We start from the raw sequence: 57,671 nt of genomic DNA on the forward strand, positions 1-57,671 counted from the left end.
CGGCAACTTTCGACTGGCTGGTCAAAAGGCAGAATGCTATCGCATCTGACCCTTTGACTTTTTATTCAATGTTGCTCTTCGTACTTGAATCCGCCCCATATTTATTTAAAATAATAGGGAGTATATTAAAATCAATCTTATTACCCCTATCAGCGGAGTGAAATAAATGCGGATTTTATTGGTAGAAGATGATCAGATGATAGGCGAGGCCATCAGAACCTCTTTGCGTCAGCTTGAGTACGTCGTTGATTGGGTGCGAGACGGTGGCTTGGCGGATTCTGTTTTACAAACTGAGCATTTTGACCTGGTGTTGCTGGATTTAGGCTTGCCAGGCAAAGACGGAATTGAGGTGGTGCGTAGCTTACGCCTGCGCAAGGTGAGTATACCGGTCATCATTATCACTGCCCGCGATGGATTAGAGGACAGAATTAAGGGATTGGATGCTGGTGCTGATGATTATGTGATCAAACCATTTGCGATTGAAGAACTGGCAGCGCGTCTGCGTTCTGCCCTGCGGCGCAGCTCTGGGCAAACTGAGCCTGCGATCCAGATCGGCGATGTGCTAATTAATCCTGCGACACACGAGGTCAAACGTCATGATGTGACGGTACCTTTGTCAGCCCGTGAATACGCAATGATCGAGGCTTTGTTGCTGCGACCGGGTGCAATTTTGTCTCGTGCGCAGTTAGAGGAGCGCATGTACGGCTGGGGTGAGGAGGTTGAAAGTAATACGGTCGAAGTGTATATCCATTCGGTACGGCGCAAACTCGGCACCAGCTTTATTCAGAATGTACGCGGGGTTGGTTACTTTATTCCTAAGCCGACATCAACTACAACATCAACTCCTACGACGTAACAACAACGCACAGTTTCTCGATGAAAATTACTTCAATACGCGCAAAATTATCGGTCTTTTTGATCGCTGCAGCCATACTCACAGCAATGCTAATAGGTTTGATCACTTATCGGCACACACTAAAAGAAAATGAAGATTTGCTGGATTACCAGTTGCGTCAGATTGCTTTATCGTTACGCGACCAGGGCGTTGTTGCCGACCCGTCGTATTACCAGCAAGGGGACGCTTTAGACGTCGTAATACAGATCTGGAATAGCAATGGCAGCATGCTGTATTTATCGGTACCGGGCGCACCTTTATTTGATCGCGCAACATTGGGCTTTACCGACGTGAATGTGCCGCCCAATATAAGTTTGAACACCTATCCAAAACGCTGGCGGGTATTTAGCGTTGCTACCAGAGACAGGATTATTCAAGTCGCACAACCCCTAGAACTGCGCACCGACCTCGCCGCAACAGCAGCGCTACGCAGCCTTACGCCGCTACTGGCATTTGTGCCGCTGATGGCGCTATTAATCTGGTGGACCGTAGGCAATTCTTTATTACCCTTGCAGCGAGTCGCCAAGGAGGTAGAACAACGCGATGCCCGTAGTCTGGAACAAGTAGCGGAGACCGATTTACCGAGCGAAGTGGTACCGCTGATCACGGCCCTCAACTCACTACTGGCGAGGTTGCAGCAAGCATTCTCCAGCCAGCGCGCATTTGTGGCTGATGCAGCGCATGAGCTGCGCTCGCCACTGACGGCACTTAAACTGCAATTGCAATTATTGGGCAATGCGCCGGATGATGCCTCAAAAAAGCAAGCCTTGGACCAACTCAACCAAGGGGTAGATCGATCTAGCCATTTAATAGAACAACTATTGATTGCAGCACAAACCGACCCGGCGGACACGCAAATCCAATTGCAAGCCAACGCGCCATCGACCAATATCCCAGAGCTGACGCGACAAACAATTGCCGATCTTTTCCCGATTGCGCAATCGCGGGAATTACAGCTTGAGTTAGCGGCACCAGAACAATTGCTGATCCCTGTTGACGCCGCACGTTTAAGCATCCTGATCCGCAACCTGATCGACAACGCCATCCGCTACACGCCGAACGGCGGGCAAGTACACACCAGCGTGATTGATCACGGACCGCAAGTTGAATTATTGGTAGAAGATTCCGGCCCCGGGATCGCACCATCCGATCGTGAGCGGGTTTTCAGCCGGTTTTATCGATTAAACAATCACCCAAGCCAACAAACGGGTAGCGGCTTGGGATTGTCGATTGTGAAGAATATTGCAGACCAATACGGCGCCCGGATTACGCTAACTAGTTCTGCTTTAGGTGGTCTGAAAGTCAGCGTCATTTTTCAAGTTAGTTCAAATTAGTTCAAGCTAAAGTGATGGTTATTTCGTCTTAAGTCTAATTTAAGTTTGTTCTTTTATTCTGCAGATGTCCCCACATTTTTAGGGCAATTTCCTTGCACTGATTTGTACAGACCTGCTGAATAGGAGCAAACATGAAAGCTAAAGAAATTACCATCGCACTGGTCGCCGCTGGCGTCTTATCTGTTGGCACCGCTAACGCATTCAACTGGAATGCATCTGACTGGTTTCATAAAAAAACGGGTGCGGCACAAGCGGATACGCCAACAACAATCGCCGGTTCGGCAATGTCTTCATCCCAGGCAAACACAGCGCAAAATACGCCGTCAGGCACAAGCGCCACCGCGCCTATCGGCCCCATCACTGCGCCCAATTATCGCGCTATTGTTGAGCGTTACGGTTCCGCCGTTGTGGGTATTAATACCGAAGCGATGCATAAAACCAGTATGGAGGATTCGGACGGCGCATCGAGTGATCCGTTCTCTCAGTTCTTCCGGGGTTTGCCCGGTATGCAGGGTATGCCAGGTTTTAACGGTCAAGGTCGTATGCAACCGCATGACGTCCCTGTGCGTGGACAAGGTTCAGGATTTATTTTAAGCAAAGACGGTTTAATTCTGACCAACGCGCATGTCGTCAACGACGCCGATGAAGTCACGGTCAAATTAAGTGATCGTAGGGAATACAAAGCCAAAGTATTAGGCAGCGATAAAGCGACCGATATCGCAGTATTAAAAATCGATGCTAATAATTTGCCAGTAGTCAGCCTTGGCGATACCAAACAACTTGGCGTTGGTGACTATGTTCTGGCCATCGGCTCCCCTTTCGGCTTTGAACAAAGCGCGACTGCTGGCATCGTCAGCGCAAAAAGTCGCTCATTGCCAGGCGACGGTTATGTGCCATTTATCCAGACCGACGTCGCAGTCAATCCCGGCAATTCGGGCGGTCCCTTGTTTGATGCTAGTGGCAATGTGGTTGGCATCAATTCACAAATTTATAGCCAGACCGGCGGCTACCAAGGCGTTTCATTTGCGATCCCGATTGAGGTTGCTTTAAACGTCAGCAACCAGATCGTCAAGAGCGGCAAAGTAGTCCATGCCAGACTAGGGGTAACGATACAAGAGCTGAATCAAACTCTGGCCGAGTCTTTTAAATTGAAACAACCAGATGGTGCCCTGGTCGCCAATATTGCACCCGATAGTGCAGCGGCCAGAGCCGGACTAGAGCCTGGTGATGTGATCCTTAAATATAACGATCAGATCATTAAGCGATCCGGTGATTTACCGGCACTGGTTGGCATTGGCAAACCCGGCGATAAAGCGACGCTGCAAGTGTGGCGCGCTGGTAAGGCGATCGAACTATTAGCCACGCTGGATACCGCAAAAGATGTCGCCATGAACGAAGATGCATCCCCAAGAAACCAAAATAAAGGCAGACTAGGTGTTGCGGTTCGCCCATTAACATCCGATGAAATTCGGCAAGCAGGATTGCCATCTGGTTTAGTGGTAGAGCAAGTAGGCGGTGCCGCCGCCCGGGCTGGGATCGAGGCTGGTGATGTGATTATTGCTGTCAACGGCGCCAACGTAAAATCAGTAACGCAACTTCAGTCACTGGTAGCTAAAGAAAATAAGCAGTTGGCATTGCTGATACAACGAGGCGACGCGAAGATATTTGTGCCTGTGAACTTGGGTTAAAAAGAAGTTGAAAAAGAGTGAGCGTAACTCAAGAAATACATCAACTGTTTGCTCAATAAAAAAATGCCCTTGTGATATTGCAAGGGCATTTTTTATTTTGCCAGACTTATTGTCGAGATTTATTTATCACGACTAATTTATCAAGACTTACGCAGAATTCTCCGCCTGATAATCGTATCAAAGTCCTGTCACTAAGTATGGATCAGAGAAATATAAGCGAGCTGATTCTTCTTTATTCAGTTAAATTTACTCCAAATGACATCGTTACAATTTACGGACTATCAATATACTCCCTGCTTTTTATCTAAAATACCCTTTCTTGTCCAATGATTCTATGGACAACTTAAATATACTGTTGGCAGTATATTTAAATCAAATATCAAAATAGATAATTACGCCTTGTACCAAGACCTAATTAACTAACTTCATTAATTAACTTCATTAACTATCCAGACTCCACACATATTGCATCTTGGCCCAAGTCTTTTGCGGCTGGCCGTTGATGCTTGCTGGTTTAAATTTGCATAAGCTCAGACCCGCCACGGCTGCCTGATCTAGTTCTCTGTGTCCGCTGGATTTCTCAATTTTTGAATCCGCGACCTTACCATCCAAGCCAACCAGCAATGCCAGCGTGACGGTGCCGGTGTATTCGTTACGTAAAGCGGTGCGCGGATATTCTGGCTTTTCACAAGATTTAGCGTCCACTACCGCGGCGACCGTGACTGCTGCTGGCATGCTGTCAGAGCTATTGGCGCTGCCCTGCTCTGTATTGCCGCGATTGATTGCACCGGCTGGAGGATAGTCAGCCACTCTTTCTGCAACGATGAGTGCATCGGACTGGACATGGATGTCTGGCGGTGTAATCAATGGGATCACCGGATTCCGCATTTGTGTTGTCTGAGGGTGGATTACTGGCGGTATTAAAGGTTCTACAGGCTTGGGCGGTTCTATTACGGGCGCCACATACACCACATCCGGCGTTGGGAAAAATACTAGGCTTGCTGGCTTTAAGCCATATACCAGGCCAGCGACGATCGCCACATGCAGAGTAACGACGATTAACCCGGACATGGACGTCTGTTTTTTGTTTGCATCAAGTGTGAAGTTCATATTGCGCCTCTTCTATTGTTTAGATTTGCTATGAAAGAGTAATAAATTTACTCTAACACGGCAAATATATATACCAAACAAAGAAATATCAACCACTTTAGGAAGAAATTATTTCTCTACAATAGAAATATTGATTCTATAAACAAGTAATATTTAGAACATACCTTAGCAAAAATAGTTAAAAACTCCCTTTTTGGCTTATTAATACGCTGATTACAATGCAATTTTGCTCATACCGATGATTTTAGACTCGTGCTAACATACCAAGCGGTAGAATAATTAACTCTCTCATCTAGCAATTTTTATTGAATAAACTATGATTGAACCTGCTATGAAACAAGAAGCTACAAGCATCCGTGTTGTCTTAGCCGACGATCATCCTATCGTCATGACTGGATTTGCGATGTCGCTGCAAGGTCAGGGTATTGAGGTCGTTGCTCAGGCAAAAACACCCGCAGAGGCGATACAGCAATTTGGCGATTTGCAACCCGACGTGCTGATATTGGATATTCGTTTTGGCGAGCACTTATCTGGCTTTGATGTAGCAAAAACGATTTTGCAAAACACCGCTTCAGCGCAGATTATTTTTTTAAGCCAGTTTGATCAGGATAGCTTTATTAAAGAAGCCTACCGTTTGGGTGGCAAGGCCTTTGTCACCAAAGACTGCGACCCTGCCGATTTAGCACAAGCCGTGCGTAAAGCGTATGCTGGCGAATTATATTTTTTGCCGTCGATTGCGGAGCGGTTGGCAAATCTATCGGTCAGAGGTGATGTCTCGCCACAATCGATGCTGGACAGCCGCTCGCTGGATATTTTTACCCTGCTGGCAGAGGGATTAACTAATGCAGAGATCGCGGAAAAGTTAGATATCTCTACCAAAACCGTCAGCAACACTAGCCAGATTATTAAAGAAAAATTAGGTGTGCAACGCCAGGCAGAGATGACCAAGCTGGCGCTTAAGCATGGCTTAATTCAGACATGAACTCATATTCAATTCCAAGCCAGCGTTTAGTTCAAATGTCAGTTCACTTTGGACATAAGCAATGCTAAGCTTTTTTTTAAGCTTTCTTGCCGGATTCCAGAATCGATTTCATCGTTGGAAGAACTGGAGCATACGCCAGCAATTATTGTTGATTACCTTGTTGCCAGTGACCTATCTATTTTGCATGCTGGTCTGGCATTCTTACTGGCTGCACTCGCACGAGGTAACGGCAGAGATAGAAGAGCGTGGAAAGATTGTTGCCAAAGTGCTGGCTGAGAGTAGTGAATACGCACTGGCAACAGGCAAGCTGTCGGAGTTGCGTTTATCGCTGGACGGTTTGGTGGAGTCAGAGCGCGGCATCGTCAGTATCGATATTTTAGATGCCAACAAAAAAATCCTGCTCCACAGTCAACTCAATAGTCAACTTAATAGCCAACTCAGTAGCACGCTCAACAGTCAGCCTGTCGATAACAATCAAGCCGAGCTTCGCACTTTTGATGTGCCTATTGAAAAGCGCTTGCTCTGGGTAAATGTGATCTCCGGCATTGATAACGCGCTGTTAAAGAATAATCAGAATAGCCCCAGCAATAGCGACCACTCGGGTGCCAGCGCACAACTTGCAGGCTATGTCCATGTCGTCATGTCACCCAGTGATTTACAAGGTAAACAACAACGCCGGTTCGGTCTCGAACTGGCCGTAGCCGCCTTGGGCTTACTGGTCAGCGCCCTGCTGGCAGTGCATTTATCGCGCACCTTATCAACATCATTTAAAAGTTTTATTGAAGCCTGCCGTGACATTCGCAGGGGGCGCTATCCAGTCGATCTGGAAGTCAAAAATGGCGGCGAAATCGGCGAGCTGCAAGCATCCATTAAAGAAATGGCGACTAGCTTGCAGCAGTCAACTTATGAGCTAGAAAGCAAAGTCACCCAACGTACACACGAGTTAGAAAATTCGCGTAACGAGGCCTTAAAAGCCAACGCGGAGAAACGCAAGCTAATCCAAAAAGTCCACACCATTGTTGAAGAAGAACGTAAAAGTATCGCGCTGGAAGTGCATGATGAATTAAATGCTGCCCTCATCGCAGCACGACTGCAATCACAAAGAATCGCCGATCTAGTGACGCAAATACCGGCGACTGTCCAAACCGATGAGATCAGACAACATGCCCTCTCCATCAACCAGATAGCACGTACTTTATATAATAATGGCCGCTCCTTAGTGCGTAGACTGCGACCAGAAGTGTTAGATATGCTGGGACTTGAGGGTGCAGTAACTGAGATGGTAAACAGCTACGACAGCACGCATACGACATGCACGTTTAGCTGTACAACCAAGGGTGATTTTTCTCATTTGGATAACGCGACAGCGATGTCGGCGTATCGGATTATTCAGGAAGCTTTATCCAACATCATCAAACATGCAGAAGCCAGTGAGGCGCATGTTTTACTGCAACTAAATGCGCAAGAAAATAAGGTGTATCTGCAAATTTCTGACGATGGAAAAGGTTTTTCTGAAGGTGATGTCACTGCAGGCATAGGCCTAGTCGGTATGCGCGAACGTGTATTTGCGCTGGAGGGGGAGATTCAAATTAAATCCACAGCATCAACAAGATTAATAGCAACATCAGAAAAAAATACTGGGACAATTATTTCTATTTGGTTTGCGGCTGTATCGAAAAAAACTATTCCTTAATGCCGACAAACCCGCATAATTTTGCATAAGCCTTAAAGTAGTTATAGCCGACATCTCATTGGATATTTAAACATGAACATCACTATCCTCTTCCCTACCCAAACAGAAGCAAGCCAGTTTCAACGTGATGATGTATCCACGATGATTTCTGGCGTAGGCCTGACTGCGACCGCGCTTGCGACGATGAAGGCAATTCAGCAATATCAGCCGGAGTTGATCATCCTCGCGGGGATCGCTGGGGTTTATCCGCATGCGCCATTCAAAAAATATGATGTGGTATTGGTAGAAACAGAGGTCGAAGGTGATTTGGGGTTCTTCACTAAGACCGGTTTTGTACACATGGCACATTTGCCCATTGAGATGGAGTTTGAGCGACGCCATACTTTGGCTTGTCCACATCTGTCCTTAAATTCCCCTTTCCGGCTGGCAAAAAGTATGTCGCTGAATGCGGCATTAGCACCCTTTGTTGATGTACAAAATATTGATATAGAAAATATGGAAGGTGCAGCTTTTTTCCATGTCTGCCTGCAAGAGCAACAAAAGTTTTTAGAGCTGCGGGCAATCTCTAACATTGCACAGATTGGCGATGATGATTGGGATATGCAAGGCTCAGTCAAAGTGCTCACTGAAGGATTGCATCAACTGATTGATATTTTGCAAGGACAAGGCTAAGCATTTAGCAATTAAATGCGTCAATTTTTTTATTTTAAAGGAACCGTGATGTACACACTTTTCTACTCCCCGGGCACTGCCAGTATGGTAATCCATCAAGCACTGTTAGAAATAGGAGCACCTTTTGAATTGCGCCTGGTAGATTTCGCCTCCTGTGGTCAGCGCGCTGCTGGCTATTTGAAATTAAATCCGCAGGGTGTGGTGCCGACGTTGATGATTGACGGTAAAGCGATGGTGGAGTCTAGCGCAATTCTTATGATGCTGGCGGACCGCCATCCTGAGTCACATCTGGCACCGGCAGTCGGTACGCCTGAGCGAGACGCACTGTATCAATGGATCGTATTTTTGAGTAATTCGCTGGCGGCAACTTATCGTTTCTGGTTCTATCCTGCCGACCTTGGGACTACAGACACGACAGAACATACGCCTGAAGTACGTGTGGCTTTACAAAGAAAAATTGAAAGTGTCTGGGACAGACTTGATCAGCATCTGAGTATGAATGGTCCTTATTTATTGGGCGCAGATATCAGTGCTGCCGACTTACTATTGATTATGCTAATGCGCTGGTCACGTAATATGCCACGTACCGCACTCGACTGGCCTGCACTGAATAAATTTGCTGACTTAATGCGTACACGTCCAAGCTGGAAAGCGCTGTACCAAAAAGAGGGGCTGACGGATTGGACAGGATGGTAATACGGGTTATTTTGATGCAATAAAAAAGGAGCCGAGGCTCCTTTTTTATTCCCTGAATATCGAGAATTACTTCTTCACAGCATCAGCGGCTGGTGCTGTAGCGGCTGGCGCACTTGCCGGCGCTACGGTCACTGGCGCATTCACTATTTCGATTTTCGCTTTTGTACGGATATCGTCGATCAATTTTTTCAAGCTTTCTTGCTGGACTTGTTGCTTCAATCCGTCTTTAACTTCATCTAATGATGGGACGACTTTTGCACGAGAGTCTTCTAACAAAATTACGTGGTAGCCGAATTGTGATTTAACTGGCTCTAACGTGAATTTGCCTTTTTCTAATTTAGCTACCGCTGCGCCAAATTCTGGCACCATACGTGCCGGGTCAAACCAGCCTAAATCACCACCACTCGCTTTAGAACCCGCATCCAGTGTTTTTTGTTTAGCCAGTGCTTCGAATTGGCTTGGATCTTTTTGCAGCTTAGCGATAATGTCTTTCGCTTCGGCCTCTGTCGCTACCAAAATATGGCGCGCTTTATACTCGTTACCACCGAGTTTGACTTTGATTTTTTCGTATTCTGCTTTGAGCATGTCATCGCTGATGACATTGGTTTTCAAATAATCTTGAACATAGGCATTAGCCAAAATCGATTCTTTGGTCAACTGAGTCTGATCGATCACTTCTGGTGTTTTATCCAGACCTTTTTTTACGGCTTCTTGCGAGACGAGATATTGCAGCGCCAAATGATCAATGATCTCTTTGCGTGATTCTGGCGTGTCGGGCTGGCCTTGGGCTGCACGTTGCTTGACCATTAAATCGACAATGCTTTGGCTAATCGGCGTGCCATTGACGGTCGCAGCCGCTTTGGATGGAGCAGCAGCCTTGGATGCATCTTGTGAATTACAAGCAGTCAGGATCAGTAAAGAAGCAGCACTAGCTAACAAAATACGGGTATCAACACGGGACTTGATGAACATCTTTAGATTTCCTCTATAAGGTAAGTAATTGTATTCGGCTCAATATTCAGCTTGAGTTCAGCTCAGGTGATAAATGCAGAAAGCCGCATATATTAGCAGCATTGCATGGCATTGCTCAAAATTGGCAAAGAGATTGTATTCAGGATGGTAGTCAATCCTTACGCCAGAGGGAAAAACAGCAGCACCTGCAAACCCGGTGCCGCATCTTGCAATAACATGTTGCCGCCGTGTCTTTGCATGGTGCGTTCTACTATTGCTAAGCCCAAGCCGGTTCCTGGCAAGCCCCGGTCTTGCGCACCGCGAGAAAAAGGCTTGCGTAACAAATCTCTCTGATCGGCAGCAATGCCTGCGCCGTGGTCGCGCACTGCCAATACGGCAAATATCTGCTCCTTGGTTTCTTGCAAATATAAACGCACCAGGACAGGCGCTTGGCCATATTTAGTGGCGTTATCCAATAAGTTAGCTAGCAATCTCTCGATTGCGATACTACTGGCTGGCGCTATCCATAACGCAGCGCTGGATTCGATACTGGATTCGACGCTTAAGCTGACGTGATCGTAGTCACCGGCGCTCAGCAGACGCTGTGTTAATGCGCATAAATCGACCCGTTCTTCCATCGGTTCGGCCTCGGCACGAGCAAGGTCTAAAAAAGAACCAACCAACTTATCGGCAATCTGAACATTGCGCACAATGCTGTCGCGTTTATTGTTGACTTCTGAAGTCTCGGGTAGCAGCTCTGCAGCCATACGAATGCGGGCAAGCGGCGAGCGTAAATCATGCGAGATCGCAGCTAACATCAAATCTCTTGCGGCATCTTGCTCTGCTCTTTGTGCTGCAAACTCTGCAAATTGGGCGGCTAACTGACGCACTTCTGCTGGCCCTGTGTTTGCTGCTTTTGCTGCTTTTTCTATATCTGCTGACCGTGTGCAGGAAATCGTATGGAGTTGCTTGCCGCTAGCCGCAAAGGCCTTAACGCTACGCTGCAAATCTAATAAAGGCCTGGCAATACGTCGGCTTAACCAGGCCGAGGCCGCGATAAATACCAAGACCACAATGAGGAAGCCGATCAAACCACGGCGGCGGATGTCTGGCCCTTCTAGCTCGCTTTGCACACCGACCCAAACTGGCTGTGCGCTGGTTTGTAATTCTAGCCATGTGGTGGTCTTACCTGTCTCACCGCTGACTGCCAGACTCATCACAGGAATACCTTGCGCATTTAACTCAGAAATCAGAGCACGGTAACGCGGCACCAGCGGCATTAGGCTGGCAGAAAATGGCGGTGGGCCGGGGATTAAACTAATGTCTGCCGTGACGGTTTTAGTATTTGGCAGCCCTGCTGGTTGACCGTCGCGTAAATTTTGTTGTACCGGCTTGAGCGCCTGTGCCCATAACGGGGCTGTTGAATGGGCAAAAATATTAGCTTGCTCATTAAATAGCAGGACAACAAATATGCCCGTCAACAAAATGCCCACAGTGACTTGGAGTAAAAAGATCCGTGCAAATAATGAGTCAAACAAAGAATCAAACCTTGAGTAAAACCATTTACTGAATAATTTATAAAATCTGCCGGCAAAGCTCTTGCCTGGACTGATTGTCTCCGCCAGATTTACAGGCTGAATTGTCGACTGATTAATGGGTGGCTCCACAGCCTCATTCATAGAGTTTTGGTTTGCGGACGACCTGTTGATTTTGTCTCTCATCTGGCGCTGCCCGTAAAGACATAACCTTCGCCTCTGACGGTCTCTACCCACTCACGTCCATTGGGTGCGCTACGTAACTTTTTGCGCAGTCTAGCGACTTGTACATCAACCGCTCTGTCCAGCGGCATGTAGCTGCCGGGCTGCACCGCTGCAGACAAAGCATCGCGGGACACGGTAACGCCAGGTTGGCTGGCCAAGGCGACTAATAGTTTAAATTCATTCGACGTCAGCTGTAAAATTTGCGGCTCGCGCTCAGTCGGATCAGTGTAAATTGCCCGCCTTGCCATTAAATCTAAAGTCAGGCCATCAAACTGCAATTGGGTACGCTTGGTGAAGACCCTGACCCGGCGCGCGAGTGCACGTACGCGCGCGACCAGTTCCCGCGGCTCAAATGGTTTAGCCAGATAATCATCGGCACCCAGTTCTAATCCCAAGACACGATCAATCGGATCGCCTCTGGCAGTCAGCATCAGAATTGGTAATTCATTCCCCGACTCGCGCAGACGACGGCATACGTCTAAGCCATTCGCATCGGGCAACATCAGATCTAACAGCAAGACATCCGGTTGATAAGTCGCCAGCGCCGCCATCCCGAGTACAGCCGTCACTGCGCAATGCGTTTGCATCCCTTCGCGCAATAGCAGCTCGCTAGTCATTTGCGATAACTCAATATCATCATCAATCATTAAAACTTTGGTCGGCTCTGCACGTGCAAACATTTCCATAGATGCTTCCCAATTGAATGAAATCAGAATCTGCATTGGTGGCAATGCGATGACGCAGTAAAGCGCATACGGCATGCGGTAGTCAAGTGGGGAGGTTGATGCTAAGTCGATTTTTTACTTTTAGGATTGCATTCGAATAAACACTGTTCGATAAAATAGTTCAAAAGGCTCACGATTGCTTTTTAAATAATTTTGTATGGCCAATATTAATATACTCCCCATTATTTTTATAAGAAATGGCTTATTAATCAAATAATCCATGGACAACTTAAAAATACCTACCCGGAGTATAAATATAGCACCATACAAGCTTCCTACAAAAATTGATAAGGGAGACAGATAACATTTTCCCGATCAACGCCTGAGCAGCACCTAAGCACGACCCTGCCACTATCTGGCATAGCGACTTATCCTCCTATAAGTTTGATTTGTGTCACTGTTGACATATTTTGACATTGGATGTCAAACACTGAAACCCGCCTTGCTCCTAGAATAAAGTCTGCTTATTTCACTTCTTTTATTTGTTTTTTTATTTATTAACAGGCCTTCACTAACTCGGCTCAGTTAACAAACTTAACCACCGGAGTCAATCATGAAAACAGCTCGGATTTCTAGCGTTGCGGTTTTATTCACTGGCACTTGCCTACTGATTACTGGCCTGACTATCGGCACAAGCGCATCAGCAGCAGAATTTACCGGACGCCATGGCAGTACCGCCAGTGCTAGCGGCGTAGTGCTGCCAAACCGTCAAGGCGGTGTATCAGCCGCCGGGCAAGTCACCGCTAATGGCGCACGAGGCGGCACAGCCAGCGGACAGGCAAATATCCAGACTAACGGGCAGCAAAGCGCTATCTATAGCGCGAGTGGCTCCGGAACGACGGCAAACGGCACAAGTTATAGTGGCACCAGTAGCGGTAGCTCCAGCTATAACAGCAGCACCGGTTACGCTGGCAATAACACCACTACGGTGAACGGAAAAACCGTGAATACCAGTACACAAAACGGAGCAACGACAGTGTCTTCCGCTAAGGGGACAAAGACTTTTGGTAGCCGTCACTAAATCAGATATTTTTAATATCTAAATCGAATAACCATCGCAGCGGTTTCAAGACCCATACACAATAAATCATCAACCAACGGAGCCTCATCATGCAAACTCAACGCGTCTCTATATCCACCTTGTTGAAGATGTTGACAGCCAGTCTTTTTATACTCGGTGCAGCACATAGTCAGGCAGAAGATGCTGGCTCAGTACAAAAAGCCTGCCGCGCAGATTTCTCTAAATTCTGCCCATCAATCAAACCCGGCGGTGGCCGTTTAGCCGGATGTCTGAAGGAACATCAAAGTGAATTATCTGCGGGCTGCCAAGAAAAAATGAAAGTAGTGTCATCCTGTGGCGAACAAATCAAAGAGCTTTGCGGTAAAGAATCTGATCCTAAAAAAATCAAACAATGCGCTAAAGAACATCGCAGCGAATTTAATGAAGAATGCAAATCCTCCATCACAGACAAATAATTTTTACTTATTTTTTAAGTCATCAATGCCAAGGCGGCGAGCCACATGATGCGTAACGAATTGACGACACAACTGATCAGCGCAAAGACCTTACCCTGGATTTTTGGCTTGCTATTAATTATTCTTCTAGCGGCCACTATCGAGGGGATAGTGCTAACGTTTTACAGTAAAAAATCCTATGATTGGCGCGCCTATGCGGCGACTGCGGTGGATATGATCATCCGCCGATTGATTGATGCATCGGGTATTTCTATCGCAGCACCAATACTGTTTTTTGCCTATACACATCGGATCAATACGATAGAACTTTCTACGCCTTTTGCATTTGTTTTGCTATTCATCGGGCAAGAGTTTTTTTACTATTGGTACCACCGTACGTCGCATGCAGTGCGGTGGTTTTGGGCGACGCACTCGGTACATCATTCACCGAATGAATTGAATCTAGCTGCGGCTATGCGCTTGGGCTGGACCGGTAAGCTGACAGGCACTAGTTTATTTTTTACGCCATTAGTCTGGTTGGGATTTGCACCAGCAACGGTAATAGCAGTAGTGGCGATTAATCTGCTTTATCAGTTTTGGATACATGCACCGTGGATACCAACATTGGGGCCGTTGGAGTGGGTACTGAACACACCAGCACACCACAGCGTGCATCATGCATCCAATCCTGAATATCTGGATTGCAACTACGGTGGCGTCCTGATTATTTTTGATCGCCTGTTTGGCACCTTCAGACAAGAGCAAGCTGGCATACAAATACGCTACGGCTTAACTGAAAGATTGTATAGCTACAATCCAATAAAAATTGCACTACATGAGTGGAGTAAATTAGTCAGAGATCTGTGGTCGGCAAAGACTTGGCTTATGCGAATAAAAATATTGTTTGGACCACCTGGTACGGTCGATAAGGAATACGGCAGCACCACTAACACGATCCACTCTATCAAGCCTGGAACATCGACATCATAAGTCCAACATAGCAAAAAAAACGCTTCTTAAAACCGGATCATTGCTATTAGCAAAGCCAATTTTTTAGAAGCGAAATAAAGTGCAGTCAATCTGCTGCACAAACCATACGGCTAAGAATTAATGTAAAAGCAAATCGTTAATCTCGATCAGATCAGCTTCTTTTAAAGTACCGGCAGCGGATTTAAGACGCAGGCCGTTCATGATCGTGTCATAACGCGCTTTCGCCAAATTTTGACGTGTGGTGTACAACTGCTGCTGCGCATTCAAAACGTCGATATTGATACGTACACCAACCTGATATCCCAGCTTGTTAGAGTCTAACGCGGATTGCGAAGAAATCTCAGCCGCCTCATACGCCTTTACCTGTGCCAGACCACTAGTGACGCCCAAGAATGCCTGACGGGCATTTTGTGCCGCTGTGCGGCGAGTGAAGTCCAAATCGCTTCTGGCTTTATCTTCTAATGCGATGGATTCACGCACCCGGCTGTCGACTGCAAAACCAGAGAACAGCGGAATATTCCATTGCACACCGATCGAGTTCGATTTAACAACACCGTTACCGTTAAGTGAACTATTACCGCCATTAGAATTACGACCGGAACTGGCAACCAGATCTAGCGTAGGATAATGACCGGCGCGGTTTCTGGAGATATCACGGCGTGCGATCTCTAACGAAACTTGTGATGCGACTACGCCGTAATTTTGCTTCTCGGCGGAACTCACCCAGTCACCAATCTGCGCCGGTTGTGGCGAGCTGATTTGAATACCACGTTTGAGGATCGCCAGATCACCGGCTTCTTTACCAATAATTTGTTGCAAGGCTGCGCGTTTGATTTGCAGGTCACTGATGCCTGCAAACTCTTGCGCTACCGTCAAATCGTAACGTGCCTGCGCCTCATGCGTGTCAGTAATGGTGGAGGTACCGACTTCAAAATTGCGCTTAGCTGAAGCCAACTGTTCAGAGATCGCCGCCTTTTGAGCTTGCAAAGTTTCCAGAGCATCTTGCGATGTCAGCACATCAAAATAAGCTTGACCAACTCTGACAATTAAATCTTGCTGCGCTTGTGCAAATTGCGCATCGCTGGCTACGACCAATAATTTACCTTGCTCATATTGCTGCCAGTTTGCCCAACGAAATAAGGGCTGGGATAAAGCTAAGCTATAGGTATTGGTGTAACCCGTGCCTTTACTCGTAAACGGCGCGTCGGGCTGAATTTCTGCCGTGGTGCGAACATCACTACCGCTCAAAGCCACGTTGGGCAACAAGCCTGCGCGTCCCTGCACTACTTTTTCTAAACCAGCCACTTGCGAAGCGCGCGCACTGCTGTATTGCGCATCGTTCGCCAATGCATCTTTGTAGATTTGCAGCAAATCAGCGGCACTGGCATCGAGAGTCAGAAAAACACCGGCGATCAGTGTGGCAATGATGGGATTACGCATGTAACACTCCGAAAGAGTAAATAAGTAGATAGGTAGGTAGTAAAGTAAATGATCAAAATCAGTAGTACAGACGTCAGTTAAAAACTTTGTTCCACAAGCTGCAATAAATTAAGTCGAAATTTATCAAAACGAAATTAATCGAAACAATCGAAGCGAATTAATCAAAACGGATTAATTAAAATCAATACACCGGCATTGCGTTATCCACCTGCTGTGCCCAGGCATGTACACCGCCGGTCAGGTTGATCACATTCGTAAAATCATGCTGCTCTAAAAAATGTGCGACTTGCATACTACGGGCACCATGATGGCAAATACAAACAATACTAAGGTCTGAATCAAGCTCCTGATGTCTAACCGGAATACTCTGCATCGGCATCAATACCGCACCGGGAATATGACAAGTTTCGTACTCCCATGGTTCCCGTACGTCGAGCAATAAAGGCGGTGTTTTTGTTTGATCCGCTAACCAGATGGCCAATTCAGGCGCTGTCATATGTTGCATGAGCCAATTCCTATTTTTTAAAATTTAAACTTGGATGCAGGCACAGATTGCGGCAATGCCGGTACGACTGTTTCAAACAAAGTCGTGGTCTTAAATTCTGTTGCTGATTCACGCAAAATAAGTTGTGCCGACATCGCAGGAGCTTGACCTGCGATCACAAACAGACGACCGCCGACGTTCAATTGCTGTTGCAAATGCGTAGGCACAATCTCTAGCGAACCACTGACAACGATCACATCGTAAGTATTGTTATTAGCGATTAAGCCGTTGCCAACAATCACGGTGACATTAGGAACATCGTTCTCGCGCAAATTGTGTTTAGCCGTTTCTGCCAGCGCCGGATTGGTTTCAGTCGTGGTGACATGGTGTGCCTGATGCGCTAACAAAGCGGGCAAATATCCAGTGCCCGTACCGATCACTAAAACTGACTCCTGCTTTTTAACGAACAGTTCTTGCAAAATACGTGCTTCGAGTTTTGGACTCAATGCAAAAGTGCCATCCGCAAGCGGTAACTCGGTATCAAAAAATGCCAGACTTTTTTGGCTTTCCGGGAAAAAGTTTTCACGCTTACAAATGATCAATAAATTTAAAACATCCTGATCCAGTACATTCCATGGACGGATTTGCTGTTCTATCATGTTAAAACGGGCTTGTTCGATATTCATATTGTTCACTCTGTCGCATTAATGATGGGGAACCCGCATTTTATCAAAGCGCGCTGCCACATAGAAGAATCCTTCACTAACTACACTGACTACACCTTCTGTACCGCTACTGCTTCAATTCTGAGTAAAGATAATTTGTTCAAGATAGCCATTTCTTTTTAAACCATTCGCCCAAATCGTCTAGATAGGTGTACATCACCGGCACAACCACCAACGTCAATAAGGACGAGGTGATAATGCCGCCGATCACCGCCTGCCCCATAGGTGCTCTTTGCTCTGAACCCTCGGTCAAGGCAAATGCCAGAGGCACCATACCAAATACCATTGCCAGGGTGGTCATCAAAATAGGACGCAACCTGACATGAGCGGCCTCTAACAAGGCATCGATCCGGTTCATCCCGTCCCTCCGTGCCTGATTGGCAAAATCCACCAGCAAAATCGCATTCTTGGTCACCAGACCCATCAACATGATGAAGCCGATAATGGAAAACATATTCAAGGTCGACCGGAAAAACATCAGTGCCAGGAAAACACCAATCAGTGTCATCGGCAAAGCAGTCATAATCGCAATCGGCTGCAAGAAGCTGGCAAACTGCGATGCCAAAATCATGTAAATAAAAATCACTGCCAAAGCCAGTGCAGACACAGCATAGCCAAATGATTCCGCCATATTTTTAGACGCTCCGCCCATCTGATAGCGATAACCTGGCTGCCATTGCATGCTGTCTAAAATCTTCTTGACCTCGGCGCTAACTTCTCCGGCAGAGCGCCCGACCACATTGGCTGACAGCTCAACCTCACGATTTAAATCCCGGCGATTAATCTGATTGGCGCCAGTCGATGCCTGGATATCAGCGACCTGACGCAAAGGCACCATCTTGGGAGAACCATCGGCATTGGTTTGAGAACTCGCCAGCATCAAGCGTGATAAATCATCTTGGTTATTTCTATCGCTAGGCGACAAACGCACTGATACATCATAATTTTCATTATCTGGTGCGCGCCAGGTGGTTGCGGCTTCACCCGCTAATAAAGGTCGCAAGGCATTCCCAATTTGTGCCACGCCAACACCAAGATCAGCACCGATATCACGTTTAGGCTGAATCGAAATAGTCGGCTTTTCAGCCTTCAGGCTAGAGTCCAGGTCCACTAAGCCAGGGATGGCGCGAAGGCGGCGCTGCACGTCTTCTGACATGATGGCTAATTGCTTGAGATCGGTACCAAGCAAGCTAAACCGTAGTTGTTTGTTATCGCCACCCACACCGTCCAGTGCGCCGATATGCGTAACGGTAATACCTGCAATTTGCGTTAAGCGATTACGCAATGGAATCGACATCTGCGATGTGCTTCTAATGCGATCTTTACGCGGGACTAGACGGATGTATGTCGTCACATAACTTTTACCTTGGGCGGAACCAGTATTAACGGTGCTGTAAGTATCCAAGACTTCTGGAAATTCTTTCAACACCGACTCAACTTGATGCACCTTGGTCTCGGTCAGTTCTAAGGAAGAACCAACTGGAGTATAAAAGGTGATGCCCGTTTCTGAGTAATCTGCTTGCGGAATAAACTCTGATCCTATCAGCCCACCAATAGGGATTAATAAGCCACCGATAAAAGTCAATGCGGCAATGAGCAAAGTCATGATGCGATGCTTGAGCGACCACCTAAGCATGTTCTGATATGCAGCAGAAAACCACTGTACACCGCGCTCAAATTGCTCCAGCACACGACCAATGGTATTGGCGTAAAACCCTTTGCGCCCTTTGCTAGCTTTATCTTCAGCATTGGCATGGACATCAGGATCTGGCCAGATCGACGACAACATAGGATCTAAGGTGAAAGAGACGAACATCGAGATCAATACCGCCGCTGTCACCGTAATACCAAACTGATGGAAAAACCGACCAATAATGCCGCCCATAAAACCTACCGGCAAAAATACCGCGACGATAGAGAATGTCGTTGCCAGCACCGCTAAACCAATTTCGGCAGTACCTTCTAAAGCGGCAGTATGGTGATCTTTATACTTACCATTCACCTTCATGCCGGCATGGCGCACGATATTCTCACGCACCACAATCGCGTCATCAATCAACAAGCCAACGCAAAGCGATAATGCCATCAACGTAATCATATTGATGGTGAAACCAAACATATCCATGAATAAGAAAGTACCGATCAAAGCGACTGGCAAAGTTAGGCCGGTAATCACCGTTGAGCGCCATGAATTCAAGAAGAGGAACACGATCAGAATAGTCAGTGCAGCACCTTCGATCAAGGTTCTACGTACGTTTTCTACACCGACACGTATCTGGCGAGAACCATCTTTAATGACTTGTACTTTGACACCGGGATATAAGGCTTTGAGCTGCGGCGTCAGATTCTTTAATGCCTCAGCCAAACCATCGGCAACTTCTATGGTGTTTTGTCCCTGGGCTTTTAAAATATCCAACGCCAGAGTGCGTTGACCGTTGTAAAGAGCCAGACTTTCTTGCTCTTCTTGTCCGTCAATAATGGTGGCCACTTGCGACAAAAAAACAGGTTGTCCACCGCGCTTGCTGACGATAATCCGACCAAAATCGGCAGGATTTTTGATACGGCCTTGTATCTGCACTACCTTCTCATTATCCAAAGAGCGTATCGCTCCCGTTGGTAATTCTTGGTTTTCATTTTTTACCGCATTAATGACTTGATCGACACCCAGGCCAAGTGCCTCCATCTCGTTGGGTTTAATATAAATCTTGATCTCGCGTTTGACGCCACCGACCAAAGTAACAGAGCCGACGCCGCGTACATTCTCTAAACGTTTTTTGACAATCTGATCGCCGATCGTTGTCAGCTCACGGAAATCTCTTTTCTTAATCGTGTCGTCGTTAGTAACGGATACCGAAAAAATAGGTTTATCAGAGGGGTCATAACGTGTGACGCGCGGTTCTTTCACTTCTTTGCGGAATCCCGACTTAATCAGCGCAACTTTTTCACGCACGTCTTGTGCGGCTTGTGCCGGGTCAACGGTTAAATCGAACTCCATAATCACCACAGAACTACCCTCGTAAGAACGCGAGGTCAAGGCGCTAATGCCATTGATGGTGTTAACTGATTCTTCTACTTTACGGGTGATGTCAGACTCGATGGTTTCCGGCGATGCGCCCGGATAATCGGTCTGGATTACCACCACAGGAAAAGTAATATCGGGGAACTGATCCACCCGTAAACGCTTGTATGAAAACAAACCCAACACCACAAACGCCACCATCATCATGGTCGCTAAGACTGGGTTGCCAATGCTAATGCGCGTAAACCACATGGCTTAGCCTTTGCTATTGGTCTGAGCGGCCGCTTGCAGTACCTTCACTGCAACGCCGGAACGCAAACTGCCGAGATTAGCTTTGACGATTTGCGCATCTTTCGCCAGACCAGATAAAACCTCTACACTAGCCGTACCATTACTCTCGCCTTGCAATCCCAGCGTCACATTTTTTTGTTGTAAGACATTGTTTTCAATCGCATAGACAAAGGCTTTATTGGCGTCGTATTGCACTGCCGTTTGCGGGATAGTCATCACGTCTGATTTTTTATCGAGTGCTAATTGCGCCTCGGCAAAGACACCCGCTTTAACTTGTCCATCCGTATTGGCGACCTGAATATAGGTCATGATAGAGCGCGAGCCGGACTGCACTGCCGGATTAATCCGCGTCACTTTACCGACGATCGCCGTAGTGATGCCCTCAACTTTGAGCGTCACTTGCTGGCCTAATTTGATGCTTGCAATATCCTGACTAGGAACTGCCGCTTCCATCTCTAACACACGTAAATCGACAATATCCAGTAAGCGATTATCGGGCGAGACTTTTTCACCCGGTTGTACACTGCGGACACTTACCAGGCCAGCAATCGGTGACTTGACGATGGTATCTGCCAAGGCTTTTTGTGCGACGGATAAAGCACCTTTGGCAGAGTCAACATTGGCTGCAGCGATCGCATATTGGTTTACGCCGTTATCAAAGGCGTTGGCTGAAATAAAATTTTTATCCAGCAATGCCTTGTTATTATCACGAGTTTGCTTGGCGATATCCAGCTGGCCTTGGGCTGCCTTGAGTGCGCCGCGTGCCTGCTCTAGCTTGGCATCGTATTCTGTGCTGTCCATTTTGACTAAGACCTGACCGACCTGCACGGCCTCACCTTCACGCACTAGCACTTCGCGCACTTCTGCCGCGACTCTGGCCTTGACTGCGGATTGATTCATGGCGCGCAAGGCACCTGATAAGGTCAAGGTTTTTTGAATATCGGAGGAAGCAACCGTCACAATATCCGTGGGTAAAAACTCTAATATTTGCGGTGTTTGTGGTGTGTTTGTGGTCGCTGTCACGCTGGCGACTGCTTTTTGCGCTGTGTTTGTATTTTGTAAGCTGTCGCTCGATTTTTTCTTCATGAAAAAAAATCCTGCACCTAGCAATACCAATACAACAATGATCCATAATCCCCGACGCTGCAGCATAGTTATCCCGTGTTATTTAATTTTTATTTTGTTTTTTTAGAGCGAATACATCGGTATTGCAGTGACCCCTCTCAGACTAAGTTAGACAAATTCAGGCCAATTTAAATCAACAGAGCGCCCGTCCACCGACGTTAACCAACTACTCCAACTACTTCAGTTTGGATTAACTAACAGTCCACGTAATGCCATGTCCATGTAGTGTTCCAGATAGGTTTCAAGATCCTCGGTCCGAATCTGGCACACGCTATAGGAATGCTTCCACATCATCATCATGATCATAGGCGCGATCAATATCTTGGCGCCAATACTAGGATCAATTTTCCGCATTTCCCCGCTATCGATACCTCTTTGCAACAAACGTATCATCATTGCATCGCTGGGGGCGATCACTTCTTCGTAATAAAACTGTGCCAGATCAGGGAAGTTAGCCGCTTCCGCCATCATTAACTTACTCAGTCCCGACAATTTGGTTTTGCCAATCCGCTCCCACCAGGTTCCCATGAACTGGCGGAACAAATCGGCAGTGCTGCCAGTAAATTGATCAATTAATTCACCCGCCTCGCCAATTAAAGGCACGACGCTTTCACGCACAACTGCTTTGAACAGCTCCTCTTTACTGCTGTAATACAGATACAAAGTCCCTTTAGAGACACCTGCAATGCGTGCCACATCATCCAGACGCGTAGCAGCGAACCCGCGCTCGACAAATAAATCGAGTGCAGCAGCAAGTAATTCTTGAGGGCGAGCATCCTTACGACGCTCCCAGCGGGGCTTGAACGGACAGGACATGATGATGGGGAAATTTAACTTACTGAAGAGTCAGTAATATAAACTTCTCTACCCTGAGCGTCAAGGAAACAGTTTCCGCTCGAACTGCATGATTACCTGCTGTAGTATGTCCGCGCCGAATTGAGCCAGATTGTGCAGCTTCCATCCTCCTATCGCCATTGCTATGCGATCAAGCAACAAAAGTGGAGGCTGAAATGACAAAATACAGCCGCGAACGACAAGATCACCGGAGGGATTGATGGTTTTTCAATATGGTAAGTGTCTGCTACTATTTAAGTAAGGACTAAGATGTATCTACGAGGCGCGTGCTGCCAAAGCTAGGCCTTATTCTGGTCAAAACTCTACTGAATAACTTTTACTAATGAAATACCCACATGATTTGTCGTGACAATTGCGGTGCATGTTGTACCGCCCCTTCGATTTCTAGTGCTATCCCCGGAATGCCCAATGGCAAACCGGCGGGCGTCAGATGCATACAATTGACGGCAAATAATCAATGTCAGATTTTTGGGCGTCCTGAGCGCCCCTCCTGTTGCTCAGGACTTCAGCCGTCCACAGAGATGTGCGGATCAACCCGGGAGCAGGCAATTCAATGGCTTAGCGAGCTGGAGAGAATTACTGCACCGGCTTCGCATTAACCATTGGAAAGCTACGCAAGTAGGTAAGCAGATTGACAATTTCCTTCTCATCACCAATCCCGTAAAAACGCATTTTTGTACCGGGTACAAGATCGCTGGGGTCCTTCAAAAATGCGGTCAACGATTTCTCTGACCAGACGATGCCTGAATTTTTCATTGCTTGTGAATATAGATAATCACCCGTTGCCCCTGCGCGTCTGCCAATAATGCCATTCAGTTTAGGGCCAAAACCACCTCGGGCTGAGGGACCTAACTGGTGACACGAAGCACATTTTTTAAAGGCGGCCTTACCGGCCTCCAGGTTGCCAGAAGTTTGCGCCGAAGCAAACTGACTGACCAGTACGAATATCAATAAGACTAATTTATGCATGATGGGTCAATAGTGGAGGTAAGTATGTGAAGTGCGCATGCAATACAACGCTGCAACGCGAAGACAAAATAGATCATATCCAATTTTTGTAAAACAGGATTAATCAGACGACGTTGGACTACTCTCAGACTTACGCAAAATCGCCCCAGCTGAGTTGTAGCTCCTGGCTCTACTTAAGTGCTATCTTCGTCGCCACGCCTTGCGGGGGACAATTTTGCGTAAGCCCTATATTCTTCACTGACAACCACCTGCCAGCATATATCTGCATGGCGCTGACGGAATCTCAAACGCACCCGACCTGTACAAACATTTTTTGTTATATTTAAAATACTCCCATATAGTATTTTAAATATGTCCATATATTATTTGGACAATACACCATTTAATAAACAATTTATGGGGAGTATATGAATTTATCGCACTTTGTAACAAATTCGAGGGGCGCGTAGCATGCGTCCATGTTAAGCTTCGTGCCGACTAATTGAGCATGCGATTTTTCTCATATTTGTCCAGCATTGACGCATCATCTACCTTCTTTTTTTCATCCCATTCACTCACAATTTTCTGCCGACTATGGATCTTATCTTCGCCGTAAAAATCATCATCATGGGTATCGTTGAGGGACTGACGGAATTCCTGCCGATCTCTTCTACAGGGCACTTGATACTGACGGGTAGCCTGATTAACTTTACCGAAGGCATTTCATCAGATACGGCCAAAGTATTTGATATCGTGATACAAGCTGGTGCAATTTTCGCGGTTTGCTGGGAATATCGGCAAAAAATTGCGAGCGTGACGATGGGATTAGCGAGCGATAAAAAATCTCAGAAATTTGCGCTTAATCTGGTAGTTGCCTTTTTGCCCGCAGCCATACTGGGTGTCTTGTTCATCAAAACGATTAAGGCATATTTGTTTGCACCAGTTCCGGTCGCACTTGCCTTCATCATCGGTGGCTTAATTATTTTGTGGGTAGAGCGTAAAAACAAACCCGTTACTGGCAACGCAAACACAGTCGCCACTGCGGACAAAGTGGCGCGTGTCCAGTCCGTGGATGATATGACGATGTTAGATGCGCTCAAAATTGGTATCGCTCAATCATTCGGTTTGATCCCCGGCACCAGCCGCTCAGGCGCGACGATTATTGGAGGTATGTTATTTGGCTTAAGCAGAAAAGCCGCCACTGAGTTTTCGTTCTTCTTGGCGATTCCGACCTTGCTGGGAGCAACCGTATATTCGCTCTACAAAGCACGTCATGAATTATCGATGACCGATGTGCCGGTATTTAGCCTCGGAACTGTTGCCGCATTTATCTCAGCCTTCTTTTGTGTACGCTGGTTATTGCGTTATATCGCTTCTCATAATTTCAATGCATTTGCCTGGTACCGTATTGCCTTCGGTATCATGATTTTAATTACTGCCTACACTGGCGCGATCGCCTGGGTTGATTAAGTTGTGACAGAAGCCAGCAATACTGCCGATCCGGCACTGCACTTATTACAAACCGTATTTGGCTACCCGTCTTTTCGTGGGCAGCAAGAACAAATTGTCGGACATGTCGTCAAGGGCGGTGACGCTCTGGTGCTAATGCCAACTGGCGGCGGTAAGTCTTTGTGTTATCAAATTCCAGCGCTGATACGGCATGGCGTCGGTATCGTCATCTCGCCACTGATTGCGCTGATGCAGGATCAGGTGGATGCGCTGGAAGAAGTCGGTGTGCGCGCCGCCTTTCTCAACTCAACACAAAGTTTTGATGAAGCCTTACGTATCGAAAAAATGATGCGTAACGGCGAGCTGGACATGGTGTACATCGCGCCAGAGCGCTTGATGACACAGCGTTGTCTGGAATTATTATCGGTAACGCCACTGGCTCTTTTTGCGATTGATGAGGCGCATTGCGTCTCCCAGTGGGGACATGATTTCCGGCCGGAATATATCAAGCTGTCGATCTTGCATGAACGCTTTCCGTCGGTGCCGCGTATCGCCCTGACCGCGACCGCCGATCAACAAACCCGTGATGAAATTATTCACCGCTTGCAGTTAGAAAATGCACTGCAATTTGTCTCGTCCTTTGATCGCCCTAACATCCGCTACCAAATTGTGGAGAAGGCGAATGGACGCAAGCAATTACTCGATTTTATTCAGGCGCAACACAATGGCGATGCGGGGATTGTGTATTGCCTGTCGCGTAAAAAGGTCGAAGAGACCGCTGAATTTTTGAATGAAAACGGCATCACTGCCCTGCCCTATCATGCCGGGATGGCGCTACCGGACCGGACAAAAAATCAGTCTCGTTTTTTGCGCGAAGACGGGATAGTGATGACGGCGACGATCGCCTTTGGCATGGGTATCGACAAACCTGATGTGCGCTTTGTCGCCCATCTGGATTTACCCAAAAGTATTGAAGGCTATTATCAAGAAACCGGCCGTGCCGGACGTGATGGAACGAGTGCCAATGCCTGGATGGCCTATGGTTTGCAAGACGTAGTTCAGCAGCGTCGTATGATTGATGAGTCTGAGGCGAATGAAACCTTTAAACGTGTGCAAGGCGTTAAGCTTGATGCCATGCTGGGCTTGTGCGAAACGCTGAATTGCAGGCGCGTACATATCCTCGATTATTTTGGACAGCAATCGCAAGCCTGCGGCAACTGCGACACCTGCTTGTCACCACCAACCTCGTTTGATGGCAGCCTGGCAGCACAAAAAATTCTTTCTACTATCTACCGTGCCGATCAACGCTTCGCTGCGGGTCATATCATTGACGTTTTGCGTGGCATCGACACTGATCGCGTCAAGCAATGGCGACATGATCAGCTGTCCACTTTTGGTATAGGCTCTGACAAAAGTGAAGCAGAGTGGCGCGCCCTGTTGCGACAATTAATCGCACTCGGTCTGGTCTCAGTCGATTATGACAATTTTAGCTCGCTCAAACTCACTCAGGAGTCACGCGCTGTTTTAAAAGGCGAGACCAAAGTACAACTACGTCAATACAAAAAAGCAGAAAAAGCCGTCAAACATAAACGTCAATCGGCGAAAGATTATGCTGAATCAAATCTCTCGAATAGCGAGCAAGCGATCTTCGAAAAACTACGTTGGTGGCGGGTAGAAACTGCCAAGGCGCACAACACAGCGGCCTTCATTATTTTCCATGATTCGACCCTGCGCGAAATCGCCAAAGCCAATCCTAGATCAATGGACGATTTACGAGGTGTGACTGGCGTTGGCGAGAAAAAATTAGAGCGCTACGGTGCAGAAATTGTGGCGTTGATTGCGGAATTGCAGTAAGCGGTGAATCGCCTTAATAAATCACTTTGGCGAATGACTTTAATTCATCTATTTTATGGAAAAAGCAAATACTCCCCCATTATTTCTCTATAAACGTCCTATAGACCAGTAAATATATGGACAATAAAATATACTTACCTGGAGTATAAAAAATAAGAGAGTGAGCATCATGCGCACTCTCCTATATATTTAAGCTAAGCTTTGTACCATATTCTGATAATGCTCAAGCAAGCTTCAGATCATGGACGAGGATCTGATCCAGACTTGATCCGGCTCGTATCCTCATCCTGTTTCATCCTGTCACTACTCAAATCAAGCTAACTGCCCCAACAAAGTCTCGGCATTTGAAACTTCAAATTTGCCGCCTTCTTCTACGTTCAATTGCTTGACTACGCCATCAACAACCAGCATCGAGTAACGCTGTGAGCGTGTGCCCATACCAAACTTACTGAAGTCAGCATCCAAGCCCAATGCTTTACTGAAATCTGCGTTGCCATCGGCCATCATACGTACTGTGCCGACTGCTTTTTGCTCGCGTCCCCATGCGCCCATTACAAACGCATCGTTGACCGAGATACACCAGATTTCATCAACGCCTTTAGCCTTAAATTCAGCGGCATGCTGCACATAACCCGGTACGTGTTTAGCGGAGCAAGTTGGCGTGTAAGCACCTGGCAAACCGAAGATGGCAATAGTTTTGCCTTTGGTTAAATCTTCTACTTTAAAAGTATTCGGGCCGAGGGAGCAACCCTCTGATTCAACTTCAATAAATTCTGCGAGGCTGCCTGCTGGTAGTTTGTCACCGATTTTGATTGTCATGTTTGACTCCTTATGTGAATGATAAGTGATAAATAATGAGTGCTGAATATTCCGTTCGAACAAAATAATACAATTCGAATACGGGGTGTTCGCAAGTATGCCTGAGTCTGCATTCTTGCGCAGAAAGCAAAACGCCAGCACGAATGCTGGCGTTTTATAAAACAAGAATCTACTTAGTCAGCTTGCTTGCGCAAAAACGCTGGGATGTCATAGGTTTCCATGCCATTTTTTTCCAACGCACGAACTGTATCCGACGCAGACTCACGACGCCATACTGCAGGTTTACTCAAGCCATCAAAACCACCGGCAGAAGTCGCCACACCAGAATGCATACCAGCAGAAGCTGTCATTGGCGACGCCATAATAGGTTCATTATGAGTACCTGTACGCAGCATTGGTGTTTGTACTAACTGGATATTTTTCTTGCCACGACCCAAACCAGTTGCGACGACCGTGACGCGAATATCATCGCCCATCGTATCGTCGTAAGCGATACCTTGTGCGATAGAAGCATCAGGTGCTGCAAAAGCGCGAACTGCCGCCATGACTTCTTTAATCTCTTTACCTTTGAGACCGCGGCTAGCAGTCACGTTGACCAACACACCACGAGCACCGGACAAATCGATACCATCCAACAACGGCGAAGCAACTGCCTGCTCTGCCGCGATACGTGCACGATCAACACCGGATGCTGTTGCCGTACCCATCATCGCTTTACCTTGTTCGCCCATGATCGTTTTCACGTCATTGAAATCGACGTTGATATGACCTGGAACATTGATGATTTCCGCAATACCGGCAACCGCGTTGTTGAGCACGTCATCGGCGTGTTGCAGCCATTCGATCATGCTGTCGTCTTCGTAGATCTCTTCCAATTTTTCATTGAGAATAATAATCAGCGAATCCACATGCTGTGACAAGGCTTCCAGACCCTCGTCCGCGATGTCCATGCATTTTTTACCTTCGTATGAGAAAGGTTTGGAAACCACAGCAACCGTCAGGGCGCCTAATTCTTTGGCGATCTGTGCCACTACGGGGGCAGCACCAGTACCGGTACCACCGCCCATACCAGCAGCGATAAATACCATGTGCGAACCACGTAATGCATCTTGAATGCGAGCACGGGATTCTTCCGCCAACTGGCGACCGACTTCCGGCTTCATCCCTGCACCCAAACCGGTTTCACCGATTTGAATGACGTTGTGTGCCTTAGATTGCAGCAATGCTTGAGCATCAGTATTAGCAGCGATAAATTCAACTCCTGCCACACCTTTGTTAATCATGTGCTGCACAGCATTACCACCTGCGCCACCAACACCGACGACTTTAATTACGGTGCCTTGCGTAGCGTTATCAACCATATCGAACTCCATCATGACTCCTTTAGGTAGGCAGTTTTTAGTCGATAGGCATCACGTTTGAAATACAAATTTTCAACAACGGTGTCACGCCTAGCGACTAATAACTGCAGATCAGAACATTATAAAATGATTACTACTATTTATGCGAAAAAAACCATCAAAAAACTACTTAAAAATTCCCCAAAAACCACTCTTTCATGCGCTGCCATACCGCTTTTGCAGAACCTTCCTGCCGCGTAACAATATGACCGCGCATATACTGCTTCTTCGCTTCCAACAACAACCCCAAAACTGTGGCGTAACGCGGGCTACGCACGACATCTGCTAACTGCCCTGAGTACACCGGCATACCTAAACGTGTAGGCTTTAAAAAGATATCTTCAGCCATTTCAACCATGCCTGGCATGATCGCGGAACCACCGGTCAGTACGATGCCGGAGGACAGCACATCTTCATAACCAGATTCACGCACTACCTGATGCACTAAGGCGAATAATTCTTCGACGCGCGGTTCAATCACAGCGGCTAAAGCCTGACGCGATAACGAGCGCGGACCACGATCACCAAGACCCGGTACTTCCAAAGAATCAGATGGGTCGGCCAGCACCTGTTTGGCAACACCAAAACGAATCTTGATTTCTTCTGCTTCTGATGTTGGTGTACGCAATGCCATAGCGATATCATTGGTGATCTGATCACCGGCAATCGGGATTACAGCGGTATGACGGATTGCGCCTTCGCTAAACACAGCCACGTCTGTCGTGCCGCCACCGATATCAATCAGGACAACGCCAAGCTCTTTTTCATCCCGGGTCAGCACTGCCTCGGCCGATGCCATCGGCTGCAAAATCAAATCAGACACTTCTAGACCACAGCGGCGTACACACTTGACGATATTCTGTACCGCAGAAACTGCACCAGTGACGATATGTACTTTTACTTCGAGACGAATGCCGCTCATGCCAATAGGCTCGCGCACATCGTCCTGGCTATCCACAATAAATTCTTGCGGCAAGGTATGTAGCAGTTGCTGATCGGTCGGAATATTTACTGCCTTGGCAGTCTCAATCACGCGCGATACATCAGCAGCCGTGACTTCTTTATCTTTAATCGCAACCATGCCGCTGGAATTAAAGCTGCGGATATGACTACCTGCAATACCGGTATAGACATTGCGGATTTTGCAGTCCGCCATCAGCTCGGCCTCTTCCAATGCACGCTGAATTGATTCGACCGTTGCCTCAATGTTGACGACTACACCTTTTTTCAGCCCCTTAGATTCGTGCTGACCAAGGCCGATTACTTCATGGCGACCATCCGGCATGACCTCTGCGACGACCGCAACAATTTTTGAGGTGCCGATATCGAGGCCGACGATCAGGTTTTTTGCATCTTTTGTCATTTACTTACTTTCGTTTGACATTGAGTTTGCTGCTTTGTTTTCCACTTAACTTGCTAGCGATACCGAAGCCACTGTGACTCGATTTCAGCGCTAATCCATTCGGATAACGCATATCTACACTTTCAATACTGTCTTGCAAACTTGCGACTAACTGTGGGTACACTGTCAGCAATTTATCTACCCGGCTTTGCAGAGTCTGATCATCCTGTACCCGACCCAACTCGACTTTCATACCGTTGTTCAATTTCACACTCCAGGCGTAACGACTGGAGTACTGCACAGACTCGGGCGCTAAACTGATTTTGGCAAACCAGGTTTTAAAATCGATATAGCGCGCCAGCACTTCTTTCTCACTACCTTCTGGTCCTGCAAAATCAATTAACTCCGCATCCTCTTCCGCTTCAGCCAGATTGGCGGTAAATACATCGCCCTTCACTGACATCAATCGTCCTTCTTCACCCCAAGTACCCAAAGCCTGATGCTCTTCCAAAGTGACAATCAACTTATTTGGCCATTCTCTTTGCACGCTAGCTTTACGTACCCAAGGTACCGCTTCAAATGCAGTACGTACACCGTCCAGATTTGTCGTAAAAAAATTACCCTTCAATTTAGGTAAGGCAGTATCACGAATCGTCAGTGCATTCACGTGTCGTAATGGCTGCTGATCGGCGCCTACCACTTGAATTACTTTTAACGTAAACATCGGACGCTGCACTAACCACCACACACCAGACATCATCAACGCAAGCAAAAAAACACCGAACAACGCATTTGCTGTTGTATTCATAGACCTGACGTCTTGCCACATATGCTTACTGATTACCCTTCGACATCTTTAAGCGAGCGGACTGCAAAATTTTCAGACATAAATCTTCATAACTTAAACCAACTGCACGAGCGGCCATCGGCACCAACGAATGTCCTGTCATGCCTGGCGAAGTATTGACCTCAATCAAAAACGCTTGGTTGTCGGATGCTCGGAGCAATACATCAACCCGCGCCCAGCCTTCACAATTCACTGCGCGGTAAGCGTCTACAGACATTTGCCGTATTTGCTCTGACAATGCATCATCTAACGGCGCAGGACAAAGGTACTTAGTATCGTCAGTAAAATATTTATTCTGATAATCGTAATTACCTTGTGGCGCTACGATCTCAATAATCGGTAAGGCATACGCTTCTTTACCGGTACCCAAAATCGCTACGGTCAGTTCTCGGCCTTGAATAAACTCCTCTGCTAATACCTCGTCATCAAATTGCGCTGCGAGTGCATAGGCATCCTTCATATCGGAGTAGCCATTTACTTTAGTGATGCCAATTGTCGAACCTTCATGTGGCGGTTTTAAAATCAAAGGCAAACTCAGACGATCTGGTACCAGACGCAATTCCGTTTCAGCGTTTAATACTTCGTATGCTGGTGTCGTCAACTGATGGTTCTGCCAAATTTTCTTAGTAAAAATTTTGTCCATTGCAATAGCTGACGCCATTACGCCGCTACCGGTGTAAGGAATACCTAATTGCTCCAGCACACCTTGTAAGCTACCGTCCTCACCAAAACGACCATGCAGAGCGATAAAGACACGATCAAATTTTTCAGCTGCCAGATCAGCCAGACTACGCTCACCAGTATCAAAGCCATGCGCATCCACACCTTTGGTTTTTAAAGCAGCCAGTACGCCCGTGCCGGACATGATCGATATCTCACGCTCAGCGGAGCGCCCACCAAACAGTACGCCAACTTTACCTAATTCTTTTACGTTTGCAATGTCACTCATGATGGCATCTCTGTCTTCTATTCCGTATTAAATTCAATCGTCTTTACTTCGCTTGTATTGAAGTTACCTGCATTAAAGTTACTTGCACTAACTTCGTCAGTCTTGAGTACTTATTAATCTAATGCATTTGCCAGTTTTGCAGGAACAGCACTGATCGATCCGGCACCCATCACAATCAATACATCGCCATCTTTCAGCACATGTAAAAGATTGTCTGGCATATCGCTAATCTCTTCTACAAAAACCGGCTCTACTTTGCCTGTAACTCTTAAAGCTCTGGCCAGCGCACGACCATCGGCAGCGACGATCGAGGCCTCGCCGGCGGCATACACTTCTGCCAAAACAACTGCATCGGCGGTCGAAATTACCTTAACAAAATCTTCAAATAAATCACGTGTGCGTGTATACCGATGCGGTTGGAAGGCCAGCACCAAACGGCGTCCCGGATACGCACCGCGGGCAGCAGCTAGGGTTGCGGCCATTTCCACCGGATGGTGTCCATAGTCGTCGACCAATGCAAAAGTACCTCCTGCGTGACCGCCTACACTTGTGTCTGCACCGGTATCCGGTAAAGCGATTTCACCATAACGGGTAAAACGACGACCGACGCCATGGAATTCACTTAACGCTTTTTGAGTGGCAGCATCGGCGACACCAACTTCACGGGCGACTGCAATCGCGGCGCACGCATTTTGTATGTTGTGCATACCGGGCTGATTTAAGCTCACGTGCATAGGTTCGCAACCATCCTGGACTACAGTGAATTGCATCATGCCGCCAACAGCTTTAGCATCAATTGCGCGGATATCTGCTTCTTCATGGAAACCGTAAGTCACAATCGGTTTAGAAATAAAGGGCATAATTTCGCGTATATGTGCGTCGTCCAGACAAAGAATAGCGACACCGTAAAATGGCAGACGTTGAGTAAACTCGATAAACGCTTGCTTCAATTTTCCAAAGTCATGCTCATAGGTTTCCATATGATCGGCATCAATATTGGTGATGACTTCAATCACTGGTAACAAATTCAAAAACGAAGCATCAGATTCATCCGCCTCTGCCACAATAAAATCACCACTACCGAGCTTGGCATTAGCACCGGCACTATTTAAACGACCACCAATAACAAACGTTGGATCAAAACCGCCTTCAGCCAGAATACTGGCAACCAGACTGGTCGTAGTAGTCTTGCCGTGAGTGCCTGCAATTGCGATACCGCTTTTTAAACGCATTAACTCCGCCAGCATTAATGCTCTTGGAACGATAGGTATATGCTTTTCTCGTGCGGCAACAACTTCAGGATTATCCGCTTTGACCGCAGTGGAAGTGACGATTGCATCAGCGCCCGCAATATTATCTGCTGCGTGACCAAGCATCACTTTTGCGCCTAGACTGGCTAACCTTTGTGAGGCCGCGTTACTACCTAAATCCGAACCAGAAATCGTATAGCCCAGATTAAGCAAGACCTCGGCAATACCGCTCATTCCGGAGCCACCGATACCGACAAAATGAATGTGTTTGACTTTATGTTTCATATTTTTTCAGGCTAACTGCTCTAATACTTTTGCAATAGTTTCATTAGCTTGACGTTGACCTAAACTATAAGCAGTCTCTGCCATCGCCAAACATTGTTCTCTCGTGATGCTTTGTAACTTTGCCGCTAAGTCAACTGGGTTTAATTCGCGCTGCGGCAAATAAACTGCCGCTTTCTGCTGTGCCATCCATTGTGCATTGTCCTTCTGATGTGACGTACTAGACGCAACGAACGGCACTAAAATACTAGCAACACCAGCTGCTGTCAGTTCCGATATGGTGATTGCACCAGCCCGGCAAATAACCAGATCAGCATCAGCATATCGACGCGGCATATCATCAATAAAATCCAATACTTCTGCTCGTACAACATACGTGGCATAGCTTGCACGTAAAACATCAATATGTTTTTTTCCCGATTGGTGCGTAACTAATGGACGGTCTTGTTCTGGGATCAATGCTAATGCGGCAGGTAAATTTGTGTTTAAGGCTTGTGCGCCAAGGCTACCGCCGACGACTAATATTTTTAATGGCCCTGTCCTTGTTACATAACGCTTCGTAGGTTCTGGCAGAGTACAGATTTCAGTACGTATAGGATTGCCAGTAACCTGAACTTTATTATGATTAACGAGACCGCTAGACGGCAAACCGAATAGCACGCGTTTAGCTAAAGGACGCAATAATTTATTCGACAATAACAAGGCAGAATCAGCATTCATGAGCACGACTGGTTTGCCACGCAAGGCCGCCATCACACCGCCTGGCACGGTCACATAACCACCCATACCCAGGACTACGTCGGGTTGTCGCTGCCCCAAAATTTTTAGGCAACTAAAGAAACTAACGGCTAATTTAAAAGCGCCACTGAATGTATGCATCAAGCCTTTGCCACGCATACCGGTAAATGTAATGGTATCCATTGCCACACCGTGCTGAGGAACAATCTGGTTTTCCATACCACTGCTAGTACCAAGCCAAGAGACTTGCCAGCCACGCGCTTTCATCGTTTCCGCAATCGCTAAGCCAGGGAAAATATGTCCCCCAGTACCAGCAGCCATGATCATCAGTTTCTTTTGTGTCATAGCCGCCCCCCACGCATCAGGAGGCGATTTTCATAATCTATTCTGAGCAAAATCGCCAAGCCCACACAATTAATCAATACACCAGAACCGCCGTAACTCATTAAAGGCAAAGTTAAACCCTTAGTGGGTAGTAAGCCCAAATTGACGCCCATATTGATGAATGCCTGTACGCCGATCCAGATACCAATACCCTTTGCGGTCAAACCGGCGAATGTCAAATCCAATGCGATTGCCTGACGACCGATTTCAAAGGCCCGCTTTAATATCCAGTAGAACAATAAAATCACGACCAGTACGCCAGCAAATCCCAATTCTTCGCCAATGACTGCCAGTAAAAAATCGGTATGTGCTTCTGGCAGGTAATGCAGTTTTTCGACACTTGCTCCCAGCCCGACACCGAACAATTCGCCGCGGCCAAATGCGATCAGCGAATGTGTTAATTGATAGGCTTTACCCAGTGCATGGTCTTCATCAAACGGACTGAGGTAGGCAAAGATCCTTTCGCGACGCCATGGGGAAAGCATAATCACCGCGCTGAAAATCCCGACAAGTGTCACTGCAATTCCGCCAAACCAGATACCGTTAATACCACCTAAAAACAAAATACCCATAGCGACACAAACAATCACGCCGAATGCACCCAGATCTGGCTCAAGCAGCAATAGCAAACCCACGACGCCAACCGCCGCTGCCATTGGCAGAAAACCTTTAGTCAGCTTGTGCATATATTCTTGTTTGCGCACGGTGTAATCGGCAGCATATAAAACGATAAATAGCTTCATCAATTCTGAGGGCTGAAGATTGAATACCTTGAACGATAGCCAACGTTTAGCGCCATTCACTCCTTTGCCTAAACCAGGTACCAACACCGCAACCAGCAATATCAAAGTGACTACAAACAAATAGGGTGCCCACTTTTGCCAGGTAGCGATCTTGATACGAAACACAAATAAGCCAGCGACTAAAGAGACGCTGATAAACATCGCCTGCCGCAGTAAAAAATGATAGTTTTTATAGTTAGTATATTTAGGTGAATCCGGCAAAGAAATTGAAGCAGAGTAGACCATCACCATACCGAACAACATCAAGATCAATGTCACCCAAACTAAAGCTTGGTCGTACTCCATCATCTTGGAACGCTTGGCCAAATGTGACGCAGTAACTGGCTCTGCCGTAAACGGCAGCCACTTACCGAGTGACAAAATGGCTTGCTTCATCAGAATATCTCCCCGCGTGCCAGACCGATTTCTTTTGCCGTATCAATAAATACCTCTGCACGATGCGCATAATTGCGGAACATGTCTAAGCTCGCACAGGCGGGCGATAACAAGACAATATCGCCTTCTACTGCCTGCTCAGACGCGGCCTGCACTGCCAGTTCCAGGCTAGCGCAATCAATCATATCTACCTGACTGATTTGAGCTGCATTACGAATCTCGCCCGCATCTTTACCGATCAAAAATACGGCTTTGGCATACTGCGCAATCACACTCGCCAAAGGTGAAAAGTCTTGGCCCTTGCCGTCACCACCAGCGATCAAAAGAATGCGTTTTTGCTGATCGTTTGATGCAAGTAGTTCTTGGCCTAATCCTTTTAACGCAGCGACTGTTGCGCCGACATTCGTACCCTTGCTATCGTCGACATAATCGACACCAGCAATGCTGGCAACTAGCTCTACCCGATGTGGCTCACCTTGATATTCACGTGCGCCATGTAATAAAGGAGCAAACGATAATCCGATAGCGCGACATAAAGCTAATGCGGCTAATACATTGGCTGCATTGTGTTGGCCACGTATTTTGAGTGCATCGACTGGCATCAGACGCGACATACTTACAGGGATATCTATCACTTCTTTTTTCTTGCGACGACTAAGTACAGGCGCATCTTCAGTGGGTATTGCGGTTGCCAACCAGGTCATACCATGCTCGTTTAATAGTCCCAGATCATTCGCTTGTAGCGGTGCATTGACGCCAAAAGTGATAAAGTTACTATCTGGCTTAGCCATGGCCATGACCAAGGCATCATCACGATTAAGTACCTGCAAAGTTTGTGCGCCAAAAATACGTGACTTATCCGCGCAATACGCTGCCAAATCCCCATGCCAGTCTAGATGGTCTTGCGTAATATTCAGCACCGTCGCAACATCAGCATTTAGACTATAAGTCGTGTGTAGCTGAAAACTAGACAACTCCAGCACCCATACTTGAGGCAAGCTTCCAAACTCTAATCCTTCGTGCGACAGCTCTTCTCTCTCCAATTCTTCTCGCAGTACATCCAGCACCGCGGGACTAATATTGCCAGCAAGCTTAGTCGTCAAACCCGCACGTTCACATAATTGACCGACTAAACTGGTGACTGTAGTTTTGCCATTAGTGCCTGTAATCGCGATGATTTTCGGTGTGTAATTACGCTCTGCTTTCAAAGCATCTAAGGCTTGCGCGAATAATTCAATCTCACCCCAGACCGGAATATTTTTCTGCTTCGCTTCTGGCAACAAACTTGCCAGTTCACGCAAAGGCGACAAGCCGGGACTAACGGCAACTACATCAATAGACTCTAATAAAGAGGTCGTAAATTCACCACCGACAAACTCGATCGACGTAGATAAAGAAGTCAATATGGCTAAACGATCAGGGGCAGTCCGTGTATCAGCAACGCGCAAGCGTGCGCCACAGCGCAGCAGCCACTGCGCCATTGCTAGCCCGGTTTCACCCAAGCCTAATACCAAGACATGTTTGCCTGAAAAATCCATTTTACTTATCGCAATTTCAGTGAGGACAAACCAACTAATACCAACATCATGGAAATGATCCAAAAGCGCACAACTACCTGCGTTTCTTTCCAGCCCTTTTGTTCAAAATGATGGTGTAAGGGAGCCATTAGAAATAATCGGCGACCAACGCCATATCGCTTTTTAGTAAATTTAAAATACCCAACTTGCAACATGACGGACACTGTCTCAACAACAAAAATACCGCCCATGATGAACAAAACAATTTCTTGACGAACGATCACCGCGACGGTGCCGAGTGCACCACCGAGCGCGAGCGCCCCAACGTCGCCCATAAAGACCTGCGCGGGATGTGCGTTAAACCATAAGAAAGCCAGACCAGCACCAGCCATTGCACCGCAAAAAATCAATAGCTCACCTGCGCCTGGGATATGTGGAATCAGCAGATATTTGGCATAACCAACGTTACCAGTCAGATAGGCAAATAGACCCAGAGCAGAACCCACCATGATGGTGGGCATGATTGCCAGACCGTCTAAGCCATCAGTAAAATTAACCGCATTGCTAGTACCAACAATCACACAATAAGTCAGTCCAATAAAGCCCCAGACACCTAAGGGATAACTGATAGATTTGAAGAAAGGCACAATCAAATCAGCCTTTGGCGGCAAGTCCATACTAAAACCTGATTGCACCCAAGCGACAAACAATTCCAATACTTTGGTATTAGACGGAGCAGAAACCGTGAAAGCGAGATAAAACGCTGCGACAATACCGATCAACGACTGCCAGAAATATTTCTCTCTCGATCGCATACCTTCCGGGTCTTTGTAAACAACCTTACGATAATCATCAGCCCAGCCAATCGCACCAAAACCTAAAGTGACAATCAGAACAATCCAAACAAAGCGATTACTCAGATCAGCCCACAGCAAAGTAGAAATACCGATGGAAATCAGGATCAATACGCCACCCATAGTTGGCGTACCCGATTTAACTAAATGCGTTTGTGGACCATCAGTACGAACCGCTTGTCCGACTTTCAAACGAGTCAGCATGCGGATCACGGCAGGGCCAGCAAAAATACCAATAGAGATCGCTGTCAACGTAGCGAATACCGCACGAAAAGTAATAAAACCAAAGACTCGTAAAAATCCGATATCTTGCTTAAAAAATTCCGCTAACCAAAGCAACATGTTAGTGACTTCCTATAGTTTGTTGTTTAGTTAAATGCGCAACGACTCTTTCCATTTTCATGAAGCGAGAACCCTTGATTAAGACCGTACTATGAGGATGGATCAGCGTATCTAAAGTTGCGCATAAAGCGTCAACATCATCAAAATGTTGTGCCCCGCTGCCAAATGCGTCAGCTACATACTTAGCCAGATCACCAAGAGTCAATAAGCTACTAATGCCCGATTCGCGCGCGTAGTTACCGATTTCTTCATGGAATGCAATACCTTCGTCGCCAACCTCACCCATATCACCCAAGACTAAAATATGGTCTTCATTATTTTTGTTGGTTTGCTCCGCAAGTACCGCAATCGCTGCGCGTACTGAGTCCGGATTGGCGTTATAAGTGTCGTCGATAATCGTGGCGCCGTTGTGTGCCTGCTTATTTTGCAGGCGACCATTGACTGGGCTAAACGCTTGCAAACCTAGGGCAATAATATCGTTCGGCACACCAATGCTATGGCAGCAGGCTGCTGCGGCTAAAGCATTGCGTACATTATGAATACCAGCCGCGGCCAGTTTGACGGTAAAACGATTCGCCCCAATACGCATTTGCAATTCGCTGCCAAATGTTTGTGCTACATAAGTTGCACTAACATCGGCATCTTCGCTTAGGCCGAAGCTCACAATTTTTCGCTGTCCGCTCTCTGTAGCGTAGTTGCGCCATAAATCAGAATACATATCATCTGCTGGAAATACTGCGATACCATCAGCCGGAAGTTGGCGTAATACCATACCGTTTTCTTCTGCAACTGCTTGTACAGTTTGCATAAATTCTTGATGCTCGCGCTGGGCATTATTGACCAGCGCAACCATCGCTTGCGCAATAGATGCCAGTACGGCGATCTCGCCAGGATGATTCATCCCTAGTTCAAACACCGCTGTACGATGGGTCTCGGTCAAGCGTAAAACGGTCAGTGGCACACCAATTTCATTGTTTAAATTACCGTTAGTAGCAAGATTATGTTCTGTTCCAACATAGGTATTAAGGATGGATGCGATCATTTCCTTAACCGTAGTTTTACCGTTACTACCCGTAACGGCAATAACAGGCAAGGTAAATTGTTGACGCCAATAACGTCCAATTTCTTGCAAAGCCGTCAGTGTATTTGGCACGATTAGCGCTGGCACTTTGAATTCAGAACCACTCACATCTGCTGGCAAGTGATCTACTACAACTGCTGCGGCACCTTTTGAAACCACATCGTGCAAAAAATCATGTGCATCGAAATGCTCACCACGCAAGGCAATAAATAAATCGCCGGCTTTGACCTTACGGCTATCCGTCGTTAAACCAGTAATTTCAATTTCTAAGCTTGTATTTGCCTGAGACCCAACTGCATGGAGTTGAGAGCCATTAACAGCGGCTTGCAATTGGCGAAGAGTCGCGCGCATCAATTGCCCCTCTTCACATTGCCGCTAGTGGCAACGGTGGCTAATGCTAACGATGCATGTTCTTCATCAGAGAACGGCCATTTTTTACCATTAATATCTTGATAGCTTTCGTGCCCCTTACCCGCTAACAGCACCACATCATTATTACCCGCATGCTTAATCGCAAATAGAATCGCCGCTGCGCGATCCTCTATGACAGGAGGCTTATCACTCATACCCTGCAAAATATGTGCAATGATTTGAGAGGGATTTTCTGTACGTGGATTATCACTAGTAACCACTACATGCTGCGCCTGTTCCGCGATCTTACCCATTTGAGGACGCTTGCCCGGGTCACGATCACCACCACAACCGAATACGCACCATAGTTCGCCATGCCGCTCTAACGCGACTTGCTGCAATGTCTGTATAGTTTTTTCTAAAGCATCAGGAGTATGTGCATAGTCGATGATCACCATGACATGACCTGGCGTACCAAGCTGTTGCATGCGCCCTGGCACTGAAGTCAGTTTTTCAATAACTGAAACGGCCTTACTCCAAACAACTCCCGTCGCTAACAGGACACTAAGTACGCCCAGTATGTTGCTTACATTAAAGCGGCCTATCATTTGTGTTTTTACCAGACCAGAACCATAGGGGGAGTCCACATGAAAGCTGGTACCAGAGTGGTGTGTACGAATATTACTAGCAAAGATAACCGCGGCATCAGGATGCTCTTTATGCTCAATGCTATAAGCTAATACCTGTGTTTTTTGCTGGGTCGTTTTGAGATGTTGTACTAACTGGACGCCATAAGCATCATCCAGATTGAGTACTGCCACGCCCAAATCAGGCCAATCAAACAACATAGTTTTGGCGGCAGCATATGCCGCCATATCACCATGGTAATCAAGGTGATCACGGGTCAAATTGGTTAACAACGCAACGTCAACATGCAGGCCATTTAAACGACCTTGATGCAAACCAATTGAAGATGCTTCGATCGCTAAAGCCTTGGCGCCGGTATCTCGTAAATCGGCAAGACGACGCTGTAATTGAATCGCATCTGGCGTTGTAAAGCCTGTTTCAACCAAATTATGTAGTACGCCATCTTTATAATTGCCAACACCCAAAGTGCCGATAACCGCACTAGGTTTTCCTGTCAAAGACAGGGCTTTTGCCAACCATTGCGAGCAAGATGTTTTGCCATTTGTACCCGTCACCGCAACGGTCAGCATGTCACGATCAGGCTGTGCATACCAGGCATGCGCAATCTCGCCAGCTTTGGCTTGTAGTTGCGGGATTGGTTTGTGCGGCACTGGCCATGCGGTATCCCAAACAAACTCTTCTGCTTCAAAATCGTCTGATTCAAACACCACTGCAGCAGCACCATTAGCAATCGCATCTTGAATATGCCGGCGCCCGTCACCAGAGCTACCAGCGATTGGGAAAGCAAAAAATACATCACCCGCAGCAATCGCGCGCGAATCGGAACTGAGTTGTGAAAGCGGCGTTACAGCAGGAAGCTGTCTTAGCCATTTTAAAATTTCTGTCATGGATTCTTTATGGTCGATCATTACATGCTCTCCTCTACACTATTGTCAGGAATGATGCTGGTGACATTAGAATCGGGGGAAACATTCATAGACCGTAATACATTTGCGGTAATCGCAGCGAATACCGGAGCGGCAACCGTACCGCCAAAGTGGCCGCCGACTGTTGGCTCATCTACCATCACTGCAACAATCACGCGGGGATTAGATACCGGGGCGAAACCAACAAAGTCAGCCACGTATTTAGTGACATAACGACCGCCTTCTATCTTGTAAGCCGTACCAGTTTTACCAGCTACACGATAACCGGCGATACGCGCCTGCGTTGCGGTACCACCAGGCTCCGTTACCGATTCCATCATCAGACGTACTTGTTGTGCCGTTTTTTCTGAAATCACACGATGCGCTACGGGCAATACTTCCGAGCGCTGAAAGGTCAAGGGAATGATGTCGCCGTTACGAGCAAAAATCATGTAGGCACGCGCTATCTGAATTAATGAAACAGAAACGCCATGGCCGTAACTCATCGTCGCCTGTTCGATCGGACGCCAAGTTTTAAAGTTGCGCAAGCGTCCGGCAACTGCACCCGGAAAACCAAATTTTGGCTGCTGCCCAAAACCGACTGTCGTGAACATTTCCCACATCTCTCGTGGCGGCATTTGCAAAGCGATTTTTGCAGTCCCGATATTCGATGATTTTTGTATGACTTGAGCGACGCTCAAAATACCTTCTTTGTGTGCATCATGAATAGTCGCGGTACCGATCGTCATACTGCCAGGCGCAGTCTGAATCTGCGTCTCCGGCGTAACACGTCCAGTCTCTAGCGCCAGTGCAACCGTAAACGGCTTCATCGTCGAACCAGGCTCAAACGTATCGGTCATCACACGATTACGCAATTGCGCACCCGTCAGCACAGAACGATCATTCGGGTTGTAGGAAGGCAGATTGACTAAAGCCAGAACCTCACCCGTTCTGGCATCCAAGACAACCGCACCGCCCGCTTTAGCTTTATGTTTTTCTATCGCTTCTTTTAGATGGGTATAAGCAATGTATTGAATTTTGCTATCAATAGACAAAGTCAAATCCTTGCCATCATGCGGCTCACGAATCGCCTCGATATCTTCAACGATACGACCCAGACGATCTTTGATGACACGACGATTGCCTGTCTTACCAGCCAGATTTTTTTCTGATGCCAGCTCTATTCCCTCTTGGCCTATATCTTCTACATTAGTAAAGCCGACGACATGCGCCATCACTTCACCCTCGGGATAAAAGCGCTTATATTCTTTACGGGTTTCTATACCGGAGATACCAAGTGCAACAATTTTTTCTGCGATATCGGCATCTACCTGCCGTTTGAGGTACACAAATTGACGATCCGAATCTAGTTTTTTACGTAACTCAGCCTCGGTCATTTCTAGCAAACCAGCGAGTTGAAGTAATTTTTCTTTTGGCGCTTCCAACACATCATCAGGAATCGCCCATACGGCTTTGACCGGTACAGAAGATGCCAATACCTGGCCACTTCTGTCAGTAATCCTGCCGCGAGTTGCGGGCAACTCCAAGGTGCGGGTGTAACGACTGGCGCCCTGCCTTTGTAAAAATTCTGTCGTCATCCCTTGCAACCACAGGGCGCGCGCCATCAATGCCAGGAAAGCGATAAATAAGAAAAATAAAACCAAGCGCGAACGCCAGACTGGTAACTTAACAACCAATAATGGGCTAGACGAAAAGGGAACGCCTTTCGCTGCCGCAGTACGTGAACTGCCGGATGAGCGACTCATTTCAGCCCAGCTGCAGTCAGGTATTGTGTACGGTCAGGCGTGACCGGCACCATGTTCAGTTCTTTACTGGCGTTCTCTTCAATCCGTGCATGCTTGCCAAAAGTAGATTGATCCAGTTTTAGCTGCGTCCATTGCAACTCATATTGTCTGGCGGCAGCTTGTGCGCGCTCCAACTCGATAAATAAGCGACGCGCCTGGTACTGGGAATTAATCAAAGACAGTGCACACATCATGAGCACGGCACCCAGCAAAAAATTTAAGCGTCCGCTCATTTTCCACCGCCGGGAATATGTGCAGGCAAACGTTCTGCTACACGCAAAATAGCCGAGCGTGCTCTTGGATTTGCCGTGACTTCTGCATCTGAGGGCTTGATTTTTTTGATCAGCTTCATCTCTGGCTGCGGTAAATCAACAGAGCGAATCGGCAAGCGGCGATCTGGTTGCGGCAAGGTCACTTTGGAGGCAAAAAATTGCTTCACAATGCGGTCTTCCAGCGAATGAAAGCTGATTACAACCATGCGACCGTGAGGTGCCAGGCTGGCGTATGCCCCGGCCAAACCTATTTCAAGATCTTCCAGCTCCTTATTGATGAAAATCCGTATAGCCTGAAAGGTGCGAGTTGCCGGGTCTTTGCCCTTCTCGCGAGTTTTGACGGTGTTTGCGACGATCTCGGCAAGTTGTCGAGTACTTGAAATGGACTGGACCGCCCGGCGAGCAACAATCGCCTTTGCAATCTGAAAAGCAAACCGTTCTTCCCCATAATTTTTTATAACCTCCCTGATTATTTGTTCATCTTCAGTCGCCAGCCACTCCGCTGCGGAGATGCCACGAGTGGTATCCATGCGCATGTCCAGCGGTCCATCTGCCCTAAAACTAAAACCTCGGCTCGCGTCATCCACTTGCGGCGACGAGATGCCTAAATCCATCAAAATCCCATCCACTTGTCGCACACCGCGCTCTTGCAAAGCCTCTTCCATGGTGGCAAAACTGTCGTGTACGATTTCAAAACGGGGATCAATAATTTGCTGCGCACTGGCTATCGCCTGTGTGTCTTTATCAAATGCAATCAGGCGACCGGAGGAATTTAAGTGTTGCAAGATTTTGCGACTATGTCCGCCACGCCCAAAGGTACCGTCAACAATCACAGCTGCGGCGCGTTCGCCAGTCAAGTCCAAGGCCTCAACGGCCTCATCCAGCAACACGGTCTGGTGCTTGTAATCTTCTGCTAAGGTCAAAGTCATTGTGCCGCTCAGAAGGAGAAATTGCTGAGCGCGTCAGGCGCCCCGCTGGCAATGGCTTTGGCTTCGTTCTCGGCGAGGCGGGCAGCATCCCAAATTTCAAAATGGGTGCCCATGCCGAGCAACATCACATCACGCTGCATGTTGACAGCGGTGCGTAATTCAGGCGCTACGAGGATGCGGCCAGCGCCATCCATCTCGACATCAGAGGCATTGCCTAAAAAAATACGCTTCCAATCACGCGCCTGGATCGGCCAGGCAGCAATCTTCTCGCGGTGCGCCTCCCACGTCGGGCGCGGAAAAAGCAGCAAGCAACCATCTGGATGACGGGTTAAAGTGATACGGCCTTCACATTGCAGGCTGAGAGCGTCGCGATGCCGGGCAGGAACTGTCATTCTGCCTTTTGCATCGAGATTGAGTGAGGACGCCCCTTGGAACACGTTGAACCTTTTATCTTGATCAAATTACTGAATTATTCTTTTCAGAAACTTTATTTTCACCACAAAAATACACTTTTTCACACTATTGCCCACTTTAGAGGATCACTTGAAGCGGGTCAAGCGAATTTAAGTATGATTTTTTGAAATTCTTTAATGAAGTCAAGGACTTAGCGCACATACCCAATCTAATGAAAAAGAGAATATTCCAATAAATTAACGACTTACGATGGGTAGTGAAAGTAGCTCCTCACATATACCCATGTGTTTAGCTAAAAATTACGGAAAAAAGAATGTGCACGTTTTAAATGCTGATAAGAAATATCCGAAATTTGGATAAGTGGCATATGAACCGCTGTAGTAGCCAAATTGAACGGTTTTGCAGAAGATGGCGGAAGGTATAAATTGCCAATCCATAAGCCAAGAAAAACGTGGGACACATGACAGCGCGGTCAAAATCAGAAATTTAAGCGCGATTTCTCATGAGGATCTGGCAGAGTCAAAATAATATACTCATATACAGTATATTTAGAGTGTCCAATTAAAACCTGGACAATTGACTGATTTTAAAAAAATTAATGGGGAGTATATTGAGATGATTGCATATTTACTCGTTATTTCAGACGATTATGCGCCGTCTGGCATGTCCGCAGTTGCAAACAAAGACTGAACTACCCGCTAAGGACTGCGGTTTTAGCTAGGTACTTAGTTACATACTTAGTTACATACTTAGTTACATACTTAGTTACATACTTAGTTGCTGATTCGGTTGCTAATTCAGTTGCTGAATCAGTTACTCACTTCAGCGCCGCCTGCGCCTGCTTTTGAAGTAAGGCTAAAAATTCGCTCTCGGGTATCGCTTTACTGAAATAAAAACCTTGATATTCATCGCATCGGCTTTCTTTCAGTTTCTGGAGTTGCAATTCCGTCTCTACGCCTTCTGCAATGACTTTCAGGCTCAGAGTATGTGCCATGGCGACAATCGCCAGCACGATTGCGGTGTCATTTACATCGCCAGGGATGTCTTTGATAAACGAACGATCAATTTTGACGCTATCTACAGGAAAGCGTTTCAGATACGCCAAGGAAGAATAACCAGTACCAAAGTCATCAATCGATAGCGTGAAACCAGCGTCTTTTAAGCCATCCATCAAAACGATCGCTTGATCCCGGTTATGCATTACCATGCTTTCGGTGATTTCAAACTCAATCCAGCTCGGGTGAACGCGCCAGAAATCAACCACGCTCTTAACCTCTTCCAGCAGATGCACATCATTAAATTGCGAGCCAGACAAATTGATGGCGACTCGCCCAAATGAGGCATCCATCGCGCGGAAAGTGAGAATATCGCGGCAGGCGATATCTAACACCAGCATTCCAAGCCGCGCAATTAAACCGGCCTCTTCTGCCAATGTAATGAAGTCTCCCGGGAACAGAATGCCGCGTTCAGGATGATTCCAGCGTACCAGTGCCTCTGCGCCGACGATCTTGCCAGAAATTACATGGACCTTAGGCTGGTAATACACAACAAACTCACGGCGCTCTAGCGCACGCCGCAAGCGCGCCTCAAACGCCAGACGCTCTACCGTGTGCACGTTCATCTCTGAAGCATAGAACTGGTAATTATCCTTGCCTTTGTTTTTGGCTCGATACATCGCAATATCGGCATTTTTCATCAGCGTGGGCGCGTCGCGTCCGTCATCGGGGAAAGTCGCAATACCGATACTGGCACTGAGCTGGCACTCTTGCCCGCGCAATTCAAACGGATTTGATGCCTCTTGCAATAATTTGTCTGCAATGTCGCCCAGATCACGAGGATCGCTAAACTGATCGATCAAGAGAATAAATTCATCGCCACCGACGCGGGCAACGATATCGGATTCACGCAGGCAATCCTTAAAGCGTTGCGAAATATTGCGCAAGACCGTATCGCCTTCGTCATGTCCAAAGGTGTCGTTGATATTTTTAAAGCGATCCAGATCCAAGAAAAACACCGCCAAGCGGCTGCGATTGCGCTCGGCATGCGCCAGGGATTTTGCTAAATGCTGGTTATATAAGAAGCGATTTGGTAAGCCGGTCAACTCATCGTAATGGGCTAGCTTAAGTATTTTGTCTTCTGAGCGGCGACCTTCAATTGCGATGCTGGCAATGTCAGTTGTGATGCCGACCAGTCTCAGATCATCATCGCTCAGGGGCGACATGTCAGAGACAAAGATACTGAAGCTGCCGAGCAACTGGCCTTTTTTACCCATAATCGGCCAGGCACCACAGGCATGAAAATCAGACAGACTTTCTATCGAGTTCACAAATTGCATTGAAGCTGCATGTTGAAAATTCCCAATCCATACTGGTCCGGCATTCAAAATTGCTTCACTCCAGACACCATTACCGTAAGTGACTGGCATGCCATTTAACTGAGACTTAACGACCTCTGGGAAATTTTTTCCTACATTCATACCAAAGGAATGCAGTTCATTACTCAGCAATTGAATGCCGCAACGCCATTGGGGTGACATTTTTTCTGCAAACTGACAAATCGACTCCAAGACCGACAACATATCTTCATTGCTAGCAATCAGTTGCAGTAATTGATTTTGCCCCTCGACTAAATGCTCTACATATTTTCGGGAATTAACATTCCGCATCACACAAAAGATTAAATCGTCTGCGCCAATTTCTACCCGGCTCATCGTCACTTCGCTATATTGCAAAATACCCTTACGTTCCACTACCCATTCAAAATGCTGTACTTCGCCGGCAAAGGCGGCATTGGTCAAAGACTCAATTAACTGGTCACGTTGTAACCCGGGCAAATGGCGTACGGCTTGATTTTCTGGCGAGAACCGCCCTGCACGCCGCCCTAATAACTCAGACCGGTCACTGACGCCAAACATGTTTAATGCGGCGAGATTGCAATCGACATACACGTAGTCACGATTAATCAACAAGATCGTATCTTGCGCATCCTGAAATAAGACCCGATAGCGATTCTCACTGGCGCGTAACTCTTCTGCTGATTTACGCAGGCTGCGAAGCTTGGCGATTAATAGAATCACCAACAGCAAAATACAGCCTATCGTCAGCACAGTGAAGATTAGTTTTTGTCGGGACCGGTCATTCCAGTCAGACAAAATGCTGGATAACTCTTTGGCATACACCAATACAATCGGGAAATCGTTCGTTTTCCGATAGGTATAAATCAATTCCTTTGTATTTCCAGCGTCGGCGGCATCGCGAATAAACGGCGCATCTTGTATTGCGCCCTCTACCGTATTTAAACGCACACCGTTGGCGAGCAAAGACTTGGCGACATACTGCGTCAAATAACGCGCATCGTATGGAGCCCTAACATAGATATTGCCCACATCATCATGTAAAGAAATCGCTGCGCTGCCATCTCTGGCCAGGCGCTCATAAAAATCCTGCAAATAATTCAAACCGATATATGCCTGAATCACGCCAAGATAATCGCCACGCTGATTGAAAAAATTTCTGGCTACCGGCAATACCCAGCGCGTCGTATTTTTTAGCATGATCGGCTTACCAGTCACGACCGTGGTGTCCGTCGGATGGCTAAGCAGCTCTTTAACGTAGGGGATATTCCCCATGTTTTGCGTCTCAGCAGGGAATTGGAAAGACGTTACCCACAAGATGCCATTGTGGTCAATCATAGAAAGTGATTGAAGAAAAGGGGAATCCTGGCGCTGGTTGATCAGTATCTTGCGGACTTCCGCCTCATCAAGCTCGGCAGATTCGCTTTGGGTCTGGATTTCTTCTGCGGCAGCGTTAATAGAACGGGTTGCATCATGCAAAATCCGGCTGGCATGCTCTTCTAAAATCCTTACCGCCAAGTAGCTGCTCTCTTGTGCGGAAGCAAGCGTCAATTGCTTGTCTTGCGCAATAGACCACCAAGTTTGCGCCATGATAGCGACCACAATCAGACTCACAAAGACTAAAAAAGCCAGAGTAGGCAGATCATGCCATTGACGATTGCTTGCCTTTCTCTCCATGCGCTACCCTCGTTTGAATGTTCGCCTAGGTACTTGTTGGGCTATGTCGTGACTATTGTCGTTATTTATTATTAGCGGCAGCTATTTACTTATATGAAGACTAAAACAAAATTTCCTCGCGGCAAAGCTAAATCATACACAGCGATGCTATTTCAGCAAATTAAAACTCAGATTACATGCTTTCGCCATTTGGATATGCCTCACATTAATGCCTTAAACATTTGCTGCACGGCTTTATGATTTATTTTAAATGGTGGCGGTTGCAAGTAATTTCGGGCAATTACTTACTTGAGACAAATGCCGATGCCATCAGATACCATCGTTTTAAAGCTGCTTTAAGTGTAACACCGGGGATTTATGAATTGGGTACGCGGAATACTAATTTGATATTTGATCATCTTGAAATAGACAATCGGGGGATAAAAATGAAGCAGGCCGGTAGGCCGGATTCTGTTACGGCACTGCGCATTGCTGCCTCGTGCTATGACAATCATTCCTCTAGGCCGGGGATTGCTCCCAGGCTCAAGCTTTCTACCCGCACGCTCCGCGAGCCGCCTCAACGCGTGCCTATTTGAAATTGCTCCGGGTGGAGGTTACCGCGTTTCACCGTAACTAAATACGCTCGTCTCTGTGGCCCTATTCCTCGTCTTATACCTCGGCTTGCGCTCTGGCTTTCAACGTACGGCCGTTAGCCGTCACCCTGCTCTATGGAGTCCGGACCTTCCTCCCGCTTTGGCTCACACCAAAGCCAGCGATTGTCTGGCCTGCTTCGGGCGCTATTGTAACAGCATGGCGCAATGCAACATCGAAATAGCTGCCTGAAACCACGAGAGGATGCGAATTTCAATGTCAAAAACAGCACGTCAGCGGTGCTTTCTGCTAGCGTATGGTTTTTTCCGAACTGGTCTAATCCTCATGCTCAAATCTCGCTCTGGTGGTCAATTGGTGGTAGATGCTTTGCAAGTACACGGCGTGGATACTATTTTTGGAGTGCCGGGCGAAAGCTATTTGCCAGTGCTGGACGCGCTGCATGACAGCCCGATTCGCTTCATCATCAATCGTCAGGAAGGCGGTGCCGCCTTTATGGCCGACGCTTACGGCAAGATGACCGGACGCCCGGGTATTTGTTTTGTGACGCGTGGCCCTGGCGCGACCAATGCATCGATTGGCGTACATACGGCTTATCAAGATTCTACGCCGATGATTTTATTTGTTGGCCAGGTGGGCAATGATTTTGTCGAGCGCGAGGCGTTTCAGGAAATCGACTATCGTCGTATGTATGGTCCGATGGCAAAATGGGTAGCGCAAATTGACCGTGCAGATCGTATTCCCGAATACATTGCCCGCGCTTTTCAGGTTGCTACCAGTGGTCGCCCGGGACCAGTCGTATTGGCGTTGCCTGAGGATTGTTTATCCGCGATGGCGGAAGTCGCGGATACCCGCCACTACACACCGATACAGGCGTCAGCGTCTGAAACCCAATTAGCACAGTTCCGACGCTTGCTGTCAGCGGCTCAGCGTCCGGTGGTGATCTTGGGTGGCAGCGGTTGGGATCAGCAAGCATGCGACAACATCACTAGCTTTGCCACTAGCCATGACTTGCCGATGACATGCGCTTTCCGTTTTCAGGATTTGATGGACAATGCGCATCCCAATTATGCGGGCGACGTCGGCATAGGCATCAATCCTAAGCTGGCAAAGCGGATACAAGAGGCGGATCTCGTCATCGCCATCGGACCACGCTTAGGAGAAATGACCACCAGTGGCTACACGTTGTTAGAAGCGCCGATCCCGCGTCAAAAACTGATCCATATTCATAGCGACGCACTAGAGCTGGGACGCGTGTATCAAGCTGATTTAATGATCAATAGCGGCATGAAAGAGATCGCCGAGTGTCTGGCAGAAATGGCGGCACTCGATGCCAGCGCCTGGCAAGGTACCGCAGCGGCGGCACGTGCGGAACTCCTTGCATGGCAACAAGAACCAGCTATTTTTAAAAACGAGCAAGCGCCGCTCAACCTCTGGCAAGTGGTACAGGATATTATGCAAAATACGCCTGCCGATACCATCATGACAAACGGTGCTGGCAACTACGCCACTTGGGCGCATCGCTACTTCCGATACGGTGGCTGGCGTACACAGCTGGCGCCGACATCGGGGGCGATGGGTTACAGCGTCCCGTCAGGTGTGGCGGCCAAAATCATCGCACCAGAGCGCACTGTCATCACTTTTGCCGGCGATGGCGAATATCTGATGAACGGACAAGAACTCGCCACCGCCGTCCAATACCAGGCCGGCGTGATCATTATTGTCTTCAACAATGGCATGTTTGGCACCATCCGTATGCATCAGGAAAAAAACTTCCCAAACCGCGTCTCCGGTACTGAATTACACAACCCAGATTTTGCAGCACTGGCACGTGCCTATGGAGCAAGCGGTGAGGTCGTCAGCAACACAGCAGAGTTTGCCCCTGCCCTGCAACGCGCACTGGCGCATACGCAGACCAATCATTTACCTGCATTGATTGAATTACGTTACGACGGCAACCTGATCACACCGGGAATGAGCCTGGCGCAAATGCGACAAGCCGCCTTGGATGCACAATCAAAGCCGGCTTAAATAGTTTATTAAAAATTTCATTCGTCCCTCAATGAACGTACAAGACTTTGCACAGCAAATTGGTATCAGTCCACACACCGTCCGCTATTACGAAAAAATCGGCTTACTACCCGATGTAAGGCGGACGGCAAGCGGGCATCGTGATTTTTGTGAGCACGATATTGCGTGGATGGATTTTATTCTTCGCCTCAAAAATACGGGCATGCCGCTGGCGGAAATTTTGGTCTATTCCGGTCTGCGGTCACAAGGCGCCAAAACTCTGGAACAACGGCAACAGATGCTGCAAACCCATGCACAACAACTGGCGACACATATACAGCTCCAGCAAGAGTGCTTCAGACTACTGCAAGAAAAAATTTCCTGGTATCAGAACGAAATTGGCGGCGCTGCTATCAAGAAAGTCGCCAGTCAAGTCTCGACGAAAAAATAGCGATTGACTGAGAGTCAACTCTAAGCTTTACGCTACTGTTTTCCAACCCAATCAGGAGAACAGTGTGTCAACAATTGTCGATCAAATCTCAGCTCAAACTACAGAACCAGCTACTCAAGAATCCAGATATCAGCGCGGCCTCAAAAAGCTCGCAGAGATTGACGGTGAGGCCGGGCAAAAAGTCATCGACTCCCTCAGCGACATCGCACCTGATCTGGCGCGGTATACCATCGAATTCCCATTTGGTGATATCTACTCGCGTCCCGGCTTAGATTTAAAAAGCAGAGAAATTGCTACGGTTGCCGCGCTGACTGCCATGGGCAACTGTCAGCCACAATTAAAAGTCCACATCCACGGCGCACTCAATGTGGGTTGCAGCAAGGAAGAAATTATCGAGATCATTACGCAGATGGCGGTATATGCTGGTTTTCCTGCTGCGTTGAACGGGGCATTTGCAGCCAAAGAAGTGTTTGCGGAGCGGGAGAAATAAAGCTCAGTTTATAAATACAGATTGAAAGAAATACTTAAAAGTAAAACTCCACTTAGCGATTTACAGGGGTAAAAAGCGAGGCCGCTTTTGTTTACCAAGGAGATCAATACTTCAACATCGTCTGCAAAGGCAACAGCATGATATCAGTCGCTAATACAATCGGCTCGACCGAATGACGTCTTGAAGTCGTACTGAAAAATATACTCAACTCACCACGTGCCATACAATTTTTTTGATTTAACTAGGGTCGGTTAACATTTAATCATAAATGCTCCCACTAAAACGCAGGGTTGAAAAGGGCGTATAGCCTCTTAAGGAGAAGCCTAATGCCTCAGCAATGGCATAACGCAGTCCATCGTGCATTTTGCATGAACCCTCCGGGAATGCCCCTTATATTGGACATAAAAAGCATATGGCGTTATTGCAAATGGCGTAAAGCGATGATACTGCCGCGCAACTTGCGCCTAGCACTTTGCTTACCCAGAGTCATTCGCACCCCGATTTAAACGTTCACAGACTCTAGGACTGACGTAAAAAATTTAAACCAATCATTTATTGCTTTTAGTACGTCGCTCCAAATCATTGTTCATGTCAGTAACTCTAAAATCCTTGTACTCTAAGCTTAGCGAAATTCGCCGAGCTTAAATTAAGCTCTAATACTATCAATTAGTTTGGCACTTTATTCATTAATGTCCAATACATACCCGCTTGCGCAACTACCGTCATAAATGCATCAAAGCCGACCGGCTTTACCAGATAACTATTTACCCCCAACTAATAAGCCTCTGTTACATCAGTACCCTCTGCGGAAGATGTGAGAATAACGACCGGAATTTTTCTTGTATTTTCATCTGATTTCAGTTGTTGCAAAACTTCAATACCACCCATCTTTGGCATTTTAATATCTAGCAAAATCAGTTTTGAATGTCCGTTACTGCGTTGACTATAACTACCTCGGCAATAAATAAAATCAATTGCTTCAACGCCATCTCTGACCCATGTCAGTTTGTTGCCCAGATTATGCTTACTCAAAGCTCTGATCGTCATTTCCGCGTCTGCTTCGCTATCTTCTACCAACAAAATATCAACCACTTCCAGATTACTCATTTGGCTCTCCTATTGGTAGTGTGAAAAAAAATGTTGCGCCCTCATTGATTTTTGATTCTGCCCAAATCCGTCCGCCATGACGCAACAAAACGCGCTGCGCAATTGCAAGACCAACGCCAGTACCGCTAATCTCATTGTTATGATGCAAGCGCTGAAAAACTCCAAATAACTTATTGTAGTAGTCCATACTAAAACCGACGCCGTTGTCCTGCACCGAATACACCACCTCATGCTGATCAACATTCACGCTAGCGCTAATTTTTATTACCGCCTGTTCTACCTTGCTACTGTATTTGATGGCATTCGATAATAAATTAATCCACACCTGTTTTAGCAATGAGCGATCAGCCTTAGCACCGGGCAAATCTAGCAGCTGAATATCCGCTTTTTTGAACGCCGCGTTTTGTGCTGAGTCTTGTGAAATTTCTTGCATAACTTCTTTGACTAATAGCGTCATCTCAAGATGATTTTTACTAATATTTTGACGACCCAATCTTGAGAACGTCAATAAGTCGTCAATCAAATGTCCCATGCGTTGGCTATTACTGCGTATCACGGATAAATAGCGGGCACCATCTTTATCCAACTTGCCAGCATAATCTTCTTCCAACATCAGACCAAAACCATCTATTGCTCGCAAAGGTGCACGCAAATCATGCGATATTGAATAACTAAAACTCTCCAGCTCGGCAGTACGTTCACCAATACGCTGCTCTAATGTCGCATTCATCCCAGCTAAATCATTGTTAGCACGCGCCAGTTCCTGGGTACGTTCATGTACATTGTGCTCAAGCTCGATATTGGCTTTTTGCAATGCCACCTCTAATAACGAGCGTTGCTCGTTTTGACGTTTTAACAGATTGAACGCCAATAACAACATTACAAAGCCAAGCATATTCCCTACAACAATCACGATGATAGTGCTGGAAGTACTTTGCTCTGACTCAGCCTTTCTTTTATCCAGCAACTGATTCTCTGTGGTGATAAATTCTTCTACCAAACGATCAAACGACGCAGTCTCCAGACCGGCCATATTTAAAGATAAGTTAATTTGATCGGACGGCATGATCTCGTCAATTGCCTCCAAGCGTTGCTCAACAAGACGTTTAATATTTTTAACCCGGTCTTGTTGAGGAGGATTATCTATAGTCATGCCAATTAGAAAACTTAATTGATTACGAATTTCATTCGCGAGAAACTCAAAGTCCTTACGCTCTGATACCAGGTGCATCTTTAAATACGACGCTACCATTTTATCTGCAGAAAGTTGGACTTCGTAGGTATGCTCAACCCAGTTATTGCGGGCATCTAATGAGCGGATACTTCCGTAAGAAACTAGCATCATCGTCACAAATAAAGTGACGGCTACGCCTAAAAATGAATAAATTCCAGCCTCACCTTTTAAGCGCAAATCCTGGCTCGCATCCAAGTTGTTTTTATTAAATTGCAGTCGTTCAACAATCAATGCGCTCGCAAACAAAGCGACACCAAATCCGGTCATTAATGCCATACGAGAAAAACCGTACCAGTTGTACGCCAAATCGAGTAAAAGTAATGCACCGACGATACCCAGCGCACTGATCGACAGCATGACAGCAGCAAGCGCATAAGGCATTATTTGAAAATAGGGTTTTGCTCTGAGTAAGGCAATACTTCCCATCAGCATTGCCAACGCGGTATTCGGAGCCATACGACCAGGATGCGGATTAGTGTCCTTCAACCAAGTATGAAATGCAATAAAATCGACGCCAGAAAAACTAGGGAAGAAATTCTCAAGCAACATCAAGCCAGCGATGATGGATATGCCGCAAGCAGCGACAAAGCGAATTATTTTAGAATAATGGGAAGAAAATACGGCAGACATTAAAGCGATGCCGGCGAGCATAAAACACACTGCGGTTGCAGAGACCATCGCCTTACCGCCAGCCGAAAAATAGAGCAGCGCAGGTTGCTTTAAAAGCCAACCCAACATCACTGTTGCACCACCAATGAATAAGATGACGCCAATCAAGCTTGGATAATATGAACGTGCCATACGCGACTCCACTCAATTCTTCAGGCTTAGAAACCTGATGAAAAGTAGAGTAGCAGAAAAATTAAGAATTGGCTAAAAAACAAGGGTAAAGCGAGAACTAATCGCAAATATCCGTTCTGGAAAACGCTTCGACTTAATAGCGCTATTGAGTACGATTACGTATTATTAAGCGCTATATTTTTCCGTCATCTCCGTTAATATCAGATCCAGCGCCACATCATGCGCTGAAGCAATAAATTCTGTCTTTGCCAACGCGTAGGCAACACCTATCGTTTTGGGTCTTGGTGTTAGCGCCAAAGTTCGGTCATAAAATCCACCGCCATAACCAAGCCGAAAATGCTGACTATTAAATCCGACACACGGGATTAGCAACACTTGCGGCTGCAAGAATTGCCAGGGTTCTTCAGGAATGGCGATACCGTAGTCATCTTGCCCCATTGCATCTCCTGGCTGCCAGGCCGCAAATGATAGCGGCTTATCTTTGGCGACTACAACGGGCAAGGCAAGCTGAATACCTAAATTATGCAATTGGGCATAACAAGCGCATAAATCTGGCTCTGCCTGAATCGGCCAGTAAACACCGAGACTAGCGGGTTGATATTGACGACACCAAGCCAAAACTTGTTGAGACAAATGTAAATCCCATTGCTGTCTGTCATCCAGACTGGCGGAGTGGCGTTGATCTAGCAAGCGTTTGCGCAAACCACTGCGCGATTCGCCATGAAATTGATCAACCATGACCAGTCAATCCCGTTTTAGAGTTTTGTAATCGAAGGCTTGCGAGCTGAGTGGGCTGTGTCATACTGTCTTAAACGTCAAGATGGAAGCTGTAGAAAATGGATTTGCTCAATAAAATTTTATATAACAAAATAGCAGGTAGCAACATTACTGCTAAAAATACTGGTATTAATATTCCTGCCATTGACTTCAAAATTGGCGCTAAAAATTGCCTGAAAATTTGTCTGTCGTTGGCAACAATGGTAGCAGTTTTATCTCCGTACACCAACGCAGAAGCGGCAAAAACGAGTAAAACCTTTGTCAATGATGATGATCGTTTTATGGCGCTGCGTGACGCTGCAATGCATGACGATGCCGCCCAGGCAGATGAGTATGCGGCCGCGCTGGCGCAATACAGTATTCCGTCGTACGTTGATTACTATCGTCTAAAAACTCGCTTGCGCACGGCGTCCGCCGATGAGTTTAAAAATTTCTTATCTAAATATGAAGGCAGTGCAATTGCCGACCGTCTGCGCAACGATTGGCTGCTAGTCTTGGGACAGCGTGGAGAATGGGATACGTTTGATGTGCAATATCCGCAATTTGTCGTGGCCGACGATACGCAAGTTAAATGCTATGCCCTGCTATCTAAAGCCACTAAACAGCAGAAAGTAGCAACCGAAGCACGTGCGCTGTTAACTGCGCCCCGCGACTATGGCGCTGGTTGTTACTCGCTAGTCACGTATTTATCGGCAAGCGGTCAATTCAGTGACAACGATCTTTGGGCGCAAATGC

48 protein-coding genes and 1 other RNA gene (1 of these 49 running past the window's edge) are annotated in these 57,671 nt (G+C 47.0%); 17 read left to right on the forward strand and 32 right to left on the reverse strand.

Annotated features, from left to right (window positions below; all coding sequences use genetic code 11):
• Window positions 1-166: 166 nt before the first annotated feature.
• The 3 genes from AAKU64_RS10315 (at window position 167) to AAKU64_RS10325 (ending at window position 3,917) form a co-directional block, all read left to right on the forward strand.
• Window positions 167-856 carry a response regulator gene (locus AAKU64_RS10315; RefSeq protein WP_354362100.1) on the forward strand — a complete coding sequence of 230 codons (690 nt, stop codon included), beginning with the start codon at window positions 167-169 and terminating at the stop codon, window positions 854-856.
• A 20-nt stretch (window positions 857-876) separates the two neighbouring features.
• Window positions 877-2,229 (forward strand): ATP-binding protein, encoded by a 1,353-nt coding sequence (locus AAKU64_RS10320; RefSeq protein ID WP_354362101.1) that lies wholly within the window; start codon window positions 877-879, stop codon window positions 2,227-2,229.
• A 131-nt stretch (window positions 2,230-2,360) separates the two neighbouring features.
• Window positions 2,361-3,917: a Do family serine endopeptidase gene (locus tag AAKU64_RS10325; RefSeq protein WP_354362102.1), complete on the forward strand. Its 1,557-nt coding sequence runs from the start codon at window positions 2,361-2,363 to the stop codon at window positions 3,915-3,917.
• 441 nt (window positions 3,918-4,358) lie between these two features.
• Here the strand turns inward: AAKU64_RS10325 and AAKU64_RS10330 are convergent, their stop codons facing one another.
• Window positions 4,359-5,027 carry an energy transducer TonB gene (locus AAKU64_RS10330; protein WP_354328851.1) on the reverse strand — a complete coding sequence of 223 codons (669 nt, stop codon included), beginning with the start codon at window positions 5,025-5,027 and terminating at the stop codon, window positions 4,359-4,361.
• Window positions 5,028-5,343: 316 nt separating this feature from the next.
• Between AAKU64_RS10330 and AAKU64_RS10335 the strand changes: the two genes are divergently transcribed.
• The 4 genes from AAKU64_RS10335 to AAKU64_RS10350 all read left to right on the forward strand — a co-directional run bounded on the left by AAKU64_RS10335 (window position 5,344) and on the right by AAKU64_RS10350 (window position 9,070).
• A complete protein-coding gene (locus AAKU64_RS10335; RefSeq protein WP_354362103.1) occupies window positions 5,344-6,009 on the forward strand; it encodes a response regulator transcription factor in 666 nt (221 codons plus the stop codon).
• Between the two features lie 61 nt (window positions 6,010-6,070).
• The gene (locus AAKU64_RS10340) at window positions 6,071-7,702 is read left to right on the forward strand and encodes an ATP-binding protein (RefSeq protein WP_354362104.1); all 1,632 of its coding nucleotides are present in this window, start codon (window positions 6,071-6,073) and stop codon (window positions 7,700-7,702) included.
• 72 nt (window positions 7,703-7,774) lie between these two features.
• Window positions 7,775-8,374, forward strand: coding sequence for a nucleoside phosphorylase-I family protein (locus AAKU64_RS10345; RefSeq protein ID WP_354362105.1), 600 nt, complete (start codon window positions 7,775-7,777; stop codon window positions 8,372-8,374).
• Window positions 8,375-8,422: 48 nt separating this feature from the next.
• Entirely contained in the window at window positions 8,423-9,070 is a 648-nt protein-coding gene (locus tag AAKU64_RS10350; RefSeq protein WP_354362106.1) for a glutathione S-transferase family protein, read from the forward strand.
• 66 nt (window positions 9,071-9,136) lie between these two features.
• Here AAKU64_RS10350 and AAKU64_RS10355 read toward each other — a convergent pair whose 3' ends face one another.
• From AAKU64_RS10355 to AAKU64_RS10365, 3 genes are all read right to left on the reverse strand, one after another.
• On the reverse strand, window positions 9,137-10,042 hold the full coding sequence (locus tag AAKU64_RS10355; protein ID WP_354362107.1) for a peptidylprolyl isomerase: 906 nt from the start codon (window positions 10,040-10,042) through the stop codon (window positions 9,137-9,139).
• Between the two features lie 158 nt (window positions 10,043-10,200).
• The gene (locus AAKU64_RS10360; RefSeq protein WP_354362108.1) at window positions 10,201-11,514 is read right to left on the reverse strand and encodes an ATP-binding protein; all 1,314 of its coding nucleotides are present in this window, start codon (window positions 11,512-11,514) and stop codon (window positions 10,201-10,203) included.
• A 224-nt stretch (window positions 11,515-11,738) separates the two neighbouring features.
• Window positions 11,739-12,467, reverse strand: a complete 729-nt coding sequence (locus AAKU64_RS10365) for a response regulator transcription factor (protein ID WP_354362109.1) — start codon at window positions 12,465-12,467, stop codon at window positions 11,739-11,741.
• A gap of 592 nt (window positions 12,468-13,059) precedes the next feature.
• On the opposite strand from AAKU64_RS10365, the gene AAKU64_RS10370 reads away from it, so the two are divergent.
• The 3 genes from AAKU64_RS10370 to AAKU64_RS10380 all read left to right on the forward strand — a co-directional run bounded on the left by AAKU64_RS10370 (window position 13,060) and on the right by AAKU64_RS10380 (window position 14,951).
• A complete protein-coding gene (locus AAKU64_RS10370; RefSeq protein ID WP_354362110.1) occupies window positions 13,060-13,527 on the forward strand; it encodes a hypothetical protein in 468 nt (155 codons plus the stop codon).
• Between the two features lie 89 nt (window positions 13,528-13,616).
• Window positions 13,617-13,982, forward strand: coding sequence for a cysteine rich repeat-containing protein (locus AAKU64_RS10375; protein ID WP_354328860.1), 366 nt, complete (start codon window positions 13,617-13,619; stop codon window positions 13,980-13,982).
• Between the two features lie 45 nt (window positions 13,983-14,027).
• A complete protein-coding gene (locus AAKU64_RS10380) occupies window positions 14,028-14,951 on the forward strand; it encodes a sterol desaturase family protein (protein ID WP_354362111.1) in 924 nt (307 codons plus the stop codon).
• A gap of 117 nt (window positions 14,952-15,068) precedes the next feature.
• On the opposite strand, the gene AAKU64_RS10385 is transcribed toward AAKU64_RS10380, so the two are convergent.
• The 6 genes from AAKU64_RS10385 to AAKU64_RS10410 all read right to left on the reverse strand — a co-directional run bounded on the left by AAKU64_RS10385 (window position 15,069) and on the right by AAKU64_RS10410 (window position 22,851).
• On the reverse strand, window positions 15,069-16,391 hold the full coding sequence (locus AAKU64_RS10385) for a TolC family outer membrane protein (RefSeq protein ID WP_354362112.1): 1,323 nt from the start codon (window positions 16,389-16,391) through the stop codon (window positions 15,069-15,071).
• Between the two features lie 181 nt (window positions 16,392-16,572).
• Window positions 16,573-16,896 carry a rhodanese-like domain-containing protein gene (locus AAKU64_RS10390; protein ID WP_322121256.1) on the reverse strand — a complete coding sequence of 108 codons (324 nt, stop codon included), beginning with the start codon at window positions 16,894-16,896 and terminating at the stop codon, window positions 16,573-16,575.
• 17 nt (window positions 16,897-16,913) lie between these two features.
• A complete protein-coding gene (locus tag AAKU64_RS10395; RefSeq protein ID WP_354362113.1) occupies window positions 16,914-17,561 on the reverse strand; it encodes a protein-L-isoaspartate O-methyltransferase family protein in 648 nt (215 codons plus the stop codon).
• A 139-nt stretch (window positions 17,562-17,700) separates the two neighbouring features.
• Complete coding sequence (locus AAKU64_RS10400; RefSeq protein ID WP_354362114.1) at window positions 17,701-20,871, reverse strand: efflux RND transporter permease subunit; 3,171 nt, start codon at window positions 20,869-20,871, stop codon at window positions 17,701-17,703.
• A gap of 3 nt (window positions 20,872-20,874) precedes the next feature.
• Window positions 20,875-22,062: an efflux RND transporter periplasmic adaptor subunit gene (locus AAKU64_RS10405; protein WP_354362115.1), complete on the reverse strand. Its 1,188-nt coding sequence runs from the start codon at window positions 22,060-22,062 to the stop codon at window positions 20,875-20,877.
• 153 nt (window positions 22,063-22,215) lie between these two features.
• A complete protein-coding gene (locus AAKU64_RS10410; protein WP_354328865.1) occupies window positions 22,216-22,851 on the reverse strand; it encodes a TetR/AcrR family transcriptional regulator in 636 nt (211 codons plus the stop codon).
• Between the two features lie 431 nt (window positions 22,852-23,282).
• On the opposite strand from AAKU64_RS10410, the gene AAKU64_RS10415 reads away from it, so the two are divergent.
• Entirely contained in the window at window positions 23,283-23,489 is a 207-nt protein-coding gene (locus tag AAKU64_RS10415) for a Fe-S-cluster oxidoreductase (RefSeq protein WP_354328878.1), read from the forward strand.
• On the opposite strand, the gene AAKU64_RS10420 is transcribed toward AAKU64_RS10415, so the two are convergent.
• Complete coding sequence (locus AAKU64_RS10420; RefSeq protein WP_354362116.1) at window positions 23,467-23,859, reverse strand: c-type cytochrome; 393 nt, start codon at window positions 23,857-23,859, stop codon at window positions 23,467-23,469. The genes AAKU64_RS10415 and AAKU64_RS10420 overlap by 23 nt on opposite strands.
• Before the next feature lie 573 nt (window positions 23,860-24,432).
• Here AAKU64_RS10420 and AAKU64_RS10425 point away from each other — a divergent pair.
• Window positions 24,433-25,308: an undecaprenyl-diphosphate phosphatase gene (locus AAKU64_RS10425; RefSeq protein ID WP_354362117.1), complete on the forward strand. Its 876-nt coding sequence runs from the start codon at window positions 24,433-24,435 to the stop codon at window positions 25,306-25,308.
• Window positions 25,309-25,311: 3 nt separating this feature from the next.
• Complete coding sequence (recQ, locus tag AAKU64_RS10430) at window positions 25,312-27,141, forward strand: DNA helicase RecQ (RefSeq protein WP_322121249.1); 1,830 nt, start codon at window positions 25,312-25,314, stop codon at window positions 27,139-27,141.
• Between the two features lie 312 nt (window positions 27,142-27,453).
• Here the strand turns inward: recQ and AAKU64_RS10435 are convergent, their stop codons facing one another.
• The 18 genes from AAKU64_RS10435 to rnpB all read right to left on the reverse strand — a co-directional run bounded on the left by AAKU64_RS10435 (window position 27,454) and on the right by rnpB (window position 50,249).
• On the reverse strand, window positions 27,454-27,960 hold the full coding sequence (locus tag AAKU64_RS10435) for a peroxiredoxin (RefSeq protein WP_354332677.1): 507 nt from the start codon (window positions 27,958-27,960) through the stop codon (window positions 27,454-27,456).
• A 173-nt stretch (window positions 27,961-28,133) separates the two neighbouring features.
• Window positions 28,134-29,333 carry a cell division protein FtsZ gene (gene ftsZ / locus AAKU64_RS10440; protein ID WP_354332675.1) on the reverse strand — a complete coding sequence of 400 codons (1,200 nt, stop codon included), beginning with the start codon at window positions 29,331-29,333 and terminating at the stop codon, window positions 28,134-28,136.
• Between the two features lie 157 nt (window positions 29,334-29,490).
• Window positions 29,491-30,723, reverse strand: coding sequence for a cell division protein FtsA (gene ftsA / locus AAKU64_RS10445; protein ID WP_322121244.1), 1,233 nt, complete (start codon window positions 30,721-30,723; stop codon window positions 29,491-29,493).
• A 4-nt stretch (window positions 30,724-30,727) separates the two neighbouring features.
• Entirely contained in the window at window positions 30,728-31,531 is an 804-nt protein-coding gene (locus AAKU64_RS10450) for a cell division protein FtsQ/DivIB (protein WP_322121243.1), read from the reverse strand.
• A gap of 4 nt (window positions 31,532-31,535) precedes the next feature.
• Window positions 31,536-32,498, reverse strand: coding sequence for a D-alanine--D-alanine ligase (locus AAKU64_RS10455; protein ID WP_354332672.1), 963 nt, complete (start codon window positions 32,496-32,498; stop codon window positions 31,536-31,538).
• Between the two features lie 113 nt (window positions 32,499-32,611).
• A complete protein-coding gene (murC, locus tag AAKU64_RS10460) occupies window positions 32,612-34,033 on the reverse strand; it encodes a UDP-N-acetylmuramate--L-alanine ligase (RefSeq protein WP_354332671.1) in 1,422 nt (473 codons plus the stop codon).
• Between the two features lie 6 nt (window positions 34,034-34,039).
• Complete coding sequence (gene murG / locus AAKU64_RS10465) at window positions 34,040-35,113, reverse strand: undecaprenyldiphospho-muramoylpentapeptide beta-N-acetylglucosaminyltransferase (protein ID WP_354332669.1); 1,074 nt, start codon at window positions 35,111-35,113, stop codon at window positions 34,040-34,042.
• The gene (ftsW, locus tag AAKU64_RS10470) at window positions 35,110-36,243 is read right to left on the reverse strand and encodes a putative lipid II flippase FtsW (protein WP_354332679.1); all 1,134 of its coding nucleotides are present in this window, start codon (window positions 36,241-36,243) and stop codon (window positions 35,110-35,112) included. Before ftsW ends, murG begins: the two co-directional genes overlap by 4 nt.
• A gap of 86 nt (window positions 36,244-36,329) precedes the next feature.
• A complete protein-coding gene (murD, locus tag AAKU64_RS10475) occupies window positions 36,330-37,868 on the reverse strand; it encodes a UDP-N-acetylmuramoyl-L-alanine--D-glutamate ligase (RefSeq protein WP_354332667.1) in 1,539 nt (512 codons plus the stop codon).
• Window positions 37,869-37,873: 5 nt separating this feature from the next.
• Window positions 37,874-39,043: a phospho-N-acetylmuramoyl-pentapeptide-transferase gene (mraY, locus tag AAKU64_RS10480; RefSeq protein ID WP_322121238.1), complete on the reverse strand. Its 1,170-nt coding sequence runs from the start codon at window positions 39,041-39,043 to the stop codon at window positions 37,874-37,876.
• A 1-nt stretch (window position 39,044) separates the two neighbouring features.
• Window positions 39,045-40,475, reverse strand: a complete 1,431-nt coding sequence (locus tag AAKU64_RS10485) for a UDP-N-acetylmuramoyl-tripeptide--D-alanyl-D-alanine ligase (protein WP_354362118.1) — start codon at window positions 40,473-40,475, stop codon at window positions 39,045-39,047.
• Window positions 40,475-42,031, reverse strand: coding sequence for a UDP-N-acetylmuramoyl-L-alanyl-D-glutamate--2,6-diaminopimelate ligase (locus AAKU64_RS10490; RefSeq protein WP_354332662.1), 1,557 nt, complete (start codon window positions 42,029-42,031; stop codon window positions 40,475-40,477). The genes AAKU64_RS10485 and AAKU64_RS10490 overlap by 1 nt, the downstream gene beginning before the upstream one ends.
• Entirely contained in the window at window positions 42,031-43,794 is a 1,764-nt protein-coding gene (locus AAKU64_RS10495) for a peptidoglycan D,D-transpeptidase FtsI family protein (RefSeq protein WP_354332660.1), read from the reverse strand. Before AAKU64_RS10495 ends, AAKU64_RS10490 begins: the two co-directional genes overlap by 1 nt.
• Entirely contained in the window at window positions 43,791-44,066 is a 276-nt protein-coding gene (gene ftsL / locus AAKU64_RS10500) for a cell division protein FtsL (RefSeq protein WP_322121234.1), read from the reverse strand. Before ftsL ends, AAKU64_RS10495 begins: the two co-directional genes overlap by 4 nt.
• Window positions 44,063-45,034 (reverse strand): 16S rRNA (cytosine(1402)-N(4))-methyltransferase RsmH, encoded by a 972-nt coding sequence (gene rsmH, locus AAKU64_RS10505; protein ID WP_354332658.1) that lies wholly within the window; start codon window positions 45,032-45,034, stop codon window positions 44,063-44,065. Before rsmH ends, ftsL begins: the two co-directional genes overlap by 4 nt.
• A gap of 8 nt (window positions 45,035-45,042) precedes the next feature.
• Window positions 45,043-45,471: a division/cell wall cluster transcriptional repressor MraZ gene (gene mraZ / locus AAKU64_RS10510; RefSeq protein ID WP_354332656.1), complete on the reverse strand. Its 429-nt coding sequence runs from the start codon at window positions 45,469-45,471 to the stop codon at window positions 45,043-45,045.
• Window positions 45,472-46,265: 794 nt separating this feature from the next.
• Complete coding sequence (locus AAKU64_RS10515) at window positions 46,266-49,478, reverse strand: EAL domain-containing protein (RefSeq protein WP_354332655.1); 3,213 nt, start codon at window positions 49,476-49,478, stop codon at window positions 46,266-46,268.
• A gap of 423 nt (window positions 49,479-49,901) precedes the next feature.
• Window positions 49,902-50,249, reverse strand: an RNA gene (rnpB, locus tag AAKU64_RS10520) — RNase P RNA component class A.
• Window positions 50,250-50,393: 144 nt separating this feature from the next.
• Between rnpB and AAKU64_RS10525 the strand changes: the two genes are divergently transcribed.
• The 3 genes from AAKU64_RS10525 (at window position 50,394) to AAKU64_RS10535 (ending at window position 53,017) form a co-directional block, all read left to right on the forward strand.
• On the forward strand, window positions 50,394-52,097 hold the full coding sequence (locus tag AAKU64_RS10525) for a thiamine pyrophosphate-binding protein (RefSeq protein ID WP_354332653.1): 1,704 nt from the start codon (window positions 50,394-50,396) through the stop codon (window positions 52,095-52,097).
• A gap of 31 nt (window positions 52,098-52,128) precedes the next feature.
• On the forward strand, window positions 52,129-52,527 hold the full coding sequence (locus tag AAKU64_RS10530; protein ID WP_354332651.1) for a MerR family transcriptional regulator: 399 nt from the start codon (window positions 52,129-52,131) through the stop codon (window positions 52,525-52,527).
• A gap of 64 nt (window positions 52,528-52,591) precedes the next feature.
• On the forward strand, window positions 52,592-53,017 hold the full coding sequence (locus AAKU64_RS10535) for a carboxymuconolactone decarboxylase family protein (RefSeq protein ID WP_354332649.1): 426 nt from the start codon (window positions 52,592-52,594) through the stop codon (window positions 53,015-53,017).
• Between the two features lie 774 nt (window positions 53,018-53,791).
• Here the strand turns inward: AAKU64_RS10535 and AAKU64_RS10540 are convergent.
• The 3 genes from AAKU64_RS10540 to AAKU64_RS10550 form a co-directional block, all read right to left on the reverse strand.
• Window positions 53,792-54,124 (reverse strand): response regulator, encoded by a 333-nt coding sequence (locus tag AAKU64_RS10540; protein WP_354362119.1) that lies wholly within the window; start codon window positions 54,122-54,124, stop codon window positions 53,792-53,794.
• On the reverse strand, window positions 54,117-56,159 hold the full coding sequence (locus AAKU64_RS10545; RefSeq protein WP_354362120.1) for a sensor histidine kinase: 2,043 nt from the start codon (window positions 56,157-56,159) through the stop codon (window positions 54,117-54,119). Before AAKU64_RS10545 ends, AAKU64_RS10540 begins: the two co-directional genes overlap by 8 nt.
• A gap of 165 nt (window positions 56,160-56,324) precedes the next feature.
• A complete protein-coding gene (locus AAKU64_RS10550; RefSeq protein ID WP_354332643.1) occupies window positions 56,325-56,897 on the reverse strand; it encodes a 5-formyltetrahydrofolate cyclo-ligase in 573 nt (190 codons plus the stop codon).
• Window positions 56,898-57,136: 239 nt separating this feature from the next.
• Here AAKU64_RS10550 and AAKU64_RS10555 point away from each other — a divergent pair, with 239 nt between their 5' ends.
• Window positions 57,137-57,671, forward strand: the 5' end (the start) of a protein-coding gene (locus AAKU64_RS10555; RefSeq protein WP_503012609.1) for a lytic transglycosylase domain-containing protein. 1,382 nt of this gene lie beyond the right edge of the window; 535 of the gene's 1,917 nt are visible here — the first part of the coding sequence; the start codon lies at window positions 57,137-57,139; its stop codon lies beyond the right edge, outside the window.

It is taken from the genome of Undibacterium sp. GrIS 1.8 (genome assembly GCF_040544445.1).
Classification (GTDB): domain Bacteria; phylum Pseudomonadota; class Gammaproteobacteria; order Burkholderiales; family Burkholderiaceae_D; genus Undibacterium.

Excerpts from the sequence above, each read along its gene's own strand:
- AAKU64_RS10550 (WP_354332643.1), bottom strand. The coding sequence starts at position 56,897 with ATGGTTGATCAATTTCATGGCGAATCGCGCAGTGGTTTGCGCAAACGC.
- AAKU64_RS10515 (WP_354332655.1), bottom strand. The coding sequence starts at position 49,478 with ATGGAGAGAAAGGCAAGCAATCGTCAATGGCATGATCTGCCTACTCTG.
- AAKU64_RS10325 (WP_354362102.1), top strand. The coding sequence starts at position 2,361 with ATGAAAGCTAAAGAAATTACCATCGCACTGGTCGCCGCTGGCGTCTTA.
- AAKU64_RS10455 (WP_354332672.1), bottom strand. The coding sequence starts at position 32,498 with ATGAGTGACATTGCAAACGTAAAAGAATTAGGTAAAGTTGGCGTACTG.
- murC (WP_354332671.1), bottom strand. The coding sequence starts at position 34,033 with ATGAAACATAAAGTCAAACACATTCATTTTGTCGGTATCGGTGGCTCC.
- AAKU64_RS10425 (WP_354362117.1), top strand. The coding sequence starts at position 24,433 with ATGGATCTTATCTTCGCCGTAAAAATCATCATCATGGGTATCGTTGAG.
- AAKU64_RS10435 (WP_354332677.1), bottom strand. The coding sequence starts at position 27,960 with ATGACAATCAAAATCGGTGACAAACTACCAGCAGGCAGCCTCGCAGAA.
- AAKU64_RS10385 (WP_354362112.1), bottom strand. The coding sequence starts at position 16,391 with ATGCGTAATCCCATCATTGCCACACTGATCGCCGGTGTTTTTCTGACT.
- AAKU64_RS10365 (WP_354362109.1), bottom strand. The coding sequence starts at position 12,467 with ATGGAAATGTTTGCACGTGCAGAGCCGACCAAAGTTTTAATGATTGAT.
- rsmH (WP_354332658.1), bottom strand. The coding sequence starts at position 45,034 with ATGACTTTGACCTTAGCAGAAGATTACAAGCACCAGACCGTGTTGCTG.
- AAKU64_RS10380 (WP_354362111.1), top strand. The coding sequence starts at position 14,028 with ATGATGCGTAACGAATTGACGACACAACTGATCAGCGCAAAGACCTTA.
- AAKU64_RS10485 (WP_354362118.1), bottom strand. The coding sequence starts at position 40,475 with ATGCGCGCGACTCTTCGCCAATTGCAAGCCGCTGTTAATGGCTCTCAA.
- AAKU64_RS10450 (WP_322121243.1), bottom strand. The coding sequence starts at position 31,531 with ATGTGGCAAGACGTCAGGTCTATGAATACAACAGCAAATGCGTTGTTC.
- AAKU64_RS10390 (WP_322121256.1), bottom strand. The coding sequence starts at position 16,896 with ATGCAACATATGACAGCGCCTGAATTGGCCATCTGGTTAGCGGATCAA.
- murG (WP_354332669.1), bottom strand. The coding sequence starts at position 35,113 with ATGACACAAAAGAAACTGATGATCATGGCTGCTGGTACTGGGGGACAT.
- AAKU64_RS10490 (WP_354332662.1), bottom strand. The coding sequence starts at position 42,031 with ATGATCGACCATAAAGAATCCATGACAGAAATTTTAAAATGGCTAAGA.
- AAKU64_RS10420 (WP_354362116.1), bottom strand. The coding sequence starts at position 23,859 with ATGCATAAATTAGTCTTATTGATATTCGTACTGGTCAGTCAGTTTGCT.
- ftsA (WP_322121244.1), bottom strand. The coding sequence starts at position 30,723 with ATGACAAAAGATGCAAAAAACCTGATCGTCGGCCTCGATATCGGCACC.
- AAKU64_RS10375 (WP_354328860.1), top strand. The coding sequence starts at position 13,617 with ATGCAAACTCAACGCGTCTCTATATCCACCTTGTTGAAGATGTTGACA.
- AAKU64_RS10350 (WP_354362106.1), top strand. The coding sequence starts at position 8,423 with ATGTACACACTTTTCTACTCCCCGGGCACTGCCAGTATGGTAATCCAT.
- AAKU64_RS10400 (WP_354362114.1), bottom strand. The coding sequence starts at position 20,871 with ATGTGGTTTACGCGCATTAGCATTGGCAACCCAGTCTTAGCGACCATG.
- AAKU64_RS10540 (WP_354362119.1), bottom strand. The coding sequence starts at position 54,124 with ATGAGTAATCTGGAAGTGGTTGATATTTTGTTGGTAGAAGATAGCGAA.
- AAKU64_RS10495 (WP_354332660.1), bottom strand. The coding sequence starts at position 43,794 with ATGAGTCGCTCATCCGGCAGTTCACGTACTGCGGCAGCGAAAGGCGTT.
- ftsL (WP_322121234.1), bottom strand. The coding sequence starts at position 44,066 with ATGAGCGGACGCTTAAATTTTTTGCTGGGTGCCGTGCTCATGATGTGT.
- ftsW (WP_354332679.1), bottom strand. The coding sequence starts at position 36,243 with ATGATGGAGTACGACCAAGCTTTAGTTTGGGTGACATTGATCTTGATG.
- AAKU64_RS10405 (WP_354362115.1), bottom strand. The coding sequence starts at position 22,062 with ATGCTGCAGCGTCGGGGATTATGGATCATTGTTGTATTGGTATTGCTA.
- AAKU64_RS10345 (WP_354362105.1), top strand. The coding sequence starts at position 7,775 with ATGAACATCACTATCCTCTTCCCTACCCAAACAGAAGCAAGCCAGTTT.
- AAKU64_RS10530 (WP_354332651.1), top strand. The coding sequence starts at position 52,129 with ATGAACGTACAAGACTTTGCACAGCAAATTGGTATCAGTCCACACACC.
- AAKU64_RS10370 (WP_354362110.1), top strand. The coding sequence starts at position 13,060 with ATGAAAACAGCTCGGATTTCTAGCGTTGCGGTTTTATTCACTGGCACT.
- AAKU64_RS10410 (WP_354328865.1), bottom strand. The coding sequence starts at position 22,851 with ATGTCCTGTCCGTTCAAGCCCCGCTGGGAGCGTCGTAAGGATGCTCGC.
- AAKU64_RS10545 (WP_354362120.1), bottom strand. The coding sequence starts at position 56,159 with ATGGCACGTTCATATTATCCAAGCTTGATTGGCGTCATCTTATTCATT.
- AAKU64_RS10315 (WP_354362100.1), top strand. The coding sequence starts at position 167 with ATGCGGATTTTATTGGTAGAAGATGATCAGATGATAGGCGAGGCCATC.
- AAKU64_RS10355 (WP_354362107.1), bottom strand. The coding sequence starts at position 10,042 with ATGTTCATCAAGTCCCGTGTTGATACCCGTATTTTGTTAGCTAGTGCT.
- AAKU64_RS10335 (WP_354362103.1), top strand. The coding sequence starts at position 5,344 with ATGATTGAACCTGCTATGAAACAAGAAGCTACAAGCATCCGTGTTGTC.
- AAKU64_RS10340 (WP_354362104.1), top strand. The coding sequence starts at position 6,071 with ATGCTAAGCTTTTTTTTAAGCTTTCTTGCCGGATTCCAGAATCGATTT.
- AAKU64_RS10330 (WP_354328851.1), bottom strand. The coding sequence starts at position 5,027 with ATGAACTTCACACTTGATGCAAACAAAAAACAGACGTCCATGTCCGGG.
- AAKU64_RS10320 (WP_354362101.1), top strand. The coding sequence starts at position 877 with ATGAAAATTACTTCAATACGCGCAAAATTATCGGTCTTTTTGATCGCT.
- AAKU64_RS10395 (WP_354362113.1), bottom strand. The coding sequence starts at position 17,561 with ATGAATATCGAACAAGCCCGTTTTAACATGATAGAACAGCAAATCCGT.
- murD (WP_354332667.1), bottom strand. The coding sequence starts at position 37,868 with ATGGATTTTTCAGGCAAACATGTCTTGGTATTAGGCTTGGGTGAAACC.
- mraY (WP_322121238.1), bottom strand. The coding sequence starts at position 39,043 with ATGTTGCTTTGGTTAGCGGAATTTTTTAAGCAAGATATCGGATTTTTA.
- AAKU64_RS10525 (WP_354332653.1), top strand. The coding sequence starts at position 50,394 with ATGCTCAAATCTCGCTCTGGTGGTCAATTGGTGGTAGATGCTTTGCAA.
- ftsZ (WP_354332675.1), bottom strand. The coding sequence starts at position 29,333 with ATGGAGTTCGATATGGTTGATAACGCTACGCAAGGCACCGTAATTAAA.